The organism is Pseudomonas sp. Van50 (genome assembly GCF_055390755.1).
The window spans coordinates 4,817,167-4,874,139 of the sequence record NZ_AP024343.1; the positions used below are offsets into that span (position 1 = coordinate 4,817,167).

At 62.4% G+C, this 56,973-nt stretch carries 49 protein-coding genes and 5 pseudogenes (2 of these 54 cut by a window edge); 12 read left to right on the forward strand and 42 right to left on the reverse strand.

Translation table 11 applies throughout. From position 1 onward, the window contains the following. From ACZ5M5_RS20350 to ACZ5M5_RS20380, 7 genes are all read right to left on the reverse strand, one after another. Nucleotides 1-49, reverse strand: the start of a protein-coding gene (locus ACZ5M5_RS20350) for a hypothetical protein (protein ID WP_464737890.1). It extends 191 nt beyond the left edge of the window; only the first 49 of its 240 coding nucleotides appear in the window; the start codon lies at nt 47-49; its stop codon lies off the left edge, out of view. Between the two features lie 102 nt (nt 50-151). Further along, the gene (locus ACZ5M5_RS20355) at nt 152-1,021 is read right to left on the reverse strand and encodes a DMT family transporter (protein ID WP_464737891.1); all 870 of its coding nucleotides are present in this window, start codon (nt 1,019-1,021) and stop codon (nt 152-154) included. Then, nucleotides 1,002-1,268 carry a transcriptional regulator gene (locus tag ACZ5M5_RS20360; protein ID WP_464737892.1) on the reverse strand — a complete coding sequence of 89 codons (267 nt, stop codon included), beginning with the start codon at nt 1,266-1,268 and terminating at the stop codon, nt 1,002-1,004. Before ACZ5M5_RS20360 ends, ACZ5M5_RS20355 begins: the two co-directional genes overlap by 20 nt. A 42-nt stretch (nt 1,269-1,310) precedes the next feature. Next, nucleotides 1,311-1,955 (reverse strand): dimethylsulfonioproprionate lyase family protein, encoded by a 645-nt coding sequence (locus ACZ5M5_RS20365; RefSeq protein ID WP_464737893.1) that lies wholly within the window; start codon nt 1,953-1,955, stop codon nt 1,311-1,313. Between the two features lie 182 nt (nt 1,956-2,137). Continuing rightward, the gene (locus ACZ5M5_RS20370; protein ID WP_103309135.1) at nt 2,138-3,037 is read right to left on the reverse strand and encodes a glycine betaine ABC transporter substrate-binding protein; all 900 of its coding nucleotides are present in this window, start codon (nt 3,035-3,037) and stop codon (nt 2,138-2,140) included. Between the two features lie 202 nt (nt 3,038-3,239). Continuing rightward, nucleotides 3,240-4,175 (reverse strand): electron transfer flavoprotein subunit alpha/FixB family protein, encoded by a 936-nt coding sequence (locus ACZ5M5_RS20375; RefSeq protein ID WP_464737894.1) that lies wholly within the window; start codon nt 4,173-4,175, stop codon nt 3,240-3,242. Beyond that, the gene (locus ACZ5M5_RS20380) at nt 4,175-4,924 is read right to left on the reverse strand and encodes an electron transfer flavoprotein subunit beta/FixA family protein (RefSeq protein WP_060741511.1); all 750 of its coding nucleotides are present in this window, start codon (nt 4,922-4,924) and stop codon (nt 4,175-4,177) included. Before ACZ5M5_RS20380 ends, ACZ5M5_RS20375 begins: the two co-directional genes overlap by 1 nt. A gap of 224 nt (nt 4,925-5,148) precedes the next feature. Here ACZ5M5_RS20380 and ACZ5M5_RS20385 point away from each other — a divergent pair, with 224 nt between their 5' ends. After that, complete coding sequence (locus tag ACZ5M5_RS20385) at nt 5,149-7,185, forward strand: NADH:flavin oxidoreductase (protein ID WP_060741510.1); 2,037 nt, start codon at nt 5,149-5,151, stop codon at nt 7,183-7,185. Between the two features lie 268 nt (nt 7,186-7,453). After that, nucleotides 7,454-7,837, forward strand: coding sequence for a VOC family protein (locus tag ACZ5M5_RS20390; protein WP_464737895.1), 384 nt, complete (start codon nt 7,454-7,456; stop codon nt 7,835-7,837). Nucleotides 7,838-8,145: 308 nt separating this feature from the next. Here ACZ5M5_RS20390 and ACZ5M5_RS20395 read toward each other — a convergent pair whose 3' ends face one another. The 16 genes and pseudogenes from ACZ5M5_RS20395 to ACZ5M5_RS20470 all read right to left on the reverse strand — a co-directional run bounded on the left by ACZ5M5_RS20395 (nt 8,146) and on the right by ACZ5M5_RS20470 (nt 26,057). Beyond that, nucleotides 8,146-8,427, reverse strand: coding sequence for a hypothetical protein (locus ACZ5M5_RS20395; protein WP_060743166.1), 282 nt, complete (start codon nt 8,425-8,427; stop codon nt 8,146-8,148). A 96-nt stretch (nt 8,428-8,523) separates the two neighbouring features. After that, nucleotides 8,524-10,635, reverse strand: coding sequence for a hybrid sensor histidine kinase/response regulator (locus ACZ5M5_RS20400; protein WP_464737896.1), 2,112 nt, complete (start codon nt 10,633-10,635; stop codon nt 8,524-8,526). A 276-nt stretch (nt 10,636-10,911) separates the two neighbouring features. Beyond that, nucleotides 10,912-14,010, reverse strand: a complete 3,099-nt coding sequence (locus ACZ5M5_RS20405) for an error-prone DNA polymerase (RefSeq protein ID WP_464737897.1) — start codon at nt 14,008-14,010, stop codon at nt 10,912-10,914. Then, a complete protein-coding gene (locus ACZ5M5_RS20410; protein ID WP_464737898.1) occupies nt 13,986-15,413 on the reverse strand; it encodes a Y-family DNA polymerase in 1,428 nt (475 codons plus the stop codon). The genes ACZ5M5_RS20405 and ACZ5M5_RS20410 overlap by 25 nt, the downstream gene beginning before the upstream one ends. A 7-nt stretch (nt 15,414-15,420) precedes the next feature. After that, the gene (imuA, locus tag ACZ5M5_RS20415) at nt 15,421-16,053 is read right to left on the reverse strand and encodes a translesion DNA synthesis-associated protein ImuA (protein WP_060741505.1); all 633 of its coding nucleotides are present in this window, start codon (nt 16,051-16,053) and stop codon (nt 15,421-15,423) included. After that, nucleotides 16,053-16,670 carry a transcriptional repressor LexA gene (gene lexA, locus ACZ5M5_RS20420; RefSeq protein WP_060741504.1) on the reverse strand — a complete coding sequence of 206 codons (618 nt, stop codon included), beginning with the start codon at nt 16,668-16,670 and terminating at the stop codon, nt 16,053-16,055. The genes imuA and lexA overlap by 1 nt, the downstream gene beginning before the upstream one ends. Nucleotides 16,671-16,775: 105 nt before the next feature. Further along, nucleotides 16,776-17,057, reverse strand: a complete 282-nt coding sequence (locus tag ACZ5M5_RS20425) for a DUF971 domain-containing protein (protein ID WP_207282820.1) — start codon at nt 17,055-17,057, stop codon at nt 16,776-16,778. Continuing rightward, a complete protein-coding gene (locus tag ACZ5M5_RS20430) occupies nt 17,054-18,016 on the reverse strand; it encodes a HEAT repeat domain-containing protein (RefSeq protein ID WP_464737899.1) in 963 nt (320 codons plus the stop codon). The genes ACZ5M5_RS20425 and ACZ5M5_RS20430 overlap by 4 nt, the downstream gene beginning before the upstream one ends. After that, nucleotides 17,952-18,860 (reverse strand): ABC transporter ATP-binding protein, encoded by a 909-nt coding sequence (locus ACZ5M5_RS20435; protein WP_464737900.1) that lies wholly within the window; start codon nt 18,858-18,860, stop codon nt 17,952-17,954. Before ACZ5M5_RS20435 ends, ACZ5M5_RS20430 begins: the two co-directional genes overlap by 65 nt. Beyond that, nucleotides 18,860-19,642, reverse strand: a complete 783-nt coding sequence (locus ACZ5M5_RS20440) for an ABC transporter permease (RefSeq protein ID WP_060741500.1) — start codon at nt 19,640-19,642, stop codon at nt 18,860-18,862. Before ACZ5M5_RS20440 ends, ACZ5M5_RS20435 begins: the two co-directional genes overlap by 1 nt. Before the next feature lie 128 nt (nt 19,643-19,770). After that, a complete protein-coding gene (locus ACZ5M5_RS20445; RefSeq protein ID WP_103309149.1) occupies nt 19,771-21,177 on the reverse strand; it encodes an ABC transporter substrate-binding protein in 1,407 nt (468 codons plus the stop codon). A gap of 235 nt (nt 21,178-21,412) precedes the next feature. Next, nucleotides 21,413-21,658 carry a 4Fe-4S dicluster domain-containing protein gene (locus tag ACZ5M5_RS20450; RefSeq protein WP_003180418.1) on the reverse strand — a complete coding sequence of 82 codons (246 nt, stop codon included), beginning with the start codon at nt 21,656-21,658 and terminating at the stop codon, nt 21,413-21,415. A 24-nt stretch (nt 21,659-21,682) separates the two neighbouring features. Beyond that, nucleotides 21,683-23,413 (reverse strand): fumarate reductase/succinate dehydrogenase flavoprotein subunit, encoded by a 1,731-nt coding sequence (locus ACZ5M5_RS20455; protein WP_060741498.1) that lies wholly within the window; start codon nt 23,411-23,413, stop codon nt 21,683-21,685. Then, the gene (locus ACZ5M5_RS20460) at nt 23,406-24,164 is read right to left on the reverse strand and encodes a GntR family transcriptional regulator (RefSeq protein WP_103309151.1); all 759 of its coding nucleotides are present in this window, start codon (nt 24,162-24,164) and stop codon (nt 23,406-23,408) included. The genes ACZ5M5_RS20455 and ACZ5M5_RS20460 overlap by 8 nt, the downstream gene beginning before the upstream one ends. Nucleotides 24,165-24,269: 105 nt before the next feature. Further along, nucleotides 24,270-24,930 (reverse strand): annotated as a pseudogene (locus ACZ5M5_RS20465) (Gfo/Idh/MocA family protein). Nucleotides 24,931-25,019: 89 nt separating this feature from the next. Continuing rightward, entirely contained in the window at nt 25,020-26,057 is a 1,038-nt protein-coding gene (locus ACZ5M5_RS20470; RefSeq protein ID WP_464737901.1) for an AraC family transcriptional regulator, read from the reverse strand. A 206-nt stretch (nt 26,058-26,263) separates the two neighbouring features. On the opposite strand from ACZ5M5_RS20470, the gene ACZ5M5_RS20475 reads away from it, so the two are divergent. Beyond that, nucleotides 26,264-27,208: a SphA family protein gene (locus ACZ5M5_RS20475; RefSeq protein WP_060741494.1), complete on the forward strand. Its 945-nt coding sequence runs from the start codon at nt 26,264-26,266 to the stop codon at nt 27,206-27,208. A 183-nt stretch (nt 27,209-27,391) separates the two neighbouring features. On the opposite strand, the gene ACZ5M5_RS20480 is transcribed toward ACZ5M5_RS20475, so the two are convergent. The 3 genes and pseudogenes from ACZ5M5_RS20480 to ACZ5M5_RS20490 all read right to left on the reverse strand — a co-directional run bounded on the left by ACZ5M5_RS20480 (nt 27,392) and on the right by ACZ5M5_RS20490 (nt 30,357). Continuing rightward, a complete protein-coding gene (locus ACZ5M5_RS20480; RefSeq protein ID WP_464739431.1) occupies nt 27,392-28,690 on the reverse strand; it encodes a D-arabinono-1,4-lactone oxidase in 1,299 nt (432 codons plus the stop codon). A 115-nt stretch (nt 28,691-28,805) separates the two neighbouring features. Continuing rightward, nucleotides 28,806-29,177 carry a c-type cytochrome gene (locus ACZ5M5_RS20485; RefSeq protein WP_103309159.1) on the reverse strand — a complete coding sequence of 124 codons (372 nt, stop codon included), beginning with the start codon at nt 29,175-29,177 and terminating at the stop codon, nt 28,806-28,808. 296 nt (nt 29,178-29,473) lie between these two features. Continuing rightward, nucleotides 29,474-30,357, reverse strand: a pseudogene (locus tag ACZ5M5_RS20490) (LysR family transcriptional regulator). 130 nt (nt 30,358-30,487) lie between these two features. On the opposite strand from ACZ5M5_RS20490, the gene ACZ5M5_RS20495 reads away from it, so the two are divergent. Both ACZ5M5_RS20495 and ACZ5M5_RS20500 read left to right on the forward strand, forming a co-directional pair. Continuing rightward, nucleotides 30,488-32,131 carry a GMC family oxidoreductase gene (locus tag ACZ5M5_RS20495; RefSeq protein WP_464737902.1) on the forward strand — a complete coding sequence of 548 codons (1,644 nt, stop codon included), beginning with the start codon at nt 30,488-30,490 and terminating at the stop codon, nt 32,129-32,131. Between the two features lie 204 nt (nt 32,132-32,335). Beyond that, the gene (locus ACZ5M5_RS20500) at nt 32,336-33,958 is read left to right on the forward strand and encodes an MFS transporter (protein WP_060741490.1); all 1,623 of its coding nucleotides are present in this window, start codon (nt 32,336-32,338) and stop codon (nt 33,956-33,958) included. A gap of 42 nt (nt 33,959-34,000) precedes the next feature. On the opposite strand, the pseudogene ACZ5M5_RS20505 reads toward ACZ5M5_RS20500, so the two are convergent. The 4 genes and pseudogenes from ACZ5M5_RS20505 to ACZ5M5_RS20520 all read right to left on the reverse strand — a co-directional run bounded on the left by ACZ5M5_RS20505 (nt 34,001) and on the right by ACZ5M5_RS20520 (nt 38,561). Further along, nucleotides 34,001-36,477 (reverse strand): annotated as a pseudogene (locus ACZ5M5_RS20505) (TonB-dependent siderophore receptor). A 96-nt stretch (nt 36,478-36,573) separates the two neighbouring features. Beyond that, the gene (locus ACZ5M5_RS20510; RefSeq protein WP_464737903.1) at nt 36,574-37,533 is read right to left on the reverse strand and encodes a FecR domain-containing protein; all 960 of its coding nucleotides are present in this window, start codon (nt 37,531-37,533) and stop codon (nt 36,574-36,576) included. Beyond that, on the reverse strand, nt 37,530-38,051 hold the full coding sequence (locus tag ACZ5M5_RS20515) for a sigma-70 family RNA polymerase sigma factor (RefSeq protein WP_060741487.1): 522 nt from the start codon (nt 38,049-38,051) through the stop codon (nt 37,530-37,532). The genes ACZ5M5_RS20510 and ACZ5M5_RS20515 overlap by 4 nt, the downstream gene beginning before the upstream one ends. 102 nt (nt 38,052-38,153) lie before the next feature. Next, complete coding sequence (locus ACZ5M5_RS20520) at nt 38,154-38,561, reverse strand: response regulator (RefSeq protein WP_060741486.1); 408 nt, start codon at nt 38,559-38,561, stop codon at nt 38,154-38,156. Nucleotides 38,562-38,803: 242 nt separating this feature from the next. Here ACZ5M5_RS20520 and ACZ5M5_RS20525 point away from each other — a divergent pair. Continuing rightward, a pseudogene (locus tag ACZ5M5_RS20525) lies at nt 38,804-40,749 on the forward strand (DNA topoisomerase III). A gap of 614 nt (nt 40,750-41,363) precedes the next feature. Then, on the forward strand, nt 41,364-41,693 hold the full coding sequence (locus ACZ5M5_RS20530; RefSeq protein ID WP_060741484.1) for a hypothetical protein: 330 nt from the start codon (nt 41,364-41,366) through the stop codon (nt 41,691-41,693). Nucleotides 41,694-41,755: 62 nt separating this feature from the next. On the opposite strand, the gene glsB is transcribed toward ACZ5M5_RS20530, so the two are convergent. Beyond that, nucleotides 41,756-42,664 carry a glutaminase B gene (glsB, locus tag ACZ5M5_RS20535; RefSeq protein ID WP_060741483.1) on the reverse strand — a complete coding sequence of 303 codons (909 nt, stop codon included), beginning with the start codon at nt 42,662-42,664 and terminating at the stop codon, nt 41,756-41,758. 178 nt (nt 42,665-42,842) lie between these two features. Here glsB and ACZ5M5_RS20540 point away from each other — a divergent pair, with 178 nt between their 5' ends. Then, nucleotides 42,843-43,037 (forward strand): hypothetical protein, encoded by a 195-nt coding sequence (locus ACZ5M5_RS20540; protein ID WP_053123348.1) that lies wholly within the window; start codon nt 42,843-42,845, stop codon nt 43,035-43,037. 9 nt (nt 43,038-43,046) lie between these two features. Here ACZ5M5_RS20540 and ACZ5M5_RS20545 read toward each other — a convergent pair whose 3' ends face one another. From ACZ5M5_RS20545 to ACZ5M5_RS20565, 5 genes are all read right to left on the reverse strand, one after another. Then, on the reverse strand, nt 43,047-44,066 hold the full coding sequence (locus tag ACZ5M5_RS20545; protein ID WP_464737904.1) for a hypothetical protein: 1,020 nt from the start codon (nt 44,064-44,066) through the stop codon (nt 43,047-43,049). 187 nt (nt 44,067-44,253) lie between these two features. Further along, on the reverse strand, nt 44,254-45,183 hold the full coding sequence (locus ACZ5M5_RS20550) for a ZIP family metal transporter (protein WP_103311356.1): 930 nt from the start codon (nt 45,181-45,183) through the stop codon (nt 44,254-44,256). A 133-nt stretch (nt 45,184-45,316) separates the two neighbouring features. Next, nucleotides 45,317-45,442 carry a hypothetical protein gene (locus ACZ5M5_RS20555; RefSeq protein ID WP_256587282.1) on the reverse strand — a complete coding sequence of 42 codons (126 nt, stop codon included), beginning with the start codon at nt 45,440-45,442 and terminating at the stop codon, nt 45,317-45,319. Nucleotides 45,443-45,613: 171 nt separating this feature from the next. Then, a complete protein-coding gene (locus ACZ5M5_RS20560) occupies nt 45,614-45,991 on the reverse strand; it encodes a con-10 family general stress protein (RefSeq protein ID WP_060741480.1) in 378 nt (125 codons plus the stop codon). 599 nt (nt 45,992-46,590) lie between these two features. Continuing rightward, entirely contained in the window at nt 46,591-46,848 is a 258-nt protein-coding gene (locus tag ACZ5M5_RS20565) for a hypothetical protein (protein WP_060741479.1), read from the reverse strand. Nucleotides 46,849-47,072: 224 nt separating this feature from the next. Here ACZ5M5_RS20565 and ACZ5M5_RS20570 point away from each other — a divergent pair. Next, nucleotides 47,073-47,911, forward strand: a pseudogene (locus tag ACZ5M5_RS20570) (NAD-dependent protein deacetylase). Nucleotides 47,912-48,037: 126 nt separating this feature from the next. On the opposite strand, the gene ACZ5M5_RS20575 reads toward ACZ5M5_RS20570, so the two are convergent. Continuing rightward, nucleotides 48,038-48,943, reverse strand: coding sequence for a LysR family transcriptional regulator (locus ACZ5M5_RS20575; protein ID WP_060741477.1), 906 nt, complete (start codon nt 48,941-48,943; stop codon nt 48,038-48,040). Between the two features lie 130 nt (nt 48,944-49,073). Here ACZ5M5_RS20575 and ACZ5M5_RS20580 point away from each other — a divergent pair, with 130 nt between their 5' ends. The 3 genes from ACZ5M5_RS20580 to ACZ5M5_RS20590 are packed head-to-tail and all read left to right on the forward strand — an operon-like array spanning nt 49,074 to nt 51,665. Next, on the forward strand, nt 49,074-49,772 hold the full coding sequence (locus tag ACZ5M5_RS20580) for a CoA transferase subunit A (RefSeq protein WP_060741476.1): 699 nt from the start codon (nt 49,074-49,076) through the stop codon (nt 49,770-49,772). A 34-nt stretch (nt 49,773-49,806) separates the two neighbouring features. Then, complete coding sequence (locus ACZ5M5_RS20585; protein ID WP_003180355.1) at nt 49,807-50,472, forward strand: CoA transferase subunit B; 666 nt, start codon at nt 49,807-49,809, stop codon at nt 50,470-50,472. 11 nt (nt 50,473-50,483) lie between these two features. Next, nucleotides 50,484-51,665 (forward strand): acetyl-CoA C-acetyltransferase, encoded by a 1,182-nt coding sequence (locus ACZ5M5_RS20590; RefSeq protein ID WP_060741475.1) that lies wholly within the window; start codon nt 50,484-50,486, stop codon nt 51,663-51,665. A gap of 496 nt (nt 51,666-52,161) precedes the next feature. On the opposite strand, the gene ACZ5M5_RS20595 is transcribed toward ACZ5M5_RS20590, so the two are convergent. The 5 genes in view from ACZ5M5_RS20595 to ACZ5M5_RS20615 are tightly spaced (at most 48 nt apart) and all read right to left on the reverse strand, a layout consistent with a single transcriptional unit that may run on beyond the window. Continuing rightward, entirely contained in the window at nt 52,162-53,904 is a 1,743-nt protein-coding gene (locus tag ACZ5M5_RS20595; protein ID WP_103309592.1) for an ABC transporter substrate-binding protein, read from the reverse strand. 48 nt (nt 53,905-53,952) lie between these two features. Further along, nucleotides 53,953-54,225, reverse strand: coding sequence for a DUF2160 domain-containing protein (locus tag ACZ5M5_RS20600; RefSeq protein WP_053123382.1), 273 nt, complete (start codon nt 54,223-54,225; stop codon nt 53,953-53,955). A gap of 10 nt (nt 54,226-54,235) precedes the next feature. Further along, a complete protein-coding gene (locus tag ACZ5M5_RS20605; RefSeq protein ID WP_060741473.1) occupies nt 54,236-55,036 on the reverse strand; it encodes a carbohydrate ABC transporter permease in 801 nt (266 codons plus the stop codon). 10 nt (nt 55,037-55,046) lie between these two features. Beyond that, the gene (locus ACZ5M5_RS20610) at nt 55,047-55,913 is read right to left on the reverse strand and encodes a carbohydrate ABC transporter permease (RefSeq protein ID WP_030142069.1); all 867 of its coding nucleotides are present in this window, start codon (nt 55,911-55,913) and stop codon (nt 55,047-55,049) included. Further along, nucleotides 55,910-56,973, reverse strand: the 3' portion of a protein-coding gene (locus tag ACZ5M5_RS20615) for an ABC transporter ATP-binding protein (protein ID WP_060741472.1). 46 nt of this gene lie beyond the right edge of the window; 1,064 of the gene's 1,110 nt are visible here — the last part of the coding sequence; its start codon lies beyond the right edge, outside the window; the stop codon is at nt 55,910-55,912. The genes ACZ5M5_RS20610 and ACZ5M5_RS20615 overlap by 4 nt, the downstream gene beginning before the upstream one ends.

Here is a 56,973-nt window from a genome sequence, read left to right on the forward strand (position 1 = left end):
GGAAGATTCGGGCGCCGGACATAGTCGTACCATAGAGTAGGTTGAACATATCCGGCGGTCCGGTAGCGTCAACTTAACATGCCAACTAATTCGATCAAGGAATATATTCTATTATGCTTATTCCTGTATCGAATAACATAAAACGGGCTCCCTACCCTTTCGCCTTGATTGCATACAGGCCTGCGGCAATCACCATGCACGCCCCCACGACGGTCCATGGGTCAGGTAGTTCGCCGAATATGAACAGGCCGATGAATGTGGCGAACACCAACAGCGTGTAGTTGAACGGTTGAAGCGTACCTGCCGTTGCGTACTTGAGCGCCTGGAGGAGTAGCAACTGCGCCACCATGCCAATCGTCGACAGCACGGCGATCAGGCCCCACTGTGTCGGGTTCGGCGAAACCCACCCTGGCAAGCCAGAGAACGTGATGGCCAGGGCGCCGAAAAAGCCCATGTAGAGCATGTTCGTCGCGAATGAATCATCCCGGCTGATCCGACGTGTCAGCACACTGAAGACCGCGAACCCCAGGGCCGACAACAGCGGAATCAGCGCCGCCAACTCGAAGACGCCGGTTCCCGGACGGAGGATCACCAGGGTCCCCAAGAACCCTATGGCCGCGGCCACCCAGCGACGGACGCCGATGAACTCACCCAGGAATGCGCCTGCCAAGGCCAGGGTCATCAGCGGAAACACCGCATACAGGGCATGCATCTCCGCCATTCCGAGGTAACGCAGCCCCAATCCGAACAATGCGCTTTCGCCCACCCCCAGCAAGGCACGGATGACCTGCAGGGCAGGATGATGGCTTCGACACGCCGCTCCCAGGTGGCCACGATAAAGGCTATAGCCGACAGCGAATGCCAGGAATACCCAGTAACGCACCATGACGAGCTGGGCGACGGGAAGGTCCTTGACCAGCACTTTGGTGATCCCGTCCTGGCTTGCAAAGAGCAGCATGGAAAGCAGGCACAAGAGGATTCCAAGTTGAGGCCGTGGGGCATCACCCACGGTGTGTATCACCCGTGGTCGGCTCTAGTGCAATGGTATCCCTGCGTCGTCTTGCGAGGCTGTGGCGCGCAGCGTCTTTTTCCAGCGCCTCGACCGCGACGAGCGCTTCAATACCTGCCCCGGCTTCGACCTTTTCAATGAAATCCAGGATCGCCCGTTTCATGAACCAGTGGCAGGTGCGGTCCAGCTTTGCCGACACCGACTTCAGCCTGGCCCGTGTTTCCCCATCCAACTTGATACCCAATGTGGTGACCGACATCGCACAGCCTCTGAAATGACTTGTAGTCTTCGACCCTTCGCCTCAAGCGCAGGGCTCATGGAGCAATCCCCACAGCGCCAGGAGTGGCGCTTGCGTTGATCTCATCGCATGGGTGCAGGACGGTGGGTTTATGACAATGCCCCCTGCCCCGGGCGTCCACCAGCCTACGTCCTCGCGATACCAGTCGCCTGGGGACAACACCAGATAGAACTCAGCCGGAGGATGCTGGTGGAACGGATAACAGGTTTCGGGCGCCATGAGGGCCAACCCCAGGGTCATGCCAGGACAGTCGAACAATCCCCCTGGACCGGTGACCATCCCATGGCGATGCCGCTCCACGAACCGATCGTCCTGGCCGGCCTGGGCCTGACGGTTGATCCAGGGAACATGGGGCACAAGCGCGTTCAACGCCTCCAATACCCCTGCCAGGTGTTCGGGAACTCTTGGCGCAGCGTCGAATGCCTGGGCCAAATAGGGTGCCAGGACTGCCGGTAACGCGCGGGGCGTTGCCGGCGGTTTCTTGAGGGACCACTCGGTCGGGCCCAGGGCGGCGGCATAGGCCTGTGTCGCCCCGGATGTACCGTCCCCCGAGCTGTTCGAGAGGACTTCATGCAGCGATCGCCGAAGCCACTGCGCGCTACGAGTCACCACCGGATCCGACGACAAATGCTCGTGACGGGTAATCATCGTTTCCCCCTTGCTGATTCAGGCGCAGACGAAAATGACAGGCTGCTCAACGTATCCCATCGGTACCGGAAGCGGGGCCCTGATGTTCCAAGGGTAGCCCGAACGGTATCGATGACAGCCGACGCCCTTCACTTTGCGTCAAGGGCACCGAACTGCAAACACCTATCAAGCAACGGCGGCGATTACTGGCTGACGGTCGCCGAGGCGGTCTGACTGCCAAACATGGCCTCGAAGCGAGGTTTGTTGGCGGCGTAGTACTCGGCAACGACCTTGTCTGCCGAACTGTCACGGGCGGTCGCCATCAGCTTCTCAAGGTCGGCCTTGGGAATCTTGAAGTTGGCGAAGAACCGGGCGACATCAGGATGCTCGGCGCTGAAGCCTTTGCGGGCAACCGCGTGAATTTGTTCGGCGCCGCCGAAAATCTGCTTCGGATCGTCGAGATAGCGCAGCGGCCACTTGGCGAACATCCAGTGCGGGCTCCAGGCGTTGATCAATGCCCATTTGTCACGTTTGAGATTGCGATCCAGCTCGCTCAACATGCCAGACTCTGAAGAAGCGACCATCTTGTAGCCTTCGAGCTTGTATTCCTTGATGGCCTTTTCCGTGAGTTTGTATTGGCCGTTGCCCACTTCCGAGGTCAGGATCTTGCCGTCGAGCTTTTGCCGCACTTCAGGCTTGTTGAGGTCCTCGACAGTGGCGAGTTCGCTGGTGGGAATGGACGTTGGCACGGCCATGCCGATCCGACCTTCATACAGCACGCCAAGGTCTTCGAGCTTGTCCTGGTACTTGTCATAGAATGCCTTGTGAGTGCTCGGCAGCCAGACCATCGGGATCAGGTCGATATTGCCGTTGGCCAAGGCCTGGAACTGGATACCAATATCGGCGAGCACCAACTTGACCGGTTGCTTCAAGTGGTCGCGCAGTGCGGTATCCGCCAGCTTTACAGCGATTTCCGTATCCGACCAATTCACCCAACCGATACGAATGGGCGTGGGTTCCTCGGCGTGGGCCATCAGGCTGCCGGCGGCCATCGCCAGACCGGCAAGCCAGCCGATACGAGTTTTACTGGAAAACGTCATCATGGTGCATCTCCGCGTACTGTATTAATAGTTATTGGCAGGGCAGCAGAAGAATTTACGTTCCCTCATCAAAGCAGAGTGCCATTACACTCCTCAAGGGATTTAATGTTATGCATGGATAAGTTCTAGTTATGCGAAAACCCTTCCTGTATTCAGGTCGTTCGGCCCTCCTCCGCCCTTTGGCGGAACTTATGAATGTACGTACTCACAGTGCTTTTTCGAGCGCCGGCAAGGCCTCGAACAGATCCGCCACCCACATGTAATCCGCCACCTGGGCAATCGGCGCTTCAGCGTCCTGGTTGATCGCAACGATGACCTTTGAACCACTCATGCCCGCCAAATGTTGAATGGCGCCACTGATACCCGCCGCGATGTAAAGCTCTGGCGCAACGATTTTCCCGGTCTGCCCGACCTGCAGATCGTTGGGGGCAAACCCCGAATCCACCGCGGCACGCGAGGCCCCTACGGCACCGCCAAGCTTGTCCGCCACCCGCTCGATCAGGGCGAAATGCTCTTTGCCCTGCATCCCGCGGCCACCGGACACGACGACGCGGGCGCTCGACAGGTCGGGCCTTTCGCTGGCCGTCAGTTGCTCGCTCACGAAGCGCACATTGCTCGCGCTTTGCCCGCCCTCCACTACCACCACTTCGCAGCGATGCTCGTGGGACAGGGCCTGGGCGAACGCCGAGGCACGGACGGTGAGCAACTTGATCGGATCGAGGGACTGCACCGTGGCGATGGCATTGCCGGCATAAATGGGTCGTTGGAACGTGTCCGTCGAGACGATCTGGGTGACGTCGGACAGCATGCCGACATCCAGGCTCGCCGCGATCCGTGGCAGTACATTGCGGCCCATGCTGCTGGCGTCGGCAACGACGTGCGTATACCCCTCGGCCACCAGTGAAGTGATCAGCGGTTGAACATTTTCAGCCAAGGCATTTTCGAACATCGCCCCTTGTGCGAGCAGCACCCGCGCCAGGCCCTGGGTGAGCGCCGCCTGTTGCGCCACTGCCGATGCGGCCGTCCCGCCCATCACCAGCAAATCCGTCTCGGTCCCCAGGGCCATGGCGGCGGTCACGGCACTCCATGTACCAGCCGTCAGTTGATCGGCACTGTGCTCGGCGATCACCAATGTGCGCATCAAATCACCCCCGCAACGTTCTTCAATTTATCCACCAGCTCGGCCACCGAACCGACGTTGATCCCCGCTTTGCGCACCGCAGGCGGGACCACCCCTAATAACCGAGCGTGTTCCTTCACGCTCGCGCCCAAGGTGTCAGCGGCAATGATTTCCAGCGGTTTTTTCTTGGCTTTCATGATGTTCGGCAACGAGGCGTAGCGCGGTTGGTTCAGGCGCAAGTCACAGGTCACCACGGCCGGCATGGCGAGGGCGACCACCTGGCTGCCACCGTCGACTTCACGTTCGACGACCCACTGCCCGTCGACCTGATTGACGGCAGAGGCGTAAGTGGCCTGACCGCTGCCGATCAACTGCGCGACCATTTGCCCGACCTGGTTGTTTTCCTGGTCGATTGCCTGTTTGCCGAACAGAATCAAGTGCGGCTTTTCCTGATCGATCACTTTGCTCAGGTACTTGGCGACATTGAGCGGCTCGAGTACCGCGCTCGTCTCGACCAGAAGCGCCCGGTCCGCGCCGAGCGCCAATGCCGTGCGCAGTTGTTCCTGCGCCGCCGACGTGCCCACCGAGACCACCACCACTTCGGATGCCAGCCCCTTTTCCTTGAGGCGAATCGCTTCTTCCACGGCGATTTCGCAGAACGGATTCAAGGCCATCTTCACGCCATTGAGCTCGACGTCTGAACCATCGGCTTTCACCCGGACTTTCACATTCGGGTCGATGGCGCGTTTTACCGCAACGAGTACTTTCATGGTTCCTGGCATAGCGCTTCGCACAGCCCCCTTGCACTTTGGATCGATGCGCGATGGCCGGCCGCACGAGCCGGACCACCCCTGTTTCGACTGGATGGTAATCCTGGTTTTTACGTCACGCAAGAAAAATGTACACCTGTGTCACAGGTCGTTGACACACATGAACATTCGACATACCGTTATGTCAAACCAAGCCTGATGTTCTGTTCCCGGAGCGCAACACCATGTCCAGCGATCCTCTGCTGCAGCCCTATAAGATCAAGCACCTGACCCTCAAAAACCGGATCATGACCACCTCCCACGAGCCCGCTTATCCTGTCGACGGCATGCCGAAGGATCTGTACCGCGCCTATCACGTCGAGCGCGCCAAGGCCGGTGTGGCGCTGACCATGACGGCGGGCTCCGCCGCTGTTTCCCGCGACAGCCCGCCGGTGTTCAACAACGTGCTGGCGTACAAGGACGAAGTGGTCAAATGGATGAAGGACCTGACTGACGAGTGCCACGAACACGGCGCGGCGGTGATGATTCAACTGACCCACCTGGGCCGGCGCACGCGCTGGGACAAGGCTGACTGGTTGCCGGTGGTATCGCCTTCCCATCGCCGCGAAGCGTCTCACCGGTCGTTTCCGAAAAAGATGGAAGAATGGGACATCGATCGCATCATCAAGGACTACGTCGATGCCGCCGAACGCATGAAGGCGGCTGGTCTTGACGGCCTGGAACTGCAGGCCTACGGGCACCTCATGGATCAGTTCTGGTCGCCGTTGACCAACGATCTCGACGGGCCCTACGGTGGTTCGCTGGAAAACCGGATGCGCTTCACCTTCGACATCCTGCGTGGCATCCGCCAGCGTTGTGGCGAGGACTTCCTGCTCGGGGTGCGCTACACCGGCGATGAGGACCTGCCCGGCGGCTTCGGTGCCAGCGACGGTCTCCAGATTTCCCACATGCTCAAGGACAGTGGGCTGGTAGACTTCCTCAACGTCGTTCGCGGGCACATCGATACCGATGCCGGCCTCACCGATGTGATTCCGATCCAGGGCATGCGCAACTCGCCACACCTGGATTTTGCCGGCGAGATCCGCTCGGCCACCGGTTTCCCGACGTTCCACGCCGCCAAGATCCCGGACGTCGCCACGGCGCGGCACGCCATCGCCTCCGGCAAGGTGGACATGATCGGCATGACCCGGGCGCACATGACCGACCCGCACATCGTGCGCAAGATCATCGAGAAGCGTGAAGAAGAGATCCGCCCCTGCGTCGGTGCCAACTATTGCCTGGACCGCATCTATCAGGGCGGCGCCGCGTACTGCATCCACAACGCCGCCACCGGCCGCGAAACCACCATGCCCCACGAAATCCCCAAGGCGTCGGTCAAGCGCAAGGTGGTGGTGATTGGCACCGGCCCGGCGGGCCTGGAAGCGGCACGGGTGGCCGGCGAACGTGGCCACGACGTCACGGTGTTCGAAGTGGCGGATCAGCCCGGTGGGCAGATCCGCTTGACTGCGCAGAGCGAGCGGCGGCGCGAGATGATCAGCATCATCGATTGGCGCATGGCGCAATGCGAACGGCTGGGGGTGAAGTTCCAGTTCAACACCTGGGCCGAAGCCGAGACCGTCATGGCCGAGGCGCCGGACGTGGTGATCGTCGCCACCGGCGGCTTGCCCCATACCGAGGTGCTCAAGCACGGCAATGAGCTGGTGGTGTCGACCTGGGACATCATTTCCGGCGACGTCAAGCCCGGCCAGAACGTGCTGATCTTCGACGACGCGGGCGACCACGCGGCGCTACAAGCGGCCGAGGTCATCGCCAACAGCGGTGCGAAACTGGAAATCGTCACGCCGGACCGGTCGTTTGCGCCGGAGGTGATGGCGATGAACCTGGTGCCTTACATGCGCAGCCTGCAAGACCTGAACGTCACCTTCACGGTCACCTATCGGGTCGACTCCGTGGAGAAGCGCGACGGTCAATTGGTGGCCAACTTCGGCAGCGATTATGGTCAGGTGCACAAGCAGCGCGTGGTCGATCAGGTGGTGGTCAACCACGGCACCCTGCCCCTGGACGACTTGTACTTCGAGCTACGCCCGCACTCGAGCAATAACGGCGCGGTGGAGCAGCACAATCTGATCGCCGGGAAAACCCAGAATATCGTGACCAACCCGGAGGGCCGCTTCCAGCTGTTCCGAATTGGCGACGCGGTGTCGGCGCGTAATACCCATGCGGCTATCTACGATGCGCTGCGGCTGGTCAAGGACATTTGAGGTAAGGCGCTCGGTAAACCTGTGGCGAGGGAGCTTGCTCCCGCTGGGCTGCGCAGCAGGCCCATTTTGTGAGCGCTTCGCGCTCAAGCGGGAGCAAGCTCCCTCGCCACAGGCTCATCGTTTTTCTCAAGCGGGCAGCGTTGCACATGCCCCTGGACAAGACCAACGACGCCTTCGAGTTGATGCACACCGGGCAAAGCATTCGTACCGTCATTCATTTCTGAGACCCGCTCGAAAATCCAATTCCCCCCATAGCAAGGAAACCAAGATGTCCGTTTTTACCCATGTCACCGTCGGCACCAACAACCTGGCAAAAGCACGTGCGTTTTATGACGCCGCCTTGAAAGAGATCGGCCTCAAGCGTGTTGCTGATCTCGAGGATGCCGGCTCCATCTGGGGCGTCGACAAGCCGTCGTTCTTTGTGCTCAACCCGGCCAATGGCAATCCGGCGTCCATCGGCAATGGTGTCACGGTGAGCTTCGAAGCGCCGAACCGCGCTGCGGTCCAGGCGTTCCATACGGCCGCCTTGGCAAACGGCGGCGTCTGCGAAGGCCTGCCAGGCCCCCGCAGTTGGGCGGACAATGCCTTTGCCGCTTATGCCAGGGACCTGGATGGCAACAAGTTGGCTGTGTATTGCTTCAAGGCTGAATAAAGCGGCTGGCCCACCGCCATCGCGAGCAAGCTCGCTCCCACAGGGATTGTGGGTGCTCATGAGTTTTGCATTCACCACAGAACCATTGTGGATGTTCATGAGTTTTGCATTCACCACAGAACCATTGTGGGAGCGAGCTTGCTCGCGATGGCGGCGGCACAATCAGCATCGATTCAAGCTGACCCACCGCCTTCGCGAGCAAGCTCGCTCCCACAGGGATTGTGGATGCTCATGAGTTCTGCATTCACTACAGGACCATTGTGGGTGTTCATGCGTTTTGCATTCATCACCATGATGCGGTGGTGTGTCTAGCCACCATCGGTGTCGATGTCAGCATCCGTATCGTCACCGGATTTCGGACGGTCCGGGTCAGGCTTGAAGCCGGGGCTGAAGGTGTTGTCGTTGTCCTGATGATGCTGCTTCTGGTCGACCTCAGTGGCGGCGCTGTCAGCCTGGTCCGCTCCGGCAGGACTGACGGGCTCGGCACTCGAAGGCTTGCCCGGGACCTGGGGATCGATGGCCGGATCGTTACGCGGGGATGGCGTCTGCCCCTGGCCTTGTTGCTGAGTGTTTGCGGGATCGTCGTTCATGGGCACCTCGTTCATGACAGGGCCGGATGGATGACCGGTCTTGAACATTCGAAGGTGACGCGACGGCTTCGGTTCCATTTGTTTAAGACGCCGCGATCAACCGCCCAGCACGCTCCTCACCATCCGGGCCAGTGCGTCCGGACCGTAGGGCTTGCTCAACAAATGGGTATCGGGGCTCAATTGATGGTTGCGGGAGATGATGTCCCGGGTGTGCCCCGAGGTGAACAGCACGGGGACCGGCGGTGTCTGCACCTTGGCCCAGGCGGCCAGGTCGGAACTCTTGATCAGGCCGGGCATGACTACGTCAGTGAAGATCAGGTCCACCGGGGTGCCATCCAGCAGCAGCTTCATCGCCTCATCGCCGTTGGCGGCCGTGAGGGTCTTGTAGCCGGACTGTTCCAGCAGTTCCACCGACGCGCTGCGCACCTGGGCGTTGTCCTCCACCACCAGGATCGTCTCTTGCCGGCCGGAATGAAGCGCATCATGTTGCTCGGTTTCCCCTGCTTCGGGCGCGAGGCTTCGAGGGAAATACATCCGCACCCGCGTGCCTTCGCCCAGGTCACTGGCGATCTCGATATGGCCGCCACTCTGCTTGACGAACCCGAACACCATGCTCAATCCAAGCCCGGTGCCCTGGCCATCGGTCTTGGTGGTGAAAAACGGTTCGAACACCTGCTTCAGGACGTCGGGCGGCATGCCGACACCGCAATCGATCACCGACAGCCGGACATAGTCGCCGGCCGCAATCCCCTTGCCGGCGCAAAACGCCTCATCGAGCACGATGTTCTCGCCGATCAGATGGATGGTGCCCTCGCCCCGCATGGCATCACGCGCATTGATCGCCAGGTTCAACAGGGCATTTTCCAGCTGATTGCGATCGACATGGATGCGCCAGGGTTCCTGGGGCAGGCTCACTTCAATCAGGATGGTTTCGCCCAAGGCCCGTTGCAGCAGTTCACCCATGCCCTCGTAGATGCGCCGAGGGTTGTAGACCGCCGGTGACAATGGCTGGCGCCGGGCAAAAGCCAGCAGTTGCGATGACAACTTGGCGCCCCGCTCCACGGCTTCGATGGAGGCACTGACCCGCCGTTGCACATTGGCGTTGTCCCGTTCGTGGCGGGCCAGCAAGTGCAGGTTGCCGGCGATCACTTGCAGCAAGTTGTTGAAGTCATGGGCCACGCCACCGGTGAGGCCGCCAATGGCCTCGAGCTTCTGCGACTGGCGCAACTGCTCTTCCGCTGCCAGCCGCGCCTGCACCTCGTTGGCGACACGCTGCTCCAGGTCGCGGGTGAATTTGAGCAGCGAAGCTTCGGCCGTCTTGCGCTCGTCGATATCAATCAGCACTCCCGGAAACCGCAGGGGCCGGCCTGTCCTGTCGAACTCGCAGCGACCGCTGGCCAGTACCCACCGGTAGTCACCGCCCAGGCGGCGGACCCGATACTCGGCGCTGTAGGGCGTGCCTGTGCGCACGGTCAGTTCGACCCGCTGGTTGACCTCTTCAAGGTCGTCCGGGTGGATGCCCTGGCGGGCAATCTCGATGGGCAGTGCGTCCAGCGGACAGTCGGGTGGGTAGTTGAAGGTGCGGGCAAAACGCTCATCGCCCGACAGCGTGTCGGCCTGGATGTCCCAGACGAACGACCCCAGCAAGGGCCCGGCCGAGAGCGCCAGCTGGATGCGTTCATTGACCGCGCGGTAACTGCGTTCGGCCTCTTGCCGGGCGCGCTCGGTCAATACGTGCTCCGTGGTTTCCACCACAATCGCCAGCACGCCCCCCGGGGACTGGTCATCATCGGGCACCGGGCTGTAGTAGAGGTCCATCCACACGTCTTCAGGCTTGCCATCGCGCAGCAGGACCAGCTCTTTGCTGCGGTACGACAAGGTGCCGCCGGCCAGACAGACGTCCAGCACATGGCGATTGAATTCGGCAACCTCCGGCCACCCCAACTCCACCGCGCACCCCAGCAAGTAGGGATGCCGGCCGCCGGCGAACTCGGCATAGGCATCGTTGTAAATCATGAAGCCCTGGCGGCCCCACAACATCACCATCGGCAGGGGCGAAGCCAGCAACAATTGGACAGCGCTGCGCAAGCTGGCGGACCAGTGCTCGATGGCGCCCAACTCGGTTCGGCTCCAATCGAACGCCTGGATACGCCCGGCCATCTCACCACCCCACCCAGGGCAGCCGTGATTCTGGGATAGAAACTCCATGGTCGACTCTGAACCTCAAAATGCCTGCAGGGAATCAACAGACACAAATCCCTTGCGATCAGAGCTTCGAGCGCCAGGTTGGCGTTTGGTTTCATGGTGATCGGTTTGCGCACAATCCTGTGGCGAGGGAGCTTGCTCCCGCTCGGCGGCGCAGCCGTCGTAAACCGGCTGACGCGGTGTGCCTGATGGATTGCGTAAACCATTTTTTTGGGGGGCTGCTACGCAGCCCAGCGGGAGCAAGCTCCCTCGCCACAAAAACGGCGGTGTTGCTGGGGCTCAGCGGAAATCGCGGCTCTGCACTTGGATACCCGCCAGTAATTCAGTCAGGTCGCTCAAGCGCCCGGCGATCAAGTGGCGGACCTCGCCGACGCTTTCCCAGCGGCCGTCGACCCTGAGCAATTGCGAGCCCACCAGGGTCTTGCGTTGACGCTCGGCCAGGTCGCGCCAGACCACCACGTTGAGGTTGCCGAACTCATCTTCCAGGGTGACGAAGGTCACGCCGCTGGCCGTGCCCGGGCGTTGGCGGCCGGTGACCAGCCCGGCGACGCTGACATTGCGGCCATGCTCCACGTCCTGCAATTCCCGGGAGCTGCGGCAGCGCCGGGCGCCCAGTTCGGGACGCAGCAGGGCCAGCGGATGAGGGCCCAGTGTCGTGCCCAGCGTGGCGTAATCGGCAAACAGGTTTTCCCCCAGTGTGGGTTCGGGCAGCGCCACGGGCGGCTCTTCCTGGCTGGGCAAACTGGCGAACAAACCCAGTTGCTTCTGCACTCCGGCCACTTCCCAGCGGGCCCGATGGCGATCCCCGGCCAAGCCCTGCAAGGCCCCCGCGTCGGCCAGTTGCGCCAGGGCCCGGGCATCGAGTTGCGCGCGCTCGCCCAAGTCGGCCACATCGCTGAAAGGCCGATGCCGGCGCGCCGCTTCGATACGCTGGGCATCCTCTTCGCGAAAGCCCTTGACCAGGCGCAGCCCCAGGCGGATCGCCGGTTGCCGGCCGTCCATGGGCTCGAGGCTGCAATCCCAATCGCTGGCGCGCGCGTCCACCGGATGGATCGACAGTTGATGCCGGCGGGCATCCTGGAGGATCTGGTCCGGGCTGTAGAAGCCCATCGGCCAGCTGTTGATCAGGGCACAGGCGAATGCCGCCGGTTCGTGGCATTTGAGCCAACTGCTGGCGTAGGTCAGCAAGGCGAAACTGGCGGCGTGGGACTCGGGGAAACCGTAATTGCCGAAGCCTTTGATCTGTTCGAAGATTTGCGCGGCGAATTCAGCGGTGTAGCCGTTTTTCTTCATCCCCTGCGCCAGGCGTTCCCGATGGGGCTCCAACCCGCCGTGACGTTTCCAGGCAGCCATAGAACGCCGCAACTGGTCGGCTTCTCCCGGGGTGTAATCGGCCGCGACAATGGCGATCTGCATGACCTGCTCCTGGAACAAGGGAACACCCAGGGTACGGTTGAGCACTCCTTTCAACGCGTCAGAGGGATAAGTCACCACCTCTTCGTTGTTTCTGCGCCGCAGGTACGGATGCACCATCCCACCCTGGATCGGCCCGGGCCGCACGATCGCCACTTCGATGACCAAGTCGTAGAACGTCTTGGGCCTCAGCCGAGGCAACATCGACATCTGCGCCCGAGACTCGATCTGGAAGACACCGATGGTGTCGGCGCGACTGATCATTTCGTAGGTAGCCCGATCGTCCTGGGGCAGCGACGCCAGGGCATAACGCTGCCCCCGGTACTGCTCGATCAAGTCGAAACAGCGGCGGATCGCGCTGAGCATGCCCAAGGCCAGGATGTCCACCTTGAGCAGCCCGACCGCGTCCAGGTCGTCCTTGTCCCACTGGATGATGGTGCGCTCGGCCATGGCGGCGTTTTCCACCGGCACCAGGGTGTCCAGGGGCTGTTCGGAAATCACGAAACCGCCGGGGTGCTGGGATAAGTGCCGGGGAAAACCGATCAATTGCCGGGTCAGGCTCAGGACCCGACGCAACACCGGGCTGTCCGGATCGAAGCCGCCTTCACGCAAACGCTCAACCGGCGGCGCCTCGTCGCTCCAGCGCCCACAGCAATCGGCCAGGGCATTGACCTGATCCGGCGGCAAGCCCAAGGCCTTGGCCACATCGCGTACCGCCCCGGCCCCGTGGTAACTGCTGACCACTGCCGTCAAGGCCGCACGATGCCGACCGTAGCGCTGGAACACGTATTGCAGCACTTCCTCGCGACGGTCGTGTTCGAAGTCGACGTCGATGTCCGGCGGCTCGTTGCGCTCCCGGGACAGGAAGCGTTCGAACAACAGGCTGGTGAGGCTGGGGTCGATTTCGGTGATGCCCAAGGCGTAGCACACCGCCGAGTTGGCCGCCGAACCGCGCCCCTGGCAAAGGATATGGCGGCTGCGGGCAAAGCTGACGATGTCCTGCACGGTGAGGAAATAGCTGTCATAGCCCAACTCGGCGATCAGGCTCAGTTCCTTGTCGATCTGCGCCCGCACCTTGTCTGTCACGCCGTCCTTCCACCGCTCGCGCATGCCGCGCTCGGTCAGTTCCCGCAGCCAGGACGCCGGATCATGCCCCTCGGGCACCAGCTCGCGGGGGTATTGATAGCGCAACTGGCCGAGGTCGAAGGTGCAGCGTCGGGCGATGTTCAGGGTTTCATCGAGCAAGGCCTGCGGGTAGAGATCGGCCAGATCCTCGCGACTGCGCAGGTGGCGCTCGCCGTTGGGGTGCAAGCGCTGGCCGGCCTCGGCCACCGTGACGTGGTGACGGATGGCGGTCATGGTGTCCTGCAAGGCGCGACGACCGCGCGCGTGCATGTGCACATCGCCGCTGGCCACGGCCGGAAGCGCCAGGCGCTCGGCCATCGCCAACGAGTCTGCCAACCGACGGCGGTCGTCCTGTGCGCAATGCAACTGGACCGTCAGCCACAGGCTCCCGGCAAAGATCGGCTGGAGCCAACGCCCATGTTCCTCGGCGTCTTTGCCCTCGGCTATCCACAACGCCAGCAGTCCCGGCAAGGGTTGGTCGAAATCCTCTCGCACGATGCGGTAGTGGCCCTTCTCGCTGCGACGCCGGGCGCGGGTGATCAACCGGCACAAGGTTTGATAACCGTCCAGGTTTTCCACCAGCAACACCAGTTTCGGACCGTTCTCGACCTGGATCTCGCTGCCGACGATCAGTGGCAGCGCCAACTCTTTGGCCGCCTGCCAGGCCCGGACGATCCCGGCCAGGGTGCATTCGTCGGTGATCGCCAGGGCCTGGTAGCCCTGCTGCTTGGCGCGACGGCACAACTCCAGGGCACTGGAGGCGCCGCGCTGGAAGCTGAAGTTCGACAGGCAATGCAGCTCGGCATACTCAACGCTCATGCGAACCAGCCCTGCAGCCACAGCGGCCCGCCCTCGCCCACCGGTCGATAGGCCCAGCCACGTTGTCCGCTGCGGGTTTCGATCAGGTAATAGTCACGGCGCACATCCGCGCCGTCCCACCAACCGGTCTCGATGCGCTCGGGGCCCATGAGGATGTGCGCCTGACCTTGCGCCAATGCCTGGGGCTCCTCCAGCAGCCAGCCGGGACGCTGCACGCCGTCGCGCACCGGACAAGTCTGGGATCGGGGTTGGGACGTCATCTGCCAGGCGCACTCAGGCCGATGGTCGTCGCGAAACCCCAGGCCCTGCACGGCGTCATCCCCCAGCCGGGCGCGCAGGCGTTCGCGCAGTTGCTCCCAGGGCAATGATTGTTGGGGGCGTTCGTCGAACAGCTCCAGGCGCTGGGGCACGAAACTCGGCAGGTCTTCGGCACACAAGCGAAAGCCCCGCACCGGAGCCTCGACCTGCACCTGCACCTGCTCCAAGCGACCGCGGGCCAGTTCGAAGAGCATCGCCGGGGCCCGTTCGGCACTGAGCAGGCCGACCTTGATCACGGTATCCGGCAACCCGGCGTGCTCCAGGTGCAAGTCGAAGCGCTGCACGCCGCTGTCGCGTCCGCAGAGGAAGGCCGACAGGTCACCGGTCAGGCGGCGCAACGGGAACAACAGCGCCTGATGGGATTGCACGTCATAGTTGAGCTCGATGCGCACATCGAAACGGTCCGGTGGCAGGTAGAACGACAGCGCCAGGGTGCGATGGCCCGTCAACGCGTCGAGGTGCTTGAGCACCTGGGCCTCGAAGCGCCGTGCCAGGGTCTGCCGGGGCAAGGCCTGGACCTGGCTCAGGCGCCGCAGGCCCATGCGCGACAGCGCCGTGGCGACGTCGGGCTCCAGGCCGATTCGCTCCACGGGCATGTGTCCCAGGTACTGTTGCAAGGTCTCGGCATCGGGCACCACCAAGGCGTCATAGGCATTGGCCAACACCCGTGCCGCCACTGGGTTCGGAGCGGCGACGATGCGATGACGAAAGCCCAGCTCGGTCAGCTCGGCTCGCAAGCGCGTCTCGAACACCGGCCAGGGTCCGAACAGGCCCAGGCTCGACTCGATCTCGAACAGCAGCGTACGCGGATAATGCACGCTGACCTGGGCGCTGAAACGGTAGGCCCAGGCTGCCAGGAACTGCTGCCAATGTTCGATCTGAGCCGCGTCGTATTCCGCGGTGGCAAAGCCTTTGCTCAAGGCCTGGGCGGCGGTCATGGTCTGGCCGGGCCGCAAGCCCAGGGCCCGTGCCGGCGCGTTCACCGCTTGCAGCACCCGACGCTGGGCCGGGCCGGTCAGCAATGCCAGGGGCTGGTCGGGATCGGGGCGCTGACGCAGCGCGGCGTCCAGCGCCAATTGCGGGAAGAGAATACAGACCCAGCGCATCGCAACCTCAATGCCCGGTTTGTGGGGCGAGCGTGGCAAAGGCAATCGGCGCCGACCGGGCCAGCCCGCCCCGGCACTTGAGCACGCGCAACTGCGCAGGCCGGGTATCGATGGCAATGCGCAGCGCCGCCGGCGACGGGTTGATGGCTTCCTGGATCGAGCGCCAGGCGAACGCCAGGGCCTGGCCGGTTTCCGCCGCCACTTGCAAGCGCCGCAAGGCCCGGTCGTCCGCCTGGCGGGGCCAGCACAGCACCGCGCCACAACTGCCCGAACGCAGGCATTGTTCGGTGGCCCACAGGGCATCGCGTTCATCGGCGCGGATCACCGACAACTGGCGCAGGTCGATGCCGGCGTTCTGCCAGGCCTGGGGATAAGGCACGAACGGCGGCGCCACCAGCACGATCCGTTCCCCTGCTGCCGACAGCCGCGCCAGGGTCGGCCACACCAATTGCAACTCACCCACGCCCGGCGCGGCGATGAGCAGTTCCGTCAAGGCAGCCTCCGGCCAGCCGCCACTGGGCAACGCCGCATCCAGTGCTGCATGGCCAGTGGGTTGCGCACTGACGGCCGGCGGCGCAGGCCGGCCCTTCCAGACCTGGCCGCCGTTGAACAGCGTGTCCAGCGCAACGACAGCGCCCATCAACCTTGCCTCACCAAGCCACAGAACACCCCCTCTATCGCCAGGTCCTGGTCGGCCTCGACGATGATCGGCTGGTAGGCCGGGTTGCGCGGCAGCAACCGCACCCGTTCGCCGATGCGCTCGAAGCGCTTGATGGTGACTTCACCGTCCAGGCGCGCCACGACGATCTGGCCGTTGGAGGCCTGGGGTGTGCGCTGCACGCCCACCAGGTCACCGTCGAGAATGCCGTCCTCGATCATCGAATCGCCCTGGACCCGCAGCAGGTAATCCGGCGCCTTGGTGAAAATCGCCGGGTCCAGCATCAGGCGGCTGTGAACCTCGGCATCGGCGCCGATCGGCACGCCAGCCGCCACCCGCCCCAGCACCGGCACGTCCAGCAGTTCAGGCCGTGGCGGCTGGTTCAACAGCCGGATGCCCCGGGCCTGGTGCGGATTGACTTCGATGAAGCCGGCCTCGGTCAACGCCAGCACATGCTTGCGCGCCACGCTACGGGAGGCGAAACCGAACGCCTCGCTGATTTCAGCGAGGCTGGGAGGCTGACCCTGATCGGCGATGCGTTCGCGGATGAACGTCAGGATGGCGGTGCGGCGGGGGGTGAGAGTCGTCATGGAGTACATTTGTACTCTTTCGGGATTTTTCTGACAAGCGCCGCCAGTCAGTTCACAGCTTGTCTGTACCGCCTTCATCGCGAGCAAGCTCGCTCCCACAGGGGGCCGAGGTGATCAGGTAGCCTCAAGCCCCGCCAGGTAGGCCCACGGGTAAATCCCCCGCTCATGTCCATCACTGAAGACCAGTTGCACCCCGTAGCCCTGTGGGTTGACTGCCACCACCCGGATCCGCGGATCGACCTGGACGGTCAGCCCTTGCAGGCGCAGCGCCCGGCACCGCGAGCATGGGCAGTGCTGGCGCAGGGTGGCATGGTCCAGGCGTTGCTCGCGGCCGTCGGGCCAGTCCAGGCGCAATTGACCTTTGCCTTGGGAGTTGCCCAGCGCCAGCGGGCTCATTGCAGTTGCCCCAAGGCAATGCGTACGGCTTTGCGCACTTCGGGGTCGCCATCGTCCTGGGCCGCCTGCAACGCCGGGATTGCGCCTGGTTCGTTCAACTCTCCCAAGGCCAGGGCCGCTTCCTTGCGCAAGTTGCTGATGCGATGGCCCAGGGTTTCGATCAAGGCCGCCAACGCCGGGGCGTAACGCAAGCGACCGAGGCTGCGAGTGGCCCGCAAGCGCACTTGCCAATAATCGTCATCCAAGGCTTCGACCAGGGCCGGACCGGCATCGGCGTGACCGACCTTGCCCAAGGTAGTGGCGGCCTCTTCGCGCACCGCCCAGGCCGGATCCCGGAGGGCCTGGCGCAGCGCCGGCAAGACTTGCGCGTCCGAAGCCAGGCCAAGGGCGCCAGTGGCCGCGCGGCGCACCTCCGTATCCGGATCATCACTGGCCAACCGGGCCAGGGCCGGCAAGGCGTCGAGGTGTTTGAGCCAGCCCAGCACGCCAACCGCCTCGCGGCGCACGCTGGCATCGCCGTCAGCCAGGGCAACGCTTGCCGCCGGTGCTGCCTCAAGCAGACGCAACTCGCGCAAGGCCCTGAACGCCGCGACGCGCACACCGGCCTCGGCATGTGCCGTCCAGGGCAGGATCACCCTTCCCGCCGCCTCGCTCTTGAGCAGGCTCAGGCTCTGGGCGGCAGCGGCCTGCACACTTGGCGACGAATCGGTCAGGGCCTCGCACAAGGCCCTCACCACCGGCGCATCCTCCCAGGCTTCAAGCAATCGCGCGGCTTCGGCTCGCACGTCAGCACTGGGATCTTCAGCCAGACGGTCCACCAGCCACAGCAGGCCTTCAGGCTCCTCAAGGTCGGCCAGTTCGATCAGGGCGATGCGGCGCACGCCCGGATCCTCGTCAGTCAGGCGTGGTTGCAGGGCAAGGATGTCGTCGTTGTCGGTGTTTTCGAATAGAGAGGTCATAGGGCAAATCGCGGCAAGGAGGTTTCAGGGGAAGCCCGAGGGGATTGAGGCGCGGCAACTGCCGGCCATCCTCATGGCGCAGCAGGTCGAGGCAGTGGCGCTTCAAGCGGGAGAATTCAGGGCGGGTGACCAGTTCGGTCGTGCGTGGCCGTGGGAAGTCCAGGCGCAGGTCTTCGATGATCCGCCCCGGACGCGGGCTCATCACCAGCAAGCGATCGGCCAGGAACAGCGCCTCGTCGATGTCGTGGGTGACGAACACCACGGTGGTGCGAATGCGGGTCCAGATGTCCAGCAGCAGCTCCTGCATATTCAACCGGGTCAGGGCATCGAGCGCGCCGAAGGGTTCGTCCATCAGCAGCAGCCGTGGACGGTTGACCAGCACCCGGGCGATTTCCACCCGTTGCTGCATGCCCCCAGAAAGTTGATCCGGCCAGTGCCCGGCAAACCCTTCCAGGCCCACCAGCGCAAGGATCTCATCGGCGGCCCGGTGCCGTTCGGCCTTGCTCAGGCCACGCATCTTCAGGCCGAAGGCGACGTTGTCGCGCACGCTGCGCCAGGGAAACAGCGTGTGTTGCTGGAACACCATGCCGCGTTGGGGCGACGGGCCGGAAACGTTCAAGCCGTCGACATTCAAGCTGCCGGAGCGCGGTTGCAGATGCCCGGCCAAGGCCCCGAGCAAGGTGGACTTGCCGCAGCCGGACGGCCCGAGGACACAGACGAACTGGCCCGCCTCGATCTGGCAATCGAGCCCCTGGACCGCTTCGAAGGCCTGGGCTCCCTCGCCAAGGACAATGGACAACTGACGGATATCGATCCGTCCTTCGGGTGTTTGCATCACGCTCATCAGGCTTTTCCTCGTGGCCGATGCCAAGGCGTGAACAGCCCGCCCAGGCGTTTGATCAACAGGCTGCTGCCCATGCCCAACACACCGATCAGCAACATGCCGACGACGATGTCGGCGTAGTTCTGCACGGTGTAGGAGGCCCAGGTGTAGTAGCCGATGCCGTACTGGCCGGCGATCATTTCCGCCGTCACCAGGCAGAACCAGGACGTGCCCATGCCGATAGCCAGGCCGGTGATGATGCTCGGCGCGGCGCCCGGCAGAATCACCTCCAACAGGATCGCCCCGCGTCCGGCCCCGAGGCTTTTCGCCGAGGCGATCAGCCGCCGGTCCACGCCTTCGACGCCGTGTACGGTGTTGAGCAGGATCGGGAACAGCGCGCCGGTGAAGGTGATGAACACCATCGACAGTTCCGACGAAGGGAACATCAGGATCGCCAGTGGAATCCAGGCCACCGCCGGGATCGGCCGCAGCACTTCCAATGGCGGCAGCAACAGGTCTTCGGCCCATTTCGAACGGCCGATGGCCAGGCCCAGCGCCACGCCGATCAACAGCGCCGCGCCATAACCGGCAAAGACCCGGCCCAGGCTGCTGCCCAGGTGCCGGCCGAGGTTGCCCGACTCTCCCAGGCCCAGCGCCGCCTGGATCACTGCCAGTGGCGTCGGGACGTTGGCGAAGGTCACCAGGCCGAGGTTCCAGTGGCCGGTTGCAGCGAGTTGCCAGAACAACAGGCAGAGCAGCAGTGAAGCGGCTCGCAGGAGCCAGCGCTTGGATAATGGGGACACGAATTGATCCTCTGATGTGTACCCCTGTGGGAGCGAGCTTGCTCGCGATAGCGTCAGATCAGTTGAATGGATGTGACTGACACGCCGCTATCGCGAGCAAGCTCGCTCCCACAGGTCATTGGCCGAAATCAGCGGGCGGCAACGGCCTGGGTGGTGGCCTCGCTGAAGTCGAAGACTTTTCCGCCCTGGGCCGTGGCAAATTGCTGGGCCTGGCCCTTGAGCAGGAACGCACTGAGCTGGCCCTTGGCATCACTGGCGAACCACGCCTGTTCGGCCAGCAGCTTGATTCCGCTGTCGCTGGCCTGGGCATAGACGGCGCGGATGCCCTTGCCTTCCTGCTTGAGGCTCGCCAGCGCGGCGAAGGCCGATTGGGCCGAGGCGTAATGGCGCACTTTCGGCTCGCCGCGCACCCAGATCTCGGCCACGTGGCGGGCGTCGGCGATTGCCTGGCCGGTCGACGCATCGCTGCTGCCCAGCGGGGTCTGGGCGTAGTTAGCCAGTTGCGCGGTGTAGTCCAGGTTCGACGCCTTGAAGGCGGCGCGGATGTACTGGTCATCGATGAAGGTATTGAGGTCCAGGCCGCGATCAGCCTTTTTCAGCAGCTTGAGGGTGTCGATGGCGGTGCCGACGGCCTGGCGGTATTCCGGTTTCCAGGTCAGGTCGCGGGTCTGCACCCCCAACGGCCCGTGGAACAGGTAGTTGACCTCGGCATCCACCCCGGTGACCTTGGCGATCAGCTCGCTGTACTTCTCCGGCTCGGCGGCCAGCAGTTGATTGGCCTCGATGGTGGCGCGCAGGTAGGCGACGACGATTTCCGGGTACTGCTTGGCATAGGCCTGGTCCACCAGCGCGCCGTGGAACGTGGGTGTGTTGGCCTGGGCACCGTCGTAGATCTTGCGGGCGAAGCCCCGGCTGGGGAACAGTTCGGCGAACGGCACGAAGTCGGCGTGGGCGTCGATCTTGCCGGCTTGCAGCGCCGAGCCGGCGACTTCCGGCGGCTGGGCAATGATGTTCACATCCTTGAGCGGATCCCAGCCCTGGGCGGCGACGGCGCGCAACAACATACCGTGAGCGGTGGAGGCGAACGGCACGGAAATGGTCTTGCCCTTGAGCTCGGCCAGGGACTGCACGCCCGACGCACTGGGCACCACAATGCCGTTGCCGCTGCCCTGGGTACTGCCCGACAGCACGCTGATGAACAGGCTGTGCTTGCCAGCGGTTTCGAACGCCACGCCGTTGAACGCCCCAGGGAAATCGGCCATGGCGCCGAAGTCGAGTTTGCCGGCGACCATCTCGTTGGTCAGCGGCGCGCCGCTGGTGAAGTTCTTCCACTGGATATCGTATCGGGCGTCCTTGTAGGCGCCGTCATGGGGCAGGTATTTATCCAGCAGGCCCAGCTCCCGGATCAACAACCCGCCGGCGGCGCAGTTGATGGTGGTGTCCTGGGTGCCGATGGCGATACGGATGGTTTCTGCCTGGGCAGGCAGGGTCAATGAAGCCAGTACCAGACCGGCGAGTGCTGCACGTAATAGCATGGGTGTGTCCCCTCGAATCATTTATTGGATGTCGTCTCCGCCACGATCAGGGCGCGGTGGGAAACGAGGGGTGTTCTGAATGTGGCGTCCGGGGGTGGCCGGATGGCTTTTGTGGTGTTTGGGTGGGCCTCATCGCGAGCAAGCTCGCTCCCACAGGTTTATCGGTGTACATAAGATCTGCGACCGGCTTCGACCCACTGTGGGAGCGAGCTTGCTCGCGATGACGTCTTGTCAGTCAGCGCAACAGATACGGAATCTCCACTTTCACCGCCCCCGTCGGGCAGTCCTTTTCACAGGGCATGCAGTACCAGCATTCGTCGAACGCCATGTAGGCCTTCTGGGTCGCCGGGTTGATCGCCAGCAGGTCCATGGGGCAGACATCGACGCAAACCGTGCAACCCTTGTGAGCGATGCATTTGTCCTCGTCCACGGTGACGGGGGCATTGGAGCGGAAAAAGATTTCCTGGGGTTGATAGGCCATGGGCGTTCTCTCTGGGTGGACGGTTCACGCCGCGTCGGCACCGACCCGCAACCGGTCGTAGGCCTGCAGTTCGTCGGCATCGAGGGCGATGACGTAGGGTTCGACGGCTTTCTTGAATGAAGTCATCGCGCCGTCATCGCCCTTCTTCAAATGGCAATGGCAGAACCAGTCGCTGTCGTTGCGTTGTGGATGATCGACCCGATAGTGGTACAGGCCCCAACGGCTTTCGGCGCGAAACAGCGAGGCACGGGCGGCCATTTCGGCGCAGTCGCGGATCACGCTGACTTCCATGGCGCGCATCAGCTCATGAGGGTTATGGGCCTTGAGCTGGTCCAGGTCGCGCTGGATATCGCTGAAGCGTTGCAGGCCGATCTGCATTTTCTTGGTGACTTTCGGCGGTTGCAGGTAATCGTTGACGAAGCGACGCAGCTTGTACTCCACCTGGGCCGGCGGCAGGCCGTGCTCGCGGTCCAGCGGTGCGTAGACACGTGCCCTCTCCCGCTCGATCTGCCCGGCATCCAGCGCCGAGAAATCCTTGCCGGCGACGAAATCCGCAGCGTTGTTGCCAGCAAACCAGCCGTAGGTGAACGCACCGAGCATGTAGTTGTGCGGCACTGCCGCCATGTCGCCGGCCGAGTACAGGCCCTTGACCGAGGTCTCGGCCCGCTCGTTGACCCACACGCCCGACGCCGAATGGCCGCTGCAAAAACCGATCTCGGAGATGTGCATTTCCACCATCTGCGTGCGGTAGTCGGTGCCGCGGTTGGCATGGAACTGACCGCGACTCGGCCGTTCGTTGCTGTGCAGGATCTCTTCGATGTTCTGGATGGTCTCCTCGGCCAGATGATCGAGCTTGAGGAACACCGGGCCATTGCCACCTTCGAGTTCCTGATGGAACTCCCACATCATCTGCCCGCTCCAGTAGTCGCACTCGATGAAGCGCTCGCCCTTGTTGTTGGCGGTGTAGCCGCCCAGGGGACCGGTGACGTAAGCGCACGCCGGGCCGTTGTAGTCCTTGATCAACGGGTTGATCTGGAAGCACTCCAGGTTCGCCAGTTCGGCACCGGCGTGATAGGCCATGGCATAACCGTCGCCGGCATTGGTCGGGTTTTCATACGTGCCCATCAGGTAGCCGGAGGCCGGCAAGCCCAGGCGCCCCGCCGCGCCGCAGCAGAGAATCACGGCCTTGGCCTTGATCACATGAAAGTCGGCGGTGCGGCAATCGAAGCCCATCACGCCGTTCACCGCGCCCGCTTCGTCGGTCAGCAACCGCGTGCAGACCAGCCGATTGGTGATGCTCACTCGCGCCCGTTTCAGTTGGCGATAAAGCACCTTCTTGATGTCGTGCCCTTCCGGCATCGGCAGCACATAAGCGCCCATGTGATGGACCTTTTTCACCGCGTAGTCGCCGGTTTCATCCTTCTCGAACTTCACGCCCCAGCGGTCCAGTTGCTCGATGGTTTCGAAGCTGTGGGTGGCATAGGCGTACACCGCCGCCTGGTTGACGATGCCGTCGTTGGCGATGGTGATTTCCTTGGTGTACTGCTCGGGCGTGGAATGGCCGGGGATGATGGCGTTGTTCAAGCCGTCCATGCCCATGCTGATGGCACCGCTGCGCTTGACGTTGGCCTTGTCCACCAGCAACACGCGCAAGTCACGGTTGCGTTCCTTGGCCTTGATCGCCGCCATGGGCCCGGCCGTGCCACCGCCGATGACGACAATGTCGTATTCCTGTTCCAGGGTGCTTCTAGTCATGGAGCTGCGTCCCTTTTTGCCGGTCGATCCGCAAGCGGTACTGGAAGGCATCGCCACGGTAATAGAGGTGTTCGAAGTCCAGGGGCTGACCGCTGGCGTCATGGGTCAGGCGCTCGATGCGCATGATGGGCGAGCCTGGTTCGACCTCCAGCGCCTGGGTCAGGTCGCTGTCGGCCAGCACCGCATCGATGGCCAGGTCGGCATGGCCCAAGGTCAAGGCGCAGTCGTTTTCCAGGATCAGAAAAATGTCGCGAGTGACCAGGTCGGCCTTTTCCAGCCGTTCACCCAGGGCCTTGGGCAGGTAGGTGATCTCCAGGGAAACCGGCTCGCGGTTGATCAAACGCACCCGTTTGATCTGCGCCACCGTGTCCCCTTCCATCAACTTCAGGCGCTCGGCCACCTGTTTGTCGGCCGCGATGAATTTGAAACTGAGCAAGCGGTTGATCACCTCGAAACCGCGCCCGGTCATGGACTCGGCCAGGCCCTGGAGAGTGCTGACGTTCTGGAAGGTCTTGGGCTTGGCCACGAACGTGCCTTTGCCGTGGATCTTGAAAATCAGGCCTTCCTTTTGCAGATCGCCCAAGGCCTGGCGCACGGTGATGCGGCTGACGCGAAACAACACGCCGAGCTCGCTTTCCGAGGGCATCTGCCCGCCCTGGGGGTATTCACCGTCGAGAATCCGCGCACGCAGCACGTCTCGCAGTTGCGTGTGCAGCGGTACGCTGTTGAGGGAAAGAACGTTGTCGGACATGGCCCTTATCACTTGTCATAACGAGTTATGACGTGATCTTAGGGAAACCGTCCGACGCTTGGGAAATACTCTTTGAGCATTAGGTTATGCCCGCGCGGGCTCGTCTCAACGGCGCTGGAGAATGCGGTCCATCACCCAGTCGGTCTTCAAGGCCTCTTCGGCCACGGCGGGATGCTTCGACTCACCACGGATATGGGCATTCATGCCGAGTACATGGTGCCACTGGATATGCTCAGGATGATGAGGGATGTCGAGGCTGACGGAGGTGTCCGTACACAGTTGCAGCGGCGCCTCATCGAACACCGAGAAGCTGATCCGCCCTTGACTGCCAATCACTTCCACACGGTCCTCACGTCGGTCAGCGACGAAGTTCCAACAGCCCATGCCTGTGGCCCCGCAGGCAAAACGCCAATTGGCCACGACCGCATCTTCTGCCTGATACAAACCGGCTCTGCGCGACATTGAGGGACATGGGTTTCTCGACGCAGCAATGTTTGCCTGCGGCAGCCACCAGCAGGCTATAGCTCAAATGACTGTCGGGCGGCGTCGCAATGTAAACCGCATCGACTTCGGGATCATCGATCAGGGCCTGCGCGTCGGTGTAGAACCTGGCGATGCCGTGGCGTCCAGCATAATCGGACACGGCCTCCAGACGTCGCCCCATCACCGCTACCAGCGCTGAACCGGGCGCCTTGTAGAAAGCCGGCCCACTCTTGCGTTCCGTCACGCTGCCACACCCGATCATGCCCCAGCGTACCGTTTTCATCGTTTGACTCATGGAATCAAGGCCCAGGCTGCGCAATGAGCCCCTCAAAAAAGGCAGGAGTTTAATCAGACCCAGCCTGAATGTCGTGGCTACAACGTTTGCCCCTCGTTGCGAAACGCGCTCGGGCTCATGCCGGTCCAGCGCCGGAACGCCCGGCGGAAACTGCGCACATCGCTGTAGCCGACTTCTTCGGTGATGCGCTCGATGGACAGATCGGGGTTGGCCAGCAGGTTCAGGGTGCGGCCGCGGCGCACTTGTTCGAGCAAGGTCTCGAAGGTCAGGCTGTGTTCGGTCAGGCGCCGACGCAGGGTGCGGCTGCTCATGTTGAGATCGCTGGCGATTTTCTCGATGTGGCTGCCACGGGTCAGGTCCCGGGCAATGGCCCGTTCCACGGTCTGGATCAGGTCGATCTTCTGGTGGACCTCGCAGGCCTCTTGCTCCAGCAAGGCCAATGCCTGGCGCAGGGCCAGCGGGTGATGATTGGGCAAGCGCATATCCAGCCAGCGCACATCGATCAACATGCGATTGTGCCGGCAACCGAAGCGCACCTCCGGTCCCAATATCCGCTGATATTCCTGGGCATAGGACGGCGCGGCGTGCATGAACTCCACGGCCAGGGGCTTGAAATCGGGACTGGCCAGCGCCCGGCCATAGACCATCAGGCTGGCGAAGAACTCTTCCACGGCAAACACCTGGATCTCGGCGAAAGGCAGGCGGCAAGTGGCCTCGACCCTGATTCGGTCAGTGGCTTCTTCGACACGGGTCACCGCGATGCCGCCGGTGGTGTGCTGGTAACGAACCCCCAGGGCGAAGGCATCGCGCAGGGTTTCGCACAACGACAAGACGTGACCCAGCAGGCCGAGGGTGCCAAGCACGTTGCGATCACCCACCCACAGCCCCAGGCCCTGGTCGGGCAACAGCTTGAGCGAACGTTGAATCATGATCACGGCCTGGCGGTAGGAAATGCGCTGGGCCGGATCTTGCAGGTCATCGAGGTCGAACCCCAGGCCGCGACACAGGCTGGCGGCATCGAAGCCCTTGTCCGCCACCACCTCGGCCAGGGTTTGCAGCAGAAATGGCGATACCAGCGCCAATTCATAGGTGGGATCGATGACTTTCATCTGCATGGGGCGGATTCCGGAGCACGTTAGGTGGCGTTTTTGTAACCGGTTATTTCATAAAGTTAGCATGAGCCGCTGGATAGAGGGGCATAAAAATCTGGCCGCCCAAGTCCCCTGTATGGCCGCCAATACCCTGCCCTGTCGGCGGCGAAGGGCTTATTTGTATGACTCGGACCTCCGGTGCATTTCCAACAATAATAATGAGCCCCCTCATGAACCCGACCCGCACGACATTCGCCTTGCAACTGACCCTCGGCCTGGCCTGCGGCGGTGCCCTGCCCGCCCTGGCGACCGAATCGGGGGTGGACAACATCGGCCCTGGCACCGACGGCTTTTTTGTGTTGCCGCTGGAGGTCGACAGCCTTCCGGACCACATGGTCGCCTTCAACCTCTACTACAACCATTACAAGGCCCGGAAATTCAACATCAGTTCATTGGGCGGCGAACTGCCGGATGTCGAAATCGAATCCACGGCAGTGGTCCCGCGCATCGATTACCTGAGCCCGTTGCGGGTGGCCGGTGGGCGCGCGGGGATCTACATCGCCCAACCCTGGATCAAGCAGGAAGTTTCGGTGTTCGGCCTGCACGACACCCGCGAGGGCATGGGCGACACGACCATTTCGCCCATCGTGCTCTGGGACATGGGCAAAAACCTGACCCTGGCCGCAGCAGTGGAAATCACCGTACCGACCGGCGAATACAGCACCGATCGACTGGCCAACACCAGCAACAATTTCTACACCTACAAGCCACTGTTTTCCTTCACCTGGCTGCCCACGGAAGACACCGAGGTGTCGATGAAAAGCACCTACAGCTTCAACCGCAAGAACAAGGACACCGACTACCGTTCGGGGCAGATTTTCCACTTCGATTACTCCGTCAGCTACCGCGTGACCGACAACTTGAGGCTGGGGCTCAACGGCTACTACCTCAAGCAGACCACTGACGACAAACAGTATGGCCGCACCGTGCAATTCGCCGGGCAAGACGTGGACGATGGCGTACGCGGCCAGGTCTTTGCCATTGGCCCGGCACTGCACCTGACCTTCCTCAAGTACGCCAGCGCCGAGATCCGCTGGGCCAAGGAGTTCGACGTGGAGAATCGCCCGGAAGGGGAAATGCTCTGGGCCAAGATCAGTATCCCGTTTGCGTTTTGACCGAGTCGCTGCTTCGCGAGCAGGCTCGCTCCCACAGCAGATGTGCAGGGGAATACAGATCCTTATGAACACCCCAAAACAATTGTGGGAGCGAGCTGGCTCGCGATAGCAATGGATCAGTTTGCATGAATGTCGACTGATGCACCGCCATCGCGAGCCAGCTCGCTCCCACAGGTTCGTGCTTCAGCTCAAACCCAGAAGCGATGAAAGATGCCCATTGAGGAACTTGCCGCCAGGGTCCAGTGCCTGGCGCACCTGGGTGAATTCAGTCCAGCGCGGGTACAGCGCCTGGAGGGCCTTGGCGTTCAGAGAGTGCAATTTCCCCCAGTGCGGACGGCCCTGGTACTTCCAGAAAATCGGCTCGATGGCGGCGAAGAAATTGTGATGGTCCATCTGGTAGTGCTGGTGCACGGAGATCGAGCAACTGTCCCGGCCTTCGAACATGCTCAAGGCAATGTCGTCGGCCTTCACGTAGCGGTATTCGATGGGAAACCAGGTGCGCAGGTCCTTGTCGCGGATCAGTGCGAGGATCTCCCGCAGGCACGCCGGGCCGTGTTCGGCCGGCACTGAGTACTCCATCTCGTTGAAGCGCACGGTACGGGCGTTGGCGTAGATGTCATGGGAATCGCCGACGCGGTCATCGAAATCGGCCACCAGCCGCAGGCTGTTGAGCAACGCTCGCCGGATCGCCGGAAAATCGCTGCCGTACTTGTCGAGGTTTTCGATCAGGGAAACGAACTCGTTGCCGCCCTCCTCCTCGGGGCTGATCGGCGGCGTGGCCGGATCCGTGGTCTCGTTCAGGGTGATCGACAGCGCATAGTCGGAATGGGTAACGACTTGCATTTCCCAGTGCTGGTTGTCCCGGGTGTTGGCATCCACGTCCTCGAGCAACTCCTCGGTTTTCGCCACCCACTGGTGCTCGCGCAAGCGATAGGCGGCGCGGTTCTGCAGGCGCACGCGGGTCACCAGCCCCAGCGCGCCAAGGGACACCCGGCCAGCCTTGAACACTTCGGCATGATGCTGGGCATCGCAATCGAGGACCTCGCCGCTGGCCGTCACCAGTTGCAGGCCGACGACCTGGGACGCGTACGAGCCAAAGGCCTTGCCGGTGCCGTGGGTCGAAGTGGCGATGGCACCGGCCAGGGTCTGGTAATCCACGTCGGCCATGTTCGGCAGTGCCTGGCCGATGGCCTTGAGCGCCGGGCCCATGCGGGACATGGGCGTGCCGCCACCGAACGTGGCTTGCAGGCTGGCCTTGTCGTGATCCAGCAGGCCACTGAAAAAACTCAGCGACAACAAGGTGCCATCGGTGGGCACCAGGGCGCTGAAGGAATGACCGGAACCCACCGGACGAATCCGCCCTTCGGCGCGGCGCACCACCTGCACCAGTTCATCGAGATCCTTGGGAGCCAGGCGCGCCGCCGGCAGGCAACTCTGCGCACCGGACCAGTTGCGCCACGGGATCAACCGCGGCGCACGCATCAGCTCGGCCAGGGCGCCCTGGCTGCCCAGTGCCGTGAAGGCGGCGACAACGCCGGCCTGTTGCAGCAACCGACGCCGTGAGTAATCCATCGTCATGCCGTAGTACCCGTATTCATTATTGGAAGTGTTGACCGGACATGAAGGCGATCAAGGCCAGGAACTGCTCCTCGGAACAGTGCATGCACAGGCCCATCGGCGGCATGCCGTTGTAGCCGTTGATCGCGTGGTCCAGCAGGGTGTCGGCGCCCTGGGCAACCCGCGGGGCCCAGGCGTTCGTATCGCCGGTCAGCGGTGCCCCGGCACCGGGGTTGGCGTGGCAGAGCTTGCAGCTGCTGTCGTAGACCTGGGCCAGGGCCGCATCGCTGGGCATGGCCGTGAATACCGTGGGCGCGGGCGGCTTGGACTCTTCGCCACACGCGGCAAGCAACGCGCCGAACGACACGACGGCAGCGGTTCGAAGCAGGAAGGAAGGCGTGATTGCCGACATAAGGCCCCTCTTGGTGGCGCAACGGTTGCGCCTTTCTTGTGGTGGGTCTGGCAGTTCCCACACTAAGGCACGCCACCGCATCGGCTTGAGGTCATTGGGGGCCATAAAAGGGGGCTTGGGCGGCCAGCACTGGAGAGTCGATGACTCTGTGGCAAGGGGATTCATTTGTGGGAGCAAGGCTTGCCCGCGAAGCAGGCGACTCGGTTTCAAGTAGACTGTGTGTTTCCTCATCGCGGGCAAGCCTTGCCCCCACAGATCGCCCCCACAGAACGGCTCGCCACAAAGGCATCGCTTGCTCAGGGGAGTAATAACCCCTGCTCGCGCTCGCACAACTGCACCACGTAATCCCACAACACCCGCAGGCGTACGGACTTGTGCAGTTCGCGGCGGGTGCTGATCCAATAGCTGCGGCGAATGGTTTCGTCTGGCAGCAACGGCACCAGCGTCGGGTCACCGCTGGCCATGTAGCACGGCAACACGGCGATCCCCAGGCCCGAGCGCGCGGCCTGTTGCTGGGCGATGACGCTGGTACTGTGGAACACCACCCGGGGTTGCGGCAAAAGCTGTTGAGGAACATCAGCTCCTGGCTGAACAAAAGGTCATCGACATAACCGATCCAGGCGTGGCGGGCCAGGTCCTCGCGGCTGCGCAACGCCGGCGAGCGGTCCAGGTAGGCCTGGCTGGCGTACAGCGCCAGGCTGTAGTCGGTGAGTTTGCGGGTCACCAGCAGGTCGGCCGCCGGGCGTTCGAGGTGGATGCTGATTTCCGCCTCACGGTTGAGGATGCTGACAAAGCGCGGCACCGCCACCAGTTCCACCTCCAGCCCCGGATAACGCTGGAACAACCCGTCCATGCGACTGGCGAGAAACATGATGCCCAGCCCTTCGGTCACCCCCAGGCGGATCTTGCCCAGGGGCGCACTGGACTGGGTGATGTCCTCCTGGGCCAGCAACGCCACGTTTTCCATGGCCTCGGCGTGCTTGAGCAACGTCTCGCCCGCCGGGGTCAGTTCATAGCCCTGGGCATGCTGGACGAACAATGCGGTGCCCAGGCTTTTCTCGATGGCCTCGATATGCCGGGCCACCGTGGCGTGGGTGGTGTTCAGGCGCCGTGCAGCCGTCAACAAACGCCCACTGCGTTGCAGTTCCAGGAAATAGCGCAGGTCATTCCAGTCGAACATGAAGCGATCCTTGAACACGCCTGAAGGCATGACTGTTTATAAACGCACAGCCACTGCGCAAAAACTAACATTCTTTTGACGAAAACTAACAACTAGGATGAGTCCCACAACAACAAGAATGAGGTCGCGAATGCAACCTGTCGTCGATGAATACGATTACGTGATCGTGGGCGCCGGCCCTGCCGGGTGCTTGCTGGCCAATCGGCTTTCGGCCAACCCGCAACACCGGGTGCTGCTGCTCGAAGCCGGTGGACGCGACAATTATCCGTGGATTCACATCCCGGTCGGCTATCTGTTCTGCATCGGCAACCCACGCACCGACTGGTGCTTCAAGACCGAAGCACAACCGGGCCTGCAAGGGCGGGCCCTGAGCTACCCGCGCGGCAAGGTCCTGGGCGGTTGCTCCTCCATCAACGGCATGATCTACATGCGCGGCCAGGCTGCGGACTACGATGGCTGGGCCGCCGAGGGCAATCCCGGCTGGGCCTGGGAAGACGTGCTGCCGCTGTTCCGCCAGAGCGAAAACCACTTTGCCGGCGCCTCCGAATTTCACGGCGCCGGCGGCGAATGGCGGGTCGAACGCCAGCGCCTGTCCTGGCCGATTCTCGATGCCTTCCGCAGCGCCGCCGAGCAGAGCGGCATCCCCAACGTCGACGATTTCAACGGCGGCGACAATGAAGGCTGTGGCTACTTCCAGGTCAACCAGAAAGCCGGGGTGCGCTGGAACGCGGCCAAGGCGTTTCTCAAGCCGGTTCGCCAGCGCGCCAACCTCACGGTGTTGACCGACGTCGAGGTCGACCGCGTGTTGCTGCGTGACGACCGCGCCCACGCTGTCAGCGCGCGCTGGCAAGGCAAGGGCATGACCTTCAAGGCCCGCAAGGAAATCGTCCTGTGCGCCGGGGCCGTGGGATCGCCGGGGATCCTGCAACGCTCCGGGATCGGCCCGCGCAGCCTGCTGCAACGCCTGGGCATCGGCGTGACCCATGAACTGCCCGGTGTCGGCGGCAACTTGCAGGACCACCTGCAACTGCGGCTGATCTACCAGTTGGAAAACGCCCGCACCCTGAACCAGATCGCCGGCACCCTGTGGGGCAAGATGGGCATGGGCCTGCGCTATCTGTACGACCGCAGCGGCCCGCTGTCCATGGCCCCCAGCCAACTCGGCGCGTTCGCCCGCTCGGGCCCGGAACAGACCTCGGCCAACCTCGAATATCACGTGCAGCCGCTGTCCCTGGAACGCTTCGGCGAACCGCTGCACAGCTTCCCGGCGTTCACCGCGTCGGTCTGCGACCTGCGCCCGCAAAGCCGTGGTCGGGTGGACATTCGTTCGGCCGACCCGCACGAAGCGCCGCTGATCCAGCCCAACTACCTGAGCCACCCCGAGGACCTGCGGGTCGCCGCCGACGCCATCCGCCTGACCCGTCGCATCGTCGCGGCCCCGGCCCTGAGCGCGTTCAAACCGGTGGAATACCTGCCGGGCCCCAGCCTGCAAACCGAAGAGGAACTGCACCAGGCCGCCGCCCGGATCGGCACGACGATTTTCCACCCGGTTGGCACGTGCCGCATGGGCCAGGATCGCGACGCGGTGGTGGATGCGCAACTGCGCGTCCACGGCATCAAGGGCCTGCGCATCGCCGATGCCTCGATCATGCCGCGCATCACCTCGGGCAACACCTGCTCGCCGACGCTGATGATTGCCGAGAAGGCGGCGCAGATGATGCTCAACCCCGCGACGAGGAACACCGACATCGAAAAAACACCTGCTACGGTCTGAAGAACAACAGAACCACCTGTGGGAGCGAGCTTGCTCGCGATAGCGGCCTGTCTGTCACCCACAAGTTGAATGTGGCGCCGTCATCGCGAGCAAGCTCGCTCCCACAAGGGGGTGAGTCGATTCAAGGAAAGTGTGTCAAATCAGGAGACGCCACCCCGGCGTCGCAGTGGAACAACAAAAACAATCACTGTGAGGGATACCGCTATGTCCGAGCATGTTCAGCCCCTGGAAGCCACGCGCAGCGCCGGCACCAGCCAGGAAACCCAGAAAGTCATCTTCGCCTCGTCCCTGGGGACGGTGTTCGAGTGGTACGACTTTTTCCTCTATGGCGCCCTGGCGGCGGTGATCAGCAAGCAGTTCTTCGCCGGGGTCAACGACACCACCGCGTTCATCTTCGCCCTGATGGCCTTCGCCGCCGGTTTCATCGTGCGGCCGTTCGGGGCACTGGTGTTCGGTCGGTTGGGGGACATGATCGGGCGCAAGTACACGTTCCTGGCCACCATCATCCTCATGGGCCTGGCGACGTTCTGCGTCGGACTGCTGCCCAACTACGCCAGCATCGGCATCGCCGCGCCAATCATTCTGGTGGTATTGCGCATGCTCCAGGGCCTGGCCCTGGGCGGCGAGTACGGCGGCGCGGCGACCTATGTCGCCGAGCATGCACCGATGGGCAAGCGCGGTTTCCATACCAGTTGGATTCAGTCCACCGCCACGTTGGGGCTGTTGCTCTCGCTGCTGGTGGTGCTGGGCTGTCGCTACTTCACTGGCGATCAGTTCGAAGTCTGGGGCTGGCGCATTCCGTTCCTGCTGTCGATCCTGCTGTTGGGCATCTCCACCTGGATTCGCCTGAGCCTGCACGAGTCGCCGGCCTTCCTGAAAATGAAAGAAGAAGGCAAGTGCTGCAAGGCGCCGATCCGCGAATCCTTCGGCAAATGGGAAAACCTGAAGGTGGTGCTGATCGCCCTGTTCAGCATCAATGCCGGGCAAGCGGTGACCTTCTACGCCGCGCAGTTCTACGTGCTGTTTTTCCTCACCCAGTTTCTGAAGATGGACCCGGCCCTGGCCAACAGCCTGCTGATTGTCAGCGTGGTGATTGGTGCGCCGTTCTTCATCTTTTTCGGCTGGCTGTCGGACAAGGTCGGGCGCAAACCGGTGCTGATGATCGGCCTGCTGCTGGCGACTGCCCTGTACTTTCCGATCTTCAAGACCCTGGCCCACTACGCCAACCCGGCCATCGACCAGGCCAGCCGCCAGGCGCCAATCACCGTGGTCGCCGACCCGGCCACCTGTACCTTCCAGTTCGACCCGGTGGGCAAGGCGCGTTTCGACAGCCCGTGCGACAAGGTCAAGACCTTCCTGGTCAAGCAAGGCCTGCCCTACAGCAGCGTCGCGGCCCCGGCCGGCAGCGCGGTGCAGGTCAGCGTCGGTGACGTGAAACTCGAAGGTTACGACGAAGCCGCCCTGCGCGGCGCAGTGACCCTGGCCGGCTACCCGCAGCAGGCCGACGCCCAGCAGATCAACCGGCCGATGATCGTGGCCTTGATCGTTGCGCTGATCATCATCTCGGCGATGTGCTACGGACCGCTGGCGGCGTTGATGGTCGAACTGTTCCCGACCCGGATCCGCTACACCTCCATGTCCCTGCCCTACCACATCGGCAACGGCTGGTTCGGCGGCTTCCTGCCTACCGTGTCGTTTGCCCTGGTGGTCTACACCGGGGATATTTTCTACGGGCTGTGGTACCCGGTGGTGATCACCGGGGTGAGCCTGGTGGTGGGCATGATCTGCCTGCGGGAAACCCGCAACGTGGACCTGGATACCAACTGAGGGCAAAACCGTGGCGAGGGCATTGGCGCCCTCGCCACCAGTTCAGAAGCGCCCCTTCAAGGTCATGGTGAAGTTGCGCGGCTCACCGTAATAGTTACCGAAGCTCTCGGTGCCGATGGTGGTGTAGTAGCGCTTGTCGAACAGGTTGTTGCCATTGAGGGCCACCGACCAGGTGTCATCGATGCGGTAGCCAACACGGCCGTTCCACACGGCATAACCGGCCTGGGTGATCTTCTCGCCCGTCGCCGGCGATACGCGGAAGTTATCGCTCTGGGCATTGACCCCGGCACCGACACTGAACCGTTCGAACGCCCCGCCGAGGGCATAATCGCTCCACAGGCGCAGCACATGGCGCGGCACGTAGCTGTTGAACGAGCCGCCGTTGAGGCTGGTGTCAATGTCGTCGAGGGTCTTGGTCTGGGTGTAGGTGTAGCCGGCCAGCAGTTGCAGGCGCTCGATGACTTCACCGCTGATTTCGGCTTCGAAACCCTGGGCGCGCACCTTGCCAGCGTTCTCGTAGCAGTAACCGTCCGAGGACGCGCAACTGGAGTTGTAGTCAGTCTGGGCCTGGTCTTTCTGCAGTGTGCGGAACAGGTTGAAGGCGCTGTTCAGGCGTCCCTCGAACCACTCGCCCTTGATCCCCAGCTCATAACTCTCGCCCACCAGGGGCTTGAGTGCCGAGCCGCTTTCGGAGCGGTAGTTGCCCTGGGGCGTGAAGATATCCGAATAGCTGGCATAGGCCGTCAGGTGCTCATTGAGGTCCAGCAACACGGCGGCAAACGGCGTGACTTGCCCCGTCTCCGTGCTCCTGGCGTGCTCCGTACCGCCCGTGAGGAACACCGAGTCGGTCTTGGAGCTGTACCAGCTCACCCGGCTGCCGACGACAAACGTCAAGGGGTCTGCCAGTTTCAGCCGCAGGGTCGAATACATGCCTTGCTGCTCGGTCACGGTCTTGACCGGACCTCCCCGCGTCGAGTTTTCGATGAAGTAACTGTCGTCCGGCTCGGGAATATGTCGGTCCGGATCGAACACATTCTGCTTCTGCGGCAACAGCGCCACCGAGAAAAAATCATCCTTGTCCGAACGACTGGCGTTGAAACCAACGATCAACTCATGTTGCTGCCCCAGGGCGTCGAACTTGCCGTCCAGATAGGCGTCGAGGCCGTAATCGACCTGGTCATAGTCATACATGCTGCCCAGCATGTTGGTGGTCGAAGTGCCTGGCGCCACCGAGCCCGATGCAAACGCGTATTTGATGTCCTGGGTATTTTTCGTATAGACACCGGCGACCTTCACGGCCCAGTCGTCGTTGAACTGATGCTTGAGGTCGCCGAACACCGTGGTCCGCTGGCTGCGCCAGGTGTTCCACGAGGGGTCCAGGCAAGTGGAACGGCTGAGTTTCAGATCGCTGCCGTCCCGGTAGCGCGGAAGCCCGCCCCAGCACGGGCTTGCATCGACGTCCTCATAGGCAACGCCCAGGCCGAGCGTCGTGTCGGGCGACAGGTCGAAGTCCAGGGCGCCGTAGTAGATCTGGTCCTTGCGCCGGGCATCATCGTAGAAATAATGCCGGCTCTGCTCGGCGATCACCGCCCTGCCCCGCACGGTGCCGGCGTCATTCAACGGGCCACCGGTATCGACCTGCCCGCGGTAATTGTCCCAGGTCCCCCCGGACAGGCTGAGCTCGGTCTGCGCCGTGGCCTGGCCGCGCTTACGAACGAAGTTGACGCCGCCGGAAGTGCCGCCCGCCCCCTTCATCATCCCGGCGGCGCCGCGCAGCACTTCGACCCGGTCGTAATAGGCCATGTCGCTGCTGAAACTGTCGGCCTGGACATAACTGTTGCCCATGTCCAGCGGAACGCCGTCGTATTGATACTGGCCAGACATGCGGAACCCGCGGGAATAGAAATACTTGCCGCCCATGGTAGAGTCGTAGACGGTGATGCCGGGGGTCTTTTCCATGACTTGATCGATGGTATTGAGGTTCTGGTCATCGAGCATCTTGCGGGTAATCACCGTCACCGATTGCGGCGTTTCGCGCAGGGAGTGCTCCCCTTGCCAATGGTGACCGCCCCCGTCGTGTAGGAGTGACTGTCCTCGGTGGTCGCCCCGAGCCGCTGTGCCTCGATGGTGGTGGCGTCCAATTCCAATGCCGAACCGCTGACCGGCGCGGGGCGCAGCACGTACGTGCCGTTGGCCTGGAGGGCGGCTTGCAGGCCACTGCCGCCAAGAATGCGGGCAAAGCCGTCGCCCACGCCGAAATCCCCCTTCAGGCCGGGGGATTGCAAGTCCCCGAGTTGCCGGGCCTCAAACGAAATGGCGACACCGGCGGCGCTGGAGAAACGGGTCAGCACATCCACCAGGCGACCAGCGCCGATATCGTAGGCCTGCACCGCGCGCTGCTGCGCCGCAGCCGCTGGAACCGGGCTGGCGTTCACGACCGTGACGCCGGCGGTCGTGACCGCCAGCAAGCTGATTTTCACTGCAAACACCAGACGGCCTGGCGCGCTCACCCACGTCATATTTCCCCTCCCCAAAACGGTCGATAAAAACTCACTGAGGAAGAGCCGAACGATGGGGACGAAAAGTGCAGGGGCTGATTTTTTTATTGCGTAGCATTACCGCCGATGGCCAGCGGAGACCTGGACCCAGAATCGGCTATAGCGGGTCACTCGCAACGAAAAGCCGCTTTCCAGCGCGGCCAGGGCGAGATCGGTGTTATCGACGGGAAACACACCGGAAACCTTCAAGTCGCCAATCGCCGGATCCCAACGCAGCACACCGGGGCGATAGCGCGACAGTTCCTCCAGCAGCGCCGCCAGGGGACGGTCAATGGCGATGATGCTTCCCTTCTGCCAGGCACCGACCGACACATCGTTGCCGCGCAGCGCCCCCAACGACTGTTCGTTGAAATCCAGGCGCTGGCCGGCTTCGACCCGCATCCTTGAGCCACTTGCCAACAGGCTCACCTCGACCGCTTTCTCCAGCACCGCCACTTCGCCGCCCCGCGCCTGGCTGCGGACGATAAACCGCGTGCCCAGCGCCAGTACCTCGGCCGGCCCCGTGACTACCTTGAACGGACGTCGCAAGGGATCGACCGCCGTCGTCACAAGCACCTCGCCCCGCAACAGCTCCAGGCGCCGCTGCTGCCCATCGAAACGAACATTGATCGAGGTGTCGGTGTTGAGCAGGACCGTGCTGCCATCGGCCAGCTGGAACGCGCGACGCTCGCCCACTGCGGTGCGGTAATCACAAAACAGGTTCTGGGTTGCCTGGCTGCGCCAGCCCAGCCAGCCCAGGCCGCCGGCGGACGTCAGCAGCAAGGCGCTGCGCAACACCTGGCGCCGGGATCGCTGGTGGGTGTCGCTCAGGGTCGGTGCCGCCAGGGCACCCGGCACACTCGCCATCTGCTCGGCCACCGCGGCCATGCGCTGCCAGGCCTGGCTGTGCAAGGGATCGGCAGCCAGCCAGGTGCGCCAATCGGCCCGGTCCGCGTCGGTCGCAATACCGGAATGCAGCCGGGCATACCACCGCGCCGCCACGCGGATGGCTTGCAACTCGTCGGGGGGCAGGTTCATGAAAGCTGCAATTGAATTTGCATCAGGCAGCAATGTTCCATGGCCTTGGCCATGTGGTTGTTGACCGTGCGGACGCTGACGCCCAGGCGCTCGGCGATTTGCGGGTACGTCAGGCCATCGAACTGCGACAGGATGAACGCTTGCCTGACGCGCGGCCCCAGCCCCAGGAGCAGACGGTCGATCTCCATCAGGGCCTGGAGCAGGATCGCCTGCTCTTCCAGCGATGGGTGCTGCTCTTGCGGCATGGCGGCCAAGGCTTCGAGGTAGGATTGCTCCAGCGAGCGCCGGCGAAACAGGTCGATCAACAGCCCTTTGGCGATCATCGACAGGTACGGTCGCGGCTCGCGGATATCCAGCGCGGTGCGCGCCTTGATGACTCGCACAAACGTATCCTGGGTCAGGTCGGCGGCATCGAACGTGTTGCCCAAGCGCTTGCGCAACCAGCCCTGGAGCCAATTGTGATGATCACTGTACAGAACGTCGACAGCACTGCGTAGGGACAGATCGTTGGCGGGCATGGCAATGGAATAATTCGCGACTGATAATGACTCGCATTGTCATGGAGCCCATCGCCGCTTGCAACCCAAACGTGCCTGGCCGCCGCCACCCTCTGGGATTACTCAGTGCATCGCGTGATTTTTCACCGTGCTCTCCACCAGATCCAGCATCTGGCCCAGGGCCCAGGGCTTGGCGATGAACGACGCGTGGTGCTTGATCCCGGCGCTTTCCGGCGTTTCGAAGCCGGACATGATCAGCAGCGGGATCTGCGGCCAGCGGTCTCCGGTCAGGTTGGCCAGGTCGGCACCGTCGATCTTGCCGGGCATGGTAATGTCGGTGAGCAACAGATCGACGAAATGGGCGCTCCTTTCGAGGAACTCCAAGGCATCGTCAGCGCTTTTCTGAGGCTCCACGACAAATCCTTCTTCCTCGAGGATTTCACAGAGAAACTCCAGGATAGTCGGATCATCTTCCACCACGAGAATCAAACGCGTAGTCGCCTGGCCGTTGCCATTGGGCATCGAATTCATGAAAGTGACTCTCCTTGACCTCATAAACCTTCTTTGCGGTTTCAACCGCCTTGAAGTTATGAGCCATACCCCTGCGAGAAATTCATTCTGCATGCCGACAGAACGGCCGAATGTCTCGCCAGACACCCCTTGGCAACGCAGCGCAACGCTTTTATCTGTATATCCATACAGATAAAACTTGCCCTTGTGCGCATCCATGACCATGCTACAGCCCCATGAAATCTGCTCAGGAAAAGGGCGCCATGCAGCTGTACCTGTGTGAAAAACCGTCCCAGGCCAAGGACATCGCCGCGGTGCTCGGTGCCACGCGCCGTGGCGACGGTTGCTGGCTGGGTCCTGGCATCACGGTCACCTGGTGCATCGGCCATCTGCTGGAAACCGCCCCACCCGACGCCTACGACGCGCGCTACAAGCGCTGGGTCCTGGCCGACCTGCCCATTGTGCCTGCGCAATGGAAAATGACCGTCAAGCCGAAAACCGCCAGCCAGTACAAGGCGGTCAAGCGCCTGCTGGGGAAGCGAAGGAACTGGTGATCGCCACCGACGCCGACCGCGAAGGCGAAATGATCGCCCGGGAGTTGGTGGAGCATTGCCGGTATCGCGGACCGATCCGACGGCTATGGCTGTCAGCCCTGGACGAAGCGTCGATCCGCAAGGCCCTGGCCGCCCTCAAGCCGGGCGTCGAAACCTTCAACCTGTATCACTCGGCCCTGGGCCGCTCCCGGGCCGACTGGCTGATCGGCATGAACATGAGTCGCCTGTTCACCTTGCTGGGGCGCCAGTCCGGCTACCAGGGCGTGTTGCCGGTAGGCCGCGTGCAGACGCCGACGCTGCGACTGGTGGTGGACCGCGACCGCAGCATCGCCAACTTCGTGCCGGTCGCCTATTGGGCCATCGACGTGCAGCTCAGCCATGAAGGCACGGCGTTCACCGCCCAGTGGCGCGCCGACCCGGATGCCTGCGACGACCAGGAACGCTGCCTGAACCAGGCCCTGGCCCGAGACGCGGCCCAGGCCATGGGCAACGCCGCCACCGCCCGGACACTGAAGGTGCGTACCGAACGCCTGCGCGAAGCGGCACCGTTGCCCTTCGACCTGGGCACCCTGCAAGAAGTCTGCTCGAAGAAACTCGGCCTCGGCGCCCAGGAAACCCTGGACATTGCCCAGTCGCTCTACGAGACCTACAAGCTCATCACCTACCCCCGCAGCGATTGCGGTTTCCTGCCCTTGAGCCAGCACAGCGAAGCACCGGCCATCCTGGCCGCCCTCGCCCAGGCCGACCCGAGCCTCGCGCCGCTGCGCGAGCATTTGCAGCCGCAGCGCAAATCCCGGGCCTGGAACGACGCCAAGGTCAGTGCCCACCACGGCATCATTCCCACCGCCGCCGCCAGGAACCTCGACAAACTCGCCGGCAAGCAGCGTGCGGTCTATACGTTGATTCGCGCGCGCTACCTGGCGCAGTTCCTGCCCAACCACGAATACGACCGGACCCAGGCCGACTTCGACTGTGCCGGCCAGACGCTGCGTGCCGTGGGCAAGCAGATCGTCGAACCCGGCTGGAAACGCGCCCTGCCCGAAGCGCTGGCGCCGGCAAAGGGCCGTGAAGCACCGGCACCGCAAACCTTGCCGGCACTGGCAGAAGGTCGCGATTGCACGGTGGACGAGGTGAAACCCAAGGACCTATGGACCCAGCCGCCCAAGCCCTTCACTGAAGGCGACCTGATCAAGGCGATGAAGAATGTCGCCAAACTGGTGGAAGACCCGTTGCTCAAGCAGAAGCTCAAGGACACCACCGGCATCGGCACCGAAGCGACCCGAGCCTCGATCATCCAGGGGCTACTCGACCGCGGTTACCTGGTGAAGAACGGCAAGGCCCTGTCCGCCACACCGGCGGCCTTCAGTCTCATCGACGCCGTGCCCCGGGCCATCGCCGACCCGGGCACCACCGCCATCTGGGAGCAGGCCCTGGACATGGTGCAAAGCGGTGAAATGAGCCTGGAAGAATTCGTGACCCGGCAAGCCGCCTGGATGAGCAAGCACGTCGCCCGCTGCCAGGGCATGAGCCTGACCATCAGCGGCCCGGCCAGCCCCGCCGGGCGTGGCGCAACGCCATGGAAAAACAAACGCAAGCCAGCCAAGCGCAAGACCGGCGGCGCACCGCGCAAGGCCAACAAAAATCAGCCCACCTGATTCCCCTGTGGGAGCGAGCTTGCTCGCGATGACGGTGAATCAGCCATCAGATAATTGACTGACACACCGCCATCGCGAGCAAGCTCGCTCCCACATTGATTGTGTGTCTGACCGGAAATTCTCATACCCAAACCATTTTGTCCGACAATATGTAGTGAACAAAAATAATCACTACAAAACCGTTGACGCCTCCGATTTGCCCTTGCATGATGCAGACGTCTCCCCGATCGGGAGTACAGGCAACTGTTTGAGCAAGCTCGTCTGACCGCCGAGCTGTTTTTTGGATACAGGGACTGCCCACAAGGCAGATTGAAGGTGCTGACCTGGCATGATCGTCCGGTAACAAGGACGAGAAACGTCGGCGAAGATCCTCATGACGCGCGTGGTCGACCCTCGAAAGTTGACACTGCCTGATGATTCTTCGCTGTTTCTCTTCGTTGTAGCGCATTTGCGTAGCAGCCCTTCGATAACACTACACAACCGATGCACGACCCCGTCGAAGTTCGACGGACGAACGCTGACGGCCTGGTTTCGGTAGCAGGCAGGCACTTACCGAGTAGCGAAGTTTTTGCGAACCACCAGACAGATCAACCAAATGGTCAAGGGGCTTACACATGAATCTGAATAATCAACCATCTATTGATGAACTGGCTCGCATGTTCGCCGCACACAAGGACACACTCGACAGCCATATCCTGTGGATCAGCAAGACTGGCCAGGTCCATATGGACTGCCTGTCGCCCTACACCCAAGAAGACGAGTTCGAAAAGAACACGCAAGAACTGTGTGCCCGGCTGAAGATGTACCGCCGTGGCCAGGGCTACGTCGGCAAGAAGGCCGCGGCTGACAAAGACTTCATGGGCCGCGTGTTGCAAACGCTGACCCAGGCCTGGCAGTCGATGCAGAACACTTCCGAGGTCCGGGTCATCGACCGCCTCTGCTGATATCCCCTAACGAAAAGGCCCGCGCCTGAATCAGGAGCGGGCCTTTTTTATGCGCCAGGAAGCTAGAACACCGACCAGCCGATCCGTTGGCTCATCAACTCCAGCGCCGCCATGCCGGCCAGGGAGTTGCCGGCGGCGTTGAGTTCAGGCGACCAGACACATACGGTAAACCGTCCCGGCACCACGGCGACAATCCCGCCACCGACACCGCTCTTGCCCGGCAGGCCGACGCGATAAGCAAAGTTGCCAGCCTCATCGTAAAGGCCGCTGGTGGCCATGATGGAATTGACCTGTTGGGTCTGCCGGGCGCTGAGGATCTGCTCGCCGCTGTGTTTGCAGAACCCGTCGTTGGCCAGGAAGCAGAATGCCCGCGCCAGATCGATGCAGCTCATCCGCAAGGCACAATGGCTGAAATAACTGCGCAACACCGCTTCCACGTCGTTATGGAAGTTGCCGAACGACTGCATCAGGTACGCCATCGCTGCGTTGCGGGCGCGGTGCTGGTATTCCGACTCGGCGACCTTGCCGTCCACCATGACCTGGGGGTTACCCGACAGGCGGCGCACAAAATCGCGCATCGACAGCGCCGGCGCGGCGAAACGCGACTGGTTGATATCGCAAATCACCAACGCACCGGCATTGATGAACGGGTTGCGCGGCCGACCGCGCTCGAACTCCAGTTGTACCAGGGAGTTGAAGGGCTGGCCGGATGGCTCATGGCCCAGACGCTCCCAGATCGCTTCGCCGGAATGCCCGATGGCCTGCACCAGGCTGAACACCTTGGAAATACTCTGCACCGAAAACGCCGTTTCGGCGTCGCCGGCACAATACAACTCGCCATCATTGCCATACACGGCAATACCCAACTGGTTGGGCACCACCGTGCCGAGGGCAGGAATGTAATCGGCGACCTTGCCCTGACCGATCAGGGGGCGAACCGCATCGAGGATCTCGTTCAACAGTGCTTGCATATGCGCGGGGTCCAGTCATTCCCCGTTCGAGTGCGGGGATACAGACGCTAGACGCTGGTGGGCGGGGTCAGAGCACACTGATTATCAAGCTTCAGGCACACAACCCTTGCTCCCACAGGATGCAAGCGTCTTCATCGAGCGGTCTATAGTTCAAAGGATCAATCGGCAGGAGTAGACGATGCGTCAGATCATGCAAAAAGAACCCTGGTGGGCCTCGCCGCCCCAGCCCGGGCAGGATGAAAGCGAGCTGGAATGGGGATGGCTGGTGATCTACAGCGAAGGCGAGCCGCGCTTCGAGTTCATCAAGGAACGCCCATCGGACGAGCAGATCCGCCATCGCAAGGGTTGTCGCGTCACCCTCGGATCAGAATGAACCGCCCCGTCACGGCTTGATGTCCGGCAATGCCACCGCTCGATTGGCCAGGTCCGCCTCCACCAGGTTGCCTTCTATTTCCTCGTCCAGGTAGTACACCGGTGCCATCACCCCGCTGAGGGGATGCTTGAGTGACTTGAACCACGCCTCGTCGAACGCAGCGCTCAGGCTTTTGCGGATCTGCGCCTCCATTTCCGGCCGCTCGCCCTCGTGGATGATCGCGCGAATGCCCGCCACGCCCACCGAGATCAACGCCCCCGCCGCCTTCCCGGCCACGGCCGCCGCCGCACCGGTTGCCCCACGCGTGGCGAACTGGGCCTCGATTTTTTCACTGGTGCGTTGCGCCACCGTGGCGATCACCGCCTCCGAGGGTCCGGCACCTGTGGTTGCAGCCTTGTTGACGTGATCGATCAGGGCCGCATAGGCCGGCAGGGTGTTCAACGGTTCGGTGTGGACCATCTCGTACAACGAAGCGTCACGCGCCGCTGGCGGGCCGAGGCGGACGGCCGGGATGCCGTGCAGGCGTCGGTTCATCAGTTCGTTCGGGATGCGATGCCGCAGGGCGATGACCTGGACCTGCTGATTGAGCTGGCGCAGGTAGTAGCCTGTGGCGTTGGCCCTGATCGCCTCGGGATCGATTTCCACCGCCACCGGTTCCAGCACCTGCTCGCGATATTGCTCTTGCAGGTAAACCGCCAGGCGTCTGGCCGAGGAGTCCGTCTCGCCCTCGGCGCTGGCGGCGTACCAACTGACCTTCACCGCCAGCCACTCCTGGGTCCAATAGCTGCTGAACCAGGGGATGAATTCAACCTCGGTGCGCTCATAGACCAACACGCGCCAATGCTCCATCGACCCACGGGCGTAGAGTGCCGCCTGCTCGACGGCGCTTTTCGAGGCTGCGATGAGCTGCTGGTCCACCTGTCGCCAAGTGTCCTGGGAAATCGCCACCGGGGCGACCTGTTGACCGCGCTGCGGCGTGGCGCACCCCGCCAGAACGAGCACAACGGCCAGCATCAGCGAACGCAGCACGATCGCGCCACCCCGGATTCACGTCATCCACGGGGTTGAGTATACATCGCCAATTCAACCCACCCGGCCTTGAGCACATAGGGTGATCAAACCGGGAGTGGCGCCATGTCATCAACCCTGTCCCGGAGAAAATTCCGGATGTTCCAGACGTTTGCCGAAACGCTGACGGAGGGTATCGGTGAGTCTTTCAACCCAACGCCGTATCGAGAAACATCATCACCGCAAACCCCATCATCAACCCCAACGTGGCCGGGGTTTCATGGCCATTGCGATGGGTCTCGGGAATCACCTCGTGGGAGACCACGAAAATCATCGCACCCGCCGCCAGCCCCAGGCTGATGGGGTATGCGACGGCCACGCCCGACGACATGCCCAGGCCGATCACCGCCCCCAGGGGCTCCATCAGCCCCGAACCGACCGCGATGAGCGCAGCACGCAAGGTGCTGATACCGGTGACCCTCAGCGCCATGGCAATGGCCAGGCCTTCGGGGATGTCCTGGATAGCGATGGCGGTGGTCAGGGGCAAGCCGACCTTGAAGTCGCCGTCGGCAAAACTGACGCCGATGGCCATGCCTTCCGGCAGGTTGTGCAAGGTGATGGCGAGCACGAACAGCCACACACGGTTAATGCGCTCGACTTCAGGACCGCGCCGTCCACTCAACTCGTGTTCGTGGGGCACGAAACGGTCGAGGCCGATCATCAGGGCCACACCCAAGCCCAGGCCAACCACGACGACAAACGCGGCCAGCAGCTGATTGCCACAAATCACCTGCGCCGCTTCGATGCCCGGCAGGATCAATGAGAAGGAGCTGGCGGCGAGCATCATGCCGGCGGCGAAACCCAGCATGATGTCCTGGGTGCGCGACGAGATATCCCGCAGCACCACCGCCATCAATGCCCCCAGGGCGGTGGCGGCAAAACCCGATGTACCGCCCAGCACGGCGTAGCCCAGGTTTTGACGATTGGCGCCAATCAGGGCGTTGTAGCCACTGTAGAGCAACAACGCGGCCACCAACGCAAGCCCGAGCCAGAACGTGACCCCCAACAGCCAGTTCTCTTGCACGGGGTTCAGCCAGGTGCGCCAGGGCGATCGAATCCGGGAGGTGGGCTGGTCCATCGAATGTCCTTAGGGGGCTTGGCCGTGGTATGGCTTGGAATACCGGGCGTGGGAGTCGCCTCCTTCGCCATCGGTTTACAGTTTGTCACCTTGCATCCCCGAACCCAAGTCGGCCCCCGTGGTGGGGTTGCTTTCAGGCTCGGACATCGTCCGCGCCTTCAGCCATCTTGCCCTTGGCGCCTTTGTTCAACATCACGATGATCGAACCGATCACTTCCAGATGGCTCGAGCAGCATGAAAGTCTGAAGAAGTTGAACATTTGGTTTTTATTCAAGACAGAAGACGAGTGGTTAATTGAAACCCTGGCTCACTCGCTTATCTTTTAAACAATCAATACACCAGTGAAGCCGGGCATCAATACCCGATTTTTAATATCACGGTCGGACCAGGTCCCATGCCAACGGCACGGGACCTGCGAGACCACGGGACATTACGATTCACGACCGCCGCCATGGCTTTTTTCAGCCCCTTTCCTGCCGGCCCCGGAGGCTTTTTCCCGGTCATTGGCAACGTTGCCGCCAGACGCCTGGCCACCTTTGCGGCCGGCTTCCGAAGCCCGCTCAGGGTCGTTGGCAAAGTTCCCCCCCGAAGCTTGCCCGCCTTTGCGACCGGCTTCAGCGGCGCGTTTCGGGTCGTTGGCAAAATTGCCGCCCGACGCCTGGCCACCCTTGCGTCCAGCCTCGGAGGCGCGCTCAGGATTATTGGCGAAGTTGCCACCCGACGCCTGGCCACCTTTTTTCCCGGCTTCCGATGCCTTCTCACGATCGTTAGCGAAATTGCCAGGGTTGTTATTACCTGTGTTAGCCATTTCATTCACCTCGTTTAGTTGATCTCCACGAGCCTTGCTGACTCGTCTTATTCGGAAAACATGACGCCGCCAAGGTTTGAAGGAAACACGGCAAACGGCGACGAGTGGTCAATGCTTGATGTATATCGCCGCCGCCGTGGTCTTTAGTGCAACAGGCTATTAAACAGGCGAGACCGAAACTTCATCCAGTGACAGCCCTGTGGGAGCGAGCTTGCTCGCGATGCGGTGTGTCAGTCATGTCAATGCAGGCTGATCCGACGCTATCGCGAGCAAGCTCGCTCCCACAATTGCCCCGCTTCAACATTCAAAACAGTGCGTGTCTTTCCACGCTGTCCGCCAAAGGCCAGGCAACGCCGGCACCCCATTGCACCGGTCTCGTCACCTGGCCTCGCGCCGTTCCAGGAAGCCAAAACGCGCGGGCTGCCGGCGTTGTCCTGCACCACCGCACTGACCGGCTTGCGGCGTCCGGATACCCTGTCGCCGATACCCGGATTAGTGGTTGAACATCCGTTGCGGATCCACCTCGCCTTGGCAATCGGGGCAACCGCACTTTAATTTGCTCATGCTCTTTCTCCCAAGGTCACGGGTTGAAGGCGTCGTCACAACTGGACATCAAGGTTCGCCGCCGCAACACCGTGGTTGGCCACATACACATCGGCAGTCCAGCCCTTGGTCAGGTTGTGATATGACTGGGTACCCAAGGCCGTACCGCTGTCCCATGCCAGGATGTCGCCAATATCGATGTCACTGGCTGAACTCAGCTTCAGCACCGTATGGCGGTCCTCTTGCTTCACGTACACACCCACCATTGAACTCTCTCGATTGATGGCCCGTACTTCACCCTTGGTCCGCTTCATACGTTTCCTCTCTCGGCAGTTCCAGGAGCGGTCGCCCCCGGGACCGGCCGCTCTTGGCTGCTCAGCGCTTGGCTTCGGTATGCGGGGGTTCTGAAGTACCGCACATAAAAGTGGATAGCGCGGCACGGGGGAAAGTTTGAACAAACCAGCCCCAGGGCGACGAAAGGCGTCGACTCGATCCAGGTGCTAACCTCAACGGCCCAAGGCCAGCGCAGACACCTCCCATGCCCGAAGACCTTCACCAGGCACCCATCGATCAGTTACTGGCGTACACCGCCGGGCGCCGCTTCCTGGTGCTCACCGGCGCCGGCATCAGTACCCCTTCGGGCATCCCCGATTACCGCGACAGCGACGGGGTCCGTCGGGGTCGACAACCGATGATGTACCAGGAGTTCCTCGCCCAGCCCGAGGCACGACGGCGCTACTGGGCGAGAGCGATGCTGGGCTGGCCCCGGGTCAGGCAGGCCAGGCCGAACGTGGCTCACGAAGCCTTGGCCGAGTTGCAGGCGCAGCAACGCATCACCGGCCTGATTACCCAGAATGTCGACACCCTGCATGACCAGGCCGGCAGCCAGGACGTCATCGAACTGCACGGCAGCCTGCATCGCGTGCTGTGCCTGGATTGCGGCCAGCGCAGCGAGCGACAGCAGATTCAACGGTTGATGGAAACCGCAAACCCTTACCTGGCGGGTGTCGATGCGGTGCAGGCCCCGATGGCGACACCCTGCTCGACCCCGCGTTCGAGGCACGCTTCCAAGTGCCCCATTGCCCCCATTGCGGCGGCGAGCGGTTGAAACCCGACGTGGTGTTTTTCGGCGAGAACGTCGCCCCCCTCACCGCGACCCGCGCCATGCAAGCCGTCGAGCAAGCGGACGGCCTGCTGGTGGTGGGTTCGTCGCTGATGGCGTATTCGGCGTTTCGCCTGTGCCGGGCCATCAAGGACCAGGGCAAGCCGCTGCTGGCAATCAACCGCGGCAAGACCCGGGCCGATGAGTTGCTGGACCTCAAGCTTGAAGAGCCGTGTGAACAACTACTGCCATTGCTGGCACAGCACCCGTTCTAACCGCCCCACCCACCCCTGTGGGAGCGAGCTTGCTCGCGATGGCGTCGGATCAGCCAGCAGTGATATTGACTGACACACCGCCATCGCGAGCAAGCTCGCTCCCACAGGATCATCGTTCCCACAGGGTCAGTGTTCGCCTGTGGTCAACGTGCCCAATTCCTGATCCCTGAGCGTATCGAACAACGCCTGCGCCGCCGCCGACAGTTCATGCCCCGGCTTGGTCAACACCCCGATGGCTCGCTCGATCACCGGCTCACTCAAGGTGATGCAACGGGCACCCAGCTCATGCATCTGCCCGACGCACAGAGCCGGCACGGCACTGACCCCCAACCCACTGGCGACCATCCGTCCGACGGTCGCCAACTGGTGGCTCTCGAACTCCACCGGCAGCTTCATGCCCCGGGCCTGCAGATGCTCTTCCAGCATCACCCGTACGGTGGAGGGTCGTTGCAGCGTGATGAACGGCTGCTCCAGCAGGGTTTCCCAGTGGATTTCGTCGCGCTGGGCAAAGGCTGAATCCAACGGCACCACCGCGACGAAGCGATCGAGGTACAAGGGCGTGAACGCCAGGGACGAACCCTGCATCGGCTCGAACGCCACGCCCAGTTCGACATGACGATCACGGACCATTTCCAGCACTTGTTCGTTGATCACATCGTTGACCGTGACGTTGACATTCGGATAGCGGGCGCGGAAGGTCTTGAGGATCGGCGGCAACAGGTTGCCGGCAAACGAAGGCATCGCCGCCAGCGTCACGCGACCGCGCTGCAAGGTGAAGCGCTGGCGCATTTCGTCCTCGGCGTTGTCCCAGTCGGCTACCAGGCGGCGAGCCAGTGGCAGCAAGGATTCACCTTCGGGGGTCAACGCCACGTTACGGGTATTACGGCTGAACAGACGACCGCCGAGGCCCTCTTCCAAGGCCTTGATGGTCAGGCTCAGGGCCGATTGCGACAGGTGCAGCCGCTCGCAGGCCACGGCGAAACTCAGGCTCTGGGCCACCGCGAGGAAGGCACGGATCTGCTTGAGGGTCATGGTCGCTGTGCTCCGAGGGCAATTATTGAGTTTTATCAATCAATCCAATCTAAAAATCAACTTAACAAATATATGACTTGGCGCAACACTGCATTTCATTGCGACCCCATCAAGAATAAAAGAGGTGTCTATGGCAGGTTTCGACAAACGCGTGAGCTCTTATGAACAAGCGCTGGAAGGCTTGAAGGACGGCATGACCGTCATCGCCGGCGGCTTCGGCCTGTGCGGTATTCCGGAAAACCTGATCGCCGAGATCAAGCGCAAGGGCATCCGCGACCTCACCGTGGTGTCCAATAACTGCGGCGTCGACGGTTTCGGCCTCGGCGTGCTGTTGGAAGACCGGCAGATCCGCAAGGTGATCGCCTCCTACGTGGGCGAGAACGCCCTGTTCGAGCAGCAACTGCTGAGTGGCGAAATCGAAGTCGTGCTCACCCCCCAAGGCACCCTCGCCGAAAAAATGCGCGCCGGTGGCGCCGGCATCCCGGCCTTCTTCACCGCCACCGGCGTTGGCACGCCCGTGGCCGAAGGCAAGGAAGTGCGTGAATTCCACGGCCGCCAGTACCTGATGGAAGAATCCATCACCGGCGACTTCGCCATCGTCAAAGGCTGGAAGGCCGACCATTTCGGCAACGTGATCTATCGCCACACCGCCCAGAACTTCAACCCGCTGGCCGCTACGGCGGGCAAGATCACCGTGGTGGAAGTCGAGGAAATCGTCGAACCCGGCGAGCTGGACCCGACGCAAATCCACACCCCTGGCATCTACGTCGACCGGGTCATTTGCGGCACGTTCGAAAAACGCATCGAACAGCGCACCGTGCGTAAGTGATCCCCTGCCCCGGCCCGAATGAAGGAATAAGAACATGGCACTTTCCCGCGAACAAATGGCTCAACGCGTCGCCCGCGAAATGCAGGACGGCTACTACGTGAACCTGGGCATCGGCATTCCGACCCTGGTTGCCAACTACATTCCCGAAGGCATGGAAGTCATGCTGCAGTCGGAAAACGGCCTGCTCGGCATGGGCGCGTTTCCCACCGAAGCCGAAGTCGATGCCGACATGATCAACGCCGGCAAACAGACGGTCACTGCGCGCATCGGCGCCTCGATCTTCTCCTCGGCCGAATCGTTTGCCATGATCCGGGGCGGCCACATCGACCTGACCGTGCTCGGCGCATTCGAGGTGGATGTCGAAGGCAACATTGCCTCGTGGATGATCCCCGGCAAGCTGGTCAAGGGCATGGGCGGTGCGATGGACCTGGTGGCCGGTGCCGAGAACATCATCGTCACCATGACCCATGCGTCCAAGGACGGTGAGTCGAAACTGCTGCCGCGCTGCAGCCTGCCGCTGACCGGCGCCGGCTGCATCAAGCGCGTGCTGACCGACCTGGCCTACCTGGAAATCCAGGACGGCGCCTTCATCCTGAAAGAACGCGCCCCAGGCGTCAGCGTCGAGGAAATCGTCGCCAAGACCGCCGGCAAGTTGATCGTGCCGGACCACGTGCCTGAAATGCAGTTCGCTGCCCAGTGAGGAGAGATTCGATGCAAGAAGTCGTGATTGTCGCCGCTACCCGTACCGCCATCGGCAGCTTCCAGGGCTCGCTGGCTGCCATTCCCGCACCGGAACTCGGTGCCGCGGTGATTCGTCGCCTGCTGGAACAGACCGGTTTGTCCGGCGAACAGGTCGATGAAGTGATTCTCGGCCAGGTGCTGACCGCAGGTTCCGGGCAAAACCCGGCGCGCCAGGCATCGATCCTCGCCGGCCTGCCCCATGCGGTGCCGGCGCTGACCCTGAACAAGGTCTGCGGTTCGGGCCTCAAGGCGTTGCACCTGGGCGCCCAGGCGATCCGTTGTGGCGATGCCGAAGTGATCATTGCCGGCGGCATGGAAAACATGAGCCTGGCCCCCTACGTCCTGCCGGCCGCCCGCACCGGCCTGCGCATGGGCCATGCGAAGATGATCGACAGCATGATCACCGACGGCTTGTGGGATGCCTTCAACGATTACCACATGGGCATCACCGCCGAGAACCTGGTGGACAAGTACGGCATCAGCCGCGAGGAGCAGGACGCCTTCGCCGCCGCTTCCCAGCAGAAGGCCGTCGCCGCCATCGAGGGCGGTCGGTTTGCCGATGAGATCACGCCGATCCTGATTCCCCAGCGCAAAGGCGATCCGGTGGCGTTCGCCACGGATGAACAACCGCGCGCCGGTACCACCGCCGAATCCCTGGGCAAGCTCAAGCCTGCCTTCAAGAAGGACGGCAGCGTCACCGCGGGGAATGCGTCCTCGCTCAACGATGGCGCCGCCGCCGTGATCCTGATGAGCGCGGAGAAAGCCAAGGCCCTGGGCCTGCCAGTACTGGCGAAAATCAGTGCCTACGCCAATGCCGGCGTCGACCCGGCCATCATGGGCATTGGCCCGGTCTCGGCCACCCGTCGCTGCCTGGACAAGGCCGGCTGGTCGCTGGAGCAGTTGGACCTGATCGAAGCCAACGAAGCCTTCGCCGCCCAGTCGCTGGCCGTGGCCCGGGAGCTGAAATGGGACATGGACAAGGTCAACGTCAATGGCGGCGCCATCGCCCTGGGCCACCCCATCGGCGCGTCGGGTTGCCGGGTCCTGGTGTCGCTGCTGCATGAAATGATCAAGCGCGACGCCAAGAAAGGCCTCGCGACCCTGTGCATTGGCGGCGGCCAAGGCGTGGCCCTGGCGCTGGAACGGGCATAACCGACAAGGGTTCAACGGTGGCGGCACGGACCCACGAATATCCGTGCAGCCACTGGCACCACCACCGGCGCGACCTCGGTTGCGCCGGTTTTTTTTGCCTGCTGGTTTATGTGGATGGCTTGCCGGCCTCATCGCGAGCAAGCTCGGCTCCCACAGGGGAACTGTGGTGTGTGCAGCATTCATGGATACCGCCGAATCCTGTGGGAGCAAGCTCCAACAATGGATTTTGGGTGTGCACAATATCTACGTTCACCACCAAACCCTGTGGGAGCAAGCTCCAACAATGGATTTTGGGTGTGCACAATATCTACGTTCACCACCAAACCCTGTGGGAGCAAGCTCCAACAATGGATTTTGGGTGTGCGCAATATCTACGTTCACCACCAAACCCTGTGGGAGCCGAGCTTGCTCGCGATGGCGGCGGGTCTGTCTGTTGCGGTGAGCCCAGGAAAAAAAACGGCACCTTTCGGTGCCGTTCGTTTTCACATACGGGGCTTTACTTGCGTGCCGCCTCCCATGATTTCAGCAGCTCGGTGTAGCTCACGGTTTCGCCCTTAGGCTTCTCGTTCGCCAGTTTCGGCTTCGGTGCGCCCGGTTGGTCGAACCAGTATTGCGCGTCGCGCTCAGGGTTCATCTTAGGTGCGCAGGTGGCTTGGGCCTTGGAGCGTTCCAGGCGGGTCATGATCGCATCCTGGTCCTTGGCCAACCCGTCGAGGGCCTGCTGCGGCGTTTTCTCGCCGCTGGCAGCTTCGGCGATGTGGCTCCACCACAATTGCGCCAGGCGTGGGTAGTCCGGCACGTTGGTCCCGGTCGGGGTCCATTGCACACGGGCCGGGCTGCGGTAGAACTCCACCAGGCCACCGAGTTTCGGTGCCAGGTCGGTCAGTGCCTGGGAGTTGATGTCCGACTCACGAATCGGCGTCAGACCAACGATGGTCTTCTTCAGCGACACGGTCTTGGACGTCACGAACTGCGCATAGAGCCAGGCCGCGAGTTTCTGCTTCTCAGGCGTGGACTTCATGAACGTCCAGGAACCCACGTCCTGATAGCCCAGCTTCATGCCCTCTTCCCAATACGGACCGCGTGGCGAAGGCGCCATGCGCCATTTCGGCGTGCCATCGGCGTTCATCACCGGCAGGCCCGGCTTGGTCATGTCGGCCGTGAAAGCGGTGTACCAGAAGATCTGCTGGGCGATGTTGCCTTGGGACGGCACCGGGCCGGACTCGGAGAAGGTCATGCCTGCCGCTTCCGGTGGCGCGTACTTCTTCATCCAGTCCACGTACTTGGTGGTGGCGAACACGGCCGCGGGACCGTTGGTGTCGCCGCCACGGGTCACACTGGAACCGACCGGATGGCAGTCTTCGACGCGAATGCCCCACTCGTCCACCGGCAAACCATTGGGCAAGCCCTTGTCGCCGCCACCGGCCATGGAGAACCAGGCATCGGTGAAGCGCCAGCCCAGGGACGGATCTTTCTTGCCGTAGTCCATGTGCCCGTAGACGCGCTTGCCATCGATCTCCTTGACGTCTTCGGAGAAGAACTTGGCGATGTCTTCATAGGCCGACCAGTTCACCGGCACACCCAACTCGTAGCCGTATTTCTCCTTGAACTTGGCCTTCAGGTCCGCACGTTCGAACCAGTCGGCGCGGAACCAGTACAGGTTGGCGAATTGCTGGTCGGGCAGTTGATAGACCTTGCCGTCCGGCGCGGTGGTGAAGGAAATACCGATGAAGTCCTTGAGGTCCAGGGTCGGCGAGGTGAAGTCCTTGCCTTCGTTGGCCATCAGGTCGGTGATCGATTCGGTCTTGCCGTAGCGGAAGTGCGTACCGATCAAGTCCGAGTCGTTGACCCAGCCATCATAGATATTCTTGTCCGATTGCATCTGGGTCTGCAGCTTCTCCACCACGTCGCCTTCTTGGAGCAGGTCGTGGGTCAGCTGGATCCCTGTGATTTCGGTAAAGGCCTTGGCCAGTACCTTGGATTCATACTCGTGGGTGGCGATGGTTTCCGACACCACGTTGATTTTCATCCCGCGAAACGGCTGGGCGGCCTTGATGAACCACTTGAGTTCTTCGAGCTGCTGCTCGGCTGTCAGGGTCGACGGCTTGAATTCACTGCCGATCCATTTTTTAGCGGCGTCTTCATAGGCGTCGGCCCAGGCCGCAGCACTCAGCCCGCTGAGTGCCAGCATGGCTGCCAATGAAACGCTATGTCGCAGCTTATTGTTTTTATTGAACATAGAGACCTCCTGTTTGGGTTTAAGAGCCTGATCGGCGAACCTTCGCGACTAGCCCCACCGCATCACTGCCAACAGCCACACCCAAGACAACGCGAACGCTATCCAGATGCTCCAGTCGGTGGCGCCGATCACCAGCAAGTGCAGGTAGGCGCTACCGAGAAGACCGATAAACAACCGATCGCCACGGGTGGTGGCAATCGGCAGGAAACCACGCCGAGGGATGCTCGGCGAACGCAGTTCCCACGTGGTCATGCCTGCCAGCAGCAAGGCGATGACTCCAAAAAAAGCCGCCGTCGGGCCGGTCCAGTTCATCCATTCCATCATCGACTCCTCAGACCCGGCCCAGGGCAAAGCCCTTGGCCACGTGATTGCGAACGAACCAGATCACCAGCATGCCCGGCAGGATGGTCAACACCCCCGCCGCCGCCAGCACTCCCCAGTCGATACCGGACGCCGACACCGTTCGGGTCATGACCGCCGCGATCGGCTTGGCATTCACCGAGGTGAGCGTGCGCGCCAGCAACAGTTCGACCCAGGAAAACATGAAGCAGAAAAATGCCGTGACACCGATGCCGGAGCCGATCAACGGAATGAAGATCTTGACGAAGAACTTGGGGAAACTGTAGCCGTCAATGTAAGCGGTCTCGTCAATTTCTTTCGGCACCCCGGACATGAACCCTTCAAGGATCCACACCGCCAACGGCACGTTGAACAGGCAATGGGCCAGGGCCACGGCGATATGGGTGTCGAACAACCCAATGGACGAATACAGCTGGAAGAACGGCAACAGGAACACCGCCGGCGGGGCCATGCGGTTGGTCAGCAGCCAGAAGAACAGGTGCTTGTCCCCCAGGAACCGATAACGGGAAAACGCATAGGCGGCCGGCAACGCGACACCCAGGGAAATCACCGTGTTCAGGCTCACGTAGTACAGCGAGTTCAAGTAACCGGTGTACCAGCTCGGGTCGGTGAAGATCACCTTGTAGTTGTGGAAGGTGAAATCCTGCGGCCACAGGGTCAGGCTGCCGAGGATCTCGGTGTTGCTCTTGAACGACATGTTCAGCAGCCAGTAGATGGGCACCAGCAGGAACAGGATGTAGATCAACAGCGGAATCAGCTTTTTCTTGCTCATTGTGCGGGCCTCAACGGTTGGCGTCGGAGTGCGTCATGGCGGTGTAGAACAGCCAGGACACCAACAGAATGATCAGGAAGTACACCAGGGAAAACGCCGCCGCCGGGCCCAGGTCGAATTGGCCGATGGCCATTTGCGTCAGGGTCTGGCTGAGGAACGTGGTGGCGTTGCCCGGCCCGCCGCCGGTGAGTACGAACGGCTCGGTGTAGATCATGAAGCTGTCCATGAAACGCAGCATCACGGCGATCAGCAGCACACTCTTCATCTTCGGCAACTGGATGTGACGGAACACGGCCCAGTTCGACGCCCGGTCGATCCGCGCGGCCTGGTAGTACACGTCGGGAATCGCTCGCAACCCCGAATAGCACAGCAGCGCCACCAACGAAGTCCAGTGCCAGACATCCATCACCAGCACGGTGACCCAGGCGTCCATGGTGTTGGCCGCGTAGTTGTAGTTGATGCCCAGGCCGTTGAGGGTCGAGCCCAGCAAACCGATGTCGGCGCGACCGAAAATCTGCCAGATGGTGCCCACCACGTTCCACGGGATCAGCAGCGGAATCGCCAGGATGATCAGCACCAGGGACGACCATTTGCCCTTGGTCGGCATGGTCAGGGCGATGGCGATGCCGAGGGGAATTTCAATCAGCAGCACGCACGCCGAGTAGATGAACTGGCGCAGCAGCGAATCGTGCAGCCGCGGATCGAGCAGCACCTGCTTGTACCAGTCGGCGCCGACGAAGTAGCGGCTGGATTGGTCGAAGATGTCCTGCACCGAATAGTTGACCACGGTCATCATCGGAATCACGGCGCTGAAGGCCACCAGCAGGAACACCGGCAATACCAGCCACCAGGCCTTGTTGTTCTGCACCTTGTTCATGGCTGCACCTCGCTCAACGGTTCCAGCAGGTATTCATCGGCATAGACCATCAGCCATTGGGCCGGAAAACTGATGTACGCCGTGCCTTCCGGCACCGGCTTGTCTTCGGCCAGGCGGACCTTCAGCGGCGCGCCATCGAGGTTGAGGGTCAGGATCTTGTAGGTGCCCAGGTCTTCGACGTGCACCACGTCAGCCTGCATCGCGTCGTCGTAAGGGCCGTCCCAGACATGCACGAACTCGGGACGGATACCGACCTTCAGGCTTTTGCCTTCGGCTTCGGCGACACGACGTTGCAAGGTTTCCGACAGCGGCAAGTGGGTCGAGGCGAAACCGACACCGCCGGGCTGCGCCGTGACCTCGATCAGGTTCATCCCCGGGCTGCCGATGAAGTAGCCGACAAAGGTGTGGCTCGGGCGCTCGAACAAGTCCCGGGGCGTACCGAACTGCACGATCTGGCCGCCATACATCACCGCGATCTTGTCGGCGAAAGTCGAGGCTTCCAACTGGTCGTGGGTGACGTAGACCATGGTGATGTTGAACTGCTCGTGGATCTGCTTGAGCTTGCGCCGCAGTTTCCATTTCAGGTGCGGGTCGATCACCGTCAGCGGTTCGTCGAACAGGATCGCCGACACATCGTCGCGCACCAGCCCGCGGCCCATGGAGACTTTCTGCTTCTCATCGGCGGTGAGGTTGCGGGCCTTTTTGTCCAGCAGGTTCTGCAGGTCCAGGACCTCGGCGATTTCCTGCACCTTGGTGTGGATCCGCGCTTCGGCCATGCCCTGGTTGCGCAGCGGGAACGCCAGGTTGTCGAACACCGTCATGGTGTCGTACACCACCGGGAACTGGAACACCTGGGCGATGTTGCGGTGTTCCGGGGTCAGGTCGTTGACGACTTTGCTGTCGAACATCACCTGCCCTTCGGAGGGGCTGAGCAAGCCGGAGATGATGTTGAGCAAGGTGGACTTGCCGCAGCCCGAAGGTCCGAGCAGCGCATAGGCGCCGCCCTGCTCCCAGATGTGGTTCATCTCGCGGATCGCGTAATCCTCGGGGCCCGCCGGGG

Coding starts and splice junctions, on each gene's coding strand:
- ACZ5M5_RS20360 (WP_464737892.1), bottom strand. CDS start 1,268: ATGTCGGTCACCACATTGGGTATCAAGTTGGATGGGGAAACACGGGCC.
- ACZ5M5_RS20365 (WP_464737893.1), bottom strand. CDS start 1,955: ATGATTACCCGTCACGAGCATTTGTCGTCGGATCCGGTGGTGACTCGT.
- ACZ5M5_RS20370 (WP_103309135.1), bottom strand. CDS start 3,037: ATGATGACGTTTTCCAGTAAAACTCGTATCGGCTGGCTTGCCGGTCTG.
- ACZ5M5_RS20375 (WP_464737894.1), bottom strand. CDS start 4,175: ATGCGCACATTGGTGATCGCCGAGCACAGTGCCGATCAACTGACGGCT.
- ACZ5M5_RS20380 (WP_060741511.1), bottom strand. CDS start 4,924: ATGAAAGTACTCGTTGCGGTAAAACGCGCCATCGACCCGAATGTGAAA.
- ACZ5M5_RS20385 (WP_060741510.1), top strand. CDS start 5,149: ATGTCCAGCGATCCTCTGCTGCAGCCCTATAAGATCAAGCACCTGACC.
- ACZ5M5_RS20390 (WP_464737895.1), top strand. CDS start 7,454: ATGTCCGTTTTTACCCATGTCACCGTCGGCACCAACAACCTGGCAAAA.
- ACZ5M5_RS20395 (WP_060743166.1), bottom strand. CDS start 8,427: ATGAACGACGATCCCGCAAACACTCAGCAACAAGGCCAGGGGCAGACG.
- ACZ5M5_RS20400 (WP_464737896.1), bottom strand. CDS start 10,635: ATGGAGTTTCTATCCCAGAATCACGGCTGCCCTGGGTGGGGTGGTGAG.
- ACZ5M5_RS20410 (WP_464737898.1), bottom strand. CDS start 15,413: ATGCGCTGGGTCTGTATTCTCTTCCCGCAATTGGCGCTGGACGCCGCG.
- imuA (WP_060741505.1), bottom strand. CDS start 16,053: ATGGGCGCTGTCGTTGCGCTGGACACGCTGTTCAACGGCGGCCAGGTC.
- lexA (WP_060741504.1), bottom strand. CDS start 16,670: ATGTACTCCATGACGACTCTCACCCCCCGCCGCACCGCCATCCTGACG.
- ACZ5M5_RS20425 (WP_207282820.1), bottom strand. CDS start 17,057: ATGAGCCCGCTGGCGCTGGGCAACTCCCAAGGCAAAGGTCAATTGCGC.
- ACZ5M5_RS20430 (WP_464737899.1), bottom strand. CDS start 18,016: ATGACCTCTCTATTCGAAAACACCGACAACGACGACATCCTTGCCCTG.
- ACZ5M5_RS20435 (WP_464737900.1), bottom strand. CDS start 18,860: ATGAGCGTGATGCAAACACCCGAAGGACGGATCGATATCCGTCAGTTG.
- ACZ5M5_RS20445 (WP_103309149.1), bottom strand. CDS start 21,177: ATGCTATTACGTGCAGCACTCGCCGGTCTGGTACTGGCTTCATTGACC.
- ACZ5M5_RS20450 (WP_003180418.1), bottom strand. CDS start 21,658: ATGGCCTATCAACCCCAGGAAATCTTTTTCCGCTCCAATGCCCCCGTC.
- ACZ5M5_RS20455 (WP_060741498.1), bottom strand. CDS start 23,413: ATGACTAGAAGCACCCTGGAACAGGAATACGACATTGTCGTCATCGGC.
- ACZ5M5_RS20460 (WP_103309151.1), bottom strand. CDS start 24,164: ATGTCCGACAACGTTCTTTCCCTCAACAGCGTACCGCTGCACACGCAA.
- ACZ5M5_RS20470 (WP_464737901.1), bottom strand. CDS start 26,057: ATGCAGATGAAAGTCATCGATCCCACCTATGAATTGGCGCTGGTATCG.
- ACZ5M5_RS20475 (WP_060741494.1), top strand. CDS start 26,264: ATGAACCCGACCCGCACGACATTCGCCTTGCAACTGACCCTCGGCCTG.
- ACZ5M5_RS20480 (WP_464739431.1), bottom strand. CDS start 28,690: ATGCGTGCGCCGCGGTTGATCCCGTGGCGCAACTGGTCCGGTGCGCAG.
- ACZ5M5_RS20485 (WP_103309159.1), bottom strand. CDS start 29,177: ATGTCGGCAATCACGCCTTCCTTCCTGCTTCGAACCGCTGCCGTCGTG.
- ACZ5M5_RS20495 (WP_464737902.1), top strand. CDS start 30,488: ATGCAACCTGTCGTCGATGAATACGATTACGTGATCGTGGGCGCCGGC.
- ACZ5M5_RS20500 (WP_060741490.1), top strand. CDS start 32,336: ATGTCCGAGCATGTTCAGCCCCTGGAAGCCACGCGCAGCGCCGGCACC.
- ACZ5M5_RS20510 (WP_464737903.1), bottom strand. CDS start 37,533: ATGAACCTGCCCCCCGACGAGTTGCAAGCCATCCGCGTGGCGGCGCGG.
- ACZ5M5_RS20515 (WP_060741487.1), bottom strand. CDS start 38,051: ATGCCCGCCAACGATCTGTCCCTACGCAGTGCTGTCGACGTTCTGTAC.
- ACZ5M5_RS20520 (WP_060741486.1), bottom strand. CDS start 38,561: ATGAATTCGATGCCCAATGGCAACGGCCAGGCGACTACGCGTTTGATT.
- ACZ5M5_RS20530 (WP_060741484.1), top strand. CDS start 41,364: ATGAATCTGAATAATCAACCATCTATTGATGAACTGGCTCGCATGTTC.
- glsB (WP_060741483.1), bottom strand. CDS start 42,664: ATGCAAGCACTGTTGAACGAGATCCTCGATGCGGTTCGCCCCCTGATC.
- ACZ5M5_RS20540 (WP_053123348.1), top strand. CDS start 42,843: ATGCGTCAGATCATGCAAAAAGAACCCTGGTGGGCCTCGCCGCCCCAG.
- ACZ5M5_RS20550 (WP_103311356.1), bottom strand. CDS start 45,183: ATGGACCAGCCCACCTCCCGGATTCGATCGCCCTGGCGCACCTGGCTG.
- ACZ5M5_RS20555 (WP_256587282.1), bottom strand. CDS start 45,442: ATGTTCAACTTCTTCAGACTTTCATGCTGCTCGAGCCATCTGGAAGTG.
- ACZ5M5_RS20560 (WP_060741480.1), bottom strand. CDS start 45,991: ATGGCTAACACAGGTAATAACAACCCTGGCAATTTCGCTAACGATCGT.
- ACZ5M5_RS20565 (WP_060741479.1), bottom strand. CDS start 46,848: ATGAAGCGGACCAAGGGTGAAGTACGGGCCATCAATCGAGAGAGTTCA.
- ACZ5M5_RS20575 (WP_060741477.1), bottom strand. CDS start 48,943: ATGACCCTCAAGCAGATCCGTGCCTTCCTCGCGGTGGCCCAGAGCCTG.
- ACZ5M5_RS20580 (WP_060741476.1), top strand. CDS start 49,074: ATGGCAGGTTTCGACAAACGCGTGAGCTCTTATGAACAAGCGCTGGAA.
- ACZ5M5_RS20585 (WP_003180355.1), top strand. CDS start 49,807: ATGGCACTTTCCCGCGAACAAATGGCTCAACGCGTCGCCCGCGAAATG.
- ACZ5M5_RS20590 (WP_060741475.1), top strand. CDS start 50,484: ATGCAAGAAGTCGTGATTGTCGCCGCTACCCGTACCGCCATCGGCAGC.
- ACZ5M5_RS20595 (WP_103309592.1), bottom strand. CDS start 53,904: ATGTTCAATAAAAACAATAAGCTGCGACATAGCGTTTCATTGGCAGCC.
- ACZ5M5_RS20600 (WP_053123382.1), bottom strand. CDS start 54,225: ATGGAATGGATGAACTGGACCGGCCCGACGGCGGCTTTTTTTGGAGTC.
- ACZ5M5_RS20605 (WP_060741473.1), bottom strand. CDS start 55,036: ATGAGCAAGAAAAAGCTGATTCCGCTGTTGATCTACATCCTGTTCCTG.
- ACZ5M5_RS20610 (WP_030142069.1), bottom strand. CDS start 55,913: ATGAACAAGGTGCAGAACAACAAGGCCTGGTGGCTGGTATTGCCGGTG.